Origin of the sequence: Streptomyces sp. NPDC058470 (genome assembly GCF_042721055.1) — a bacterium.
Classification (GTDB): domain Bacteria; phylum Actinomycetota; class Actinomycetes; order Streptomycetales; family Streptomycetaceae; genus Streptomyces.
Genome location: NZ_JBHXMF010000009.1, coordinates 52,099 through 101,703 on the forward strand (window position 1 = coordinate 52,099; position 49,605 = coordinate 101,703).

The 49,605-nt window shown below is 70.3% G+C and carries 43 protein-coding genes, 6 tRNA genes and 1 pseudogene; 21 read left to right on the forward strand and 29 right to left on the reverse strand.

Annotated features, from left to right (window positions below; translation table 11 throughout):
- The first annotated feature begins 161 nt into the window (after positions 1-161).
- From purD to ACFWP7_RS09140, 4 genes are all read left to right on the forward strand, one after another.
- The gene (gene purD / locus ACFWP7_RS09125) at positions 162-1,415 is read left to right on the forward strand and encodes a phosphoribosylamine--glycine ligase (protein ID WP_384378401.1); all 1,254 of its coding nucleotides are present in this window, start codon (positions 162-164) and stop codon (positions 1,413-1,415) included.
- 354 nt (positions 1,416-1,769) lie between these two features.
- Positions 1,770-3,692, forward strand: coding sequence for a hypothetical protein (locus tag ACFWP7_RS09130; RefSeq protein ID WP_384378674.1), 1,923 nt, complete (start codon positions 1,770-1,772; stop codon positions 3,690-3,692).
- Positions 3,693-4,444: 752 nt separating this feature from the next.
- Positions 4,445-5,695, forward strand: a complete 1,251-nt coding sequence (locus tag ACFWP7_RS09135) for a N,N-dimethylformamidase beta subunit family domain-containing protein (protein WP_384378404.1) — start codon at positions 4,445-4,447, stop codon at positions 5,693-5,695.
- A gap of 182 nt (positions 5,696-5,877) precedes the next feature.
- A complete protein-coding gene (locus ACFWP7_RS09140) occupies positions 5,878-6,813 on the forward strand; it encodes a phosphoribosylaminoimidazolesuccinocarboxamide synthase (protein ID WP_384378407.1) in 936 nt (311 codons plus the stop codon).
- A 65-nt stretch (positions 6,814-6,878) separates the two neighbouring features.
- On the opposite strand, the gene ACFWP7_RS09145 is transcribed toward ACFWP7_RS09140, so the two are convergent.
- The 8 genes from ACFWP7_RS09145 to ACFWP7_RS09180 form a co-directional block, all read right to left on the reverse strand.
- Positions 6,879-6,954: transfer RNA gene (locus ACFWP7_RS09145), tRNA-Gly, on the reverse strand.
- Between the two features lie 23 nt (positions 6,955-6,977).
- Positions 6,978-7,607 carry a response regulator gene (locus ACFWP7_RS09150; protein WP_384378410.1) on the reverse strand — a complete coding sequence of 210 codons (630 nt, stop codon included), beginning with the start codon at positions 7,605-7,607 and terminating at the stop codon, positions 6,978-6,980.
- A complete protein-coding gene (locus ACFWP7_RS09155; RefSeq protein WP_384378677.1) occupies positions 7,604-8,968 on the reverse strand; it encodes a sensor histidine kinase in 1,365 nt (454 codons plus the stop codon). Before ACFWP7_RS09155 ends, ACFWP7_RS09150 begins: the two co-directional genes overlap by 4 nt.
- 23 nt (positions 8,969-8,991) lie before the next feature.
- Complete coding sequence (locus tag ACFWP7_RS09160) at positions 8,992-9,735, reverse strand: ABC transporter permease (protein ID WP_384378680.1); 744 nt, start codon at positions 9,733-9,735, stop codon at positions 8,992-8,994.
- A 59-nt stretch (positions 9,736-9,794) separates the two neighbouring features.
- Positions 9,795-10,904, reverse strand: coding sequence for an ABC transporter ATP-binding protein (locus ACFWP7_RS09165; protein WP_384378413.1), 1,110 nt, complete (start codon positions 10,902-10,904; stop codon positions 9,795-9,797).
- Positions 10,905-11,045: 141 nt separating this feature from the next.
- Positions 11,046-11,121: transfer RNA gene (locus ACFWP7_RS09170), tRNA-Gly, on the reverse strand.
- Between the two features lie 79 nt (positions 11,122-11,200).
- A tRNA-Gly gene (locus tag ACFWP7_RS09175) sits at positions 11,201-11,272 on the reverse strand.
- Positions 11,273-11,485: 213 nt separating this feature from the next.
- The gene (locus ACFWP7_RS09180; RefSeq protein ID WP_384378416.1) at positions 11,486-11,803 is read right to left on the reverse strand and encodes an Lsr2 family protein; all 318 of its coding nucleotides are present in this window, start codon (positions 11,801-11,803) and stop codon (positions 11,486-11,488) included.
- A gap of 361 nt (positions 11,804-12,164) precedes the next feature.
- Here ACFWP7_RS09180 and purS point away from each other — a divergent pair, with 361 nt between their 5' ends.
- The 9 genes and pseudogenes from purS (at position 12,165) to purM (ending at position 21,370) form a co-directional block, all read left to right on the forward strand.
- A complete protein-coding gene (gene purS, locus ACFWP7_RS09185) occupies positions 12,165-12,428 on the forward strand; it encodes a phosphoribosylformylglycinamidine synthase subunit PurS (protein ID WP_005482678.1) in 264 nt (87 codons plus the stop codon).
- Entirely contained in the window at positions 12,425-13,129 is a 705-nt protein-coding gene (purQ, locus tag ACFWP7_RS09190) for a phosphoribosylformylglycinamidine synthase subunit PurQ (protein ID WP_384378419.1), read from the forward strand. Before purS ends, purQ begins: the two co-directional genes overlap by 4 nt.
- A complete protein-coding gene (gene purL, locus ACFWP7_RS09195; protein WP_384378422.1) occupies positions 13,126-15,384 on the forward strand; it encodes a phosphoribosylformylglycinamidine synthase subunit PurL in 2,259 nt (752 codons plus the stop codon). The genes purQ and purL overlap by 4 nt, the downstream gene beginning before the upstream one ends.
- Positions 15,385-15,494: 110 nt before the next feature.
- Positions 15,495-15,992 carry an ArsR/SmtB family transcription factor gene (locus ACFWP7_RS09200; RefSeq protein WP_384378425.1) on the forward strand — a complete coding sequence of 166 codons (498 nt, stop codon included), beginning with the start codon at positions 15,495-15,497 and terminating at the stop codon, positions 15,990-15,992.
- A 56-nt stretch (positions 15,993-16,048) separates the two neighbouring features.
- A pseudogene (locus ACFWP7_RS09205) lies at positions 16,049-16,887 on the forward strand (M23 family metallopeptidase).
- A 10-nt stretch (positions 16,888-16,897) separates the two neighbouring features.
- Complete coding sequence (locus tag ACFWP7_RS09210) at positions 16,898-17,698, forward strand: sterol carrier family protein (protein WP_384378428.1); 801 nt, start codon at positions 16,898-16,900, stop codon at positions 17,696-17,698.
- 142 nt (positions 17,699-17,840) lie between these two features.
- Positions 17,841-18,644: an META domain-containing protein gene (locus ACFWP7_RS09215; protein WP_384378431.1), complete on the forward strand. Its 804-nt coding sequence runs from the start codon at positions 17,841-17,843 to the stop codon at positions 18,642-18,644.
- Between the two features lie 61 nt (positions 18,645-18,705).
- Complete coding sequence (purF, locus tag ACFWP7_RS09220; protein WP_384378434.1) at positions 18,706-20,235, forward strand: amidophosphoribosyltransferase; 1,530 nt, start codon at positions 18,706-18,708, stop codon at positions 20,233-20,235.
- A gap of 34 nt (positions 20,236-20,269) precedes the next feature.
- Positions 20,270-21,370, forward strand: a complete 1,101-nt coding sequence (gene purM, locus ACFWP7_RS09225) for a phosphoribosylformylglycinamidine cyclo-ligase (protein WP_384378437.1) — start codon at positions 20,270-20,272, stop codon at positions 21,368-21,370.
- A gap of 120 nt (positions 21,371-21,490) precedes the next feature.
- Here purM and ACFWP7_RS09230 read toward each other — a convergent pair whose 3' ends face one another.
- Both ACFWP7_RS09230 and ACFWP7_RS09235 read right to left on the reverse strand, forming a co-directional pair.
- Positions 21,491-21,748, reverse strand: a complete 258-nt coding sequence (locus tag ACFWP7_RS09230; RefSeq protein ID WP_384378440.1) for a DUF3073 domain-containing protein — start codon at positions 21,746-21,748, stop codon at positions 21,491-21,493.
- Between the two features lie 280 nt (positions 21,749-22,028).
- Complete coding sequence (locus ACFWP7_RS09235) at positions 22,029-23,120, reverse strand: Leu/Phe/Val dehydrogenase (protein ID WP_384378443.1); 1,092 nt, start codon at positions 23,118-23,120, stop codon at positions 22,029-22,031.
- 247 nt (positions 23,121-23,367) lie between these two features.
- Between ACFWP7_RS09235 and ACFWP7_RS09240 the strand changes: the two genes are divergently transcribed.
- Together ACFWP7_RS09240 and bldC are read left to right on the forward strand one after the other, a co-directional pair.
- The gene (locus ACFWP7_RS09240; RefSeq protein WP_384378446.1) at positions 23,368-24,216 is read left to right on the forward strand and encodes a hypothetical protein; all 849 of its coding nucleotides are present in this window, start codon (positions 23,368-23,370) and stop codon (positions 24,214-24,216) included.
- A 529-nt stretch (positions 24,217-24,745) separates the two neighbouring features.
- The gene (gene bldC / locus ACFWP7_RS09245; RefSeq protein ID WP_003949541.1) at positions 24,746-24,952 is read left to right on the forward strand and encodes a developmental transcriptional regulator BldC; all 207 of its coding nucleotides are present in this window, start codon (positions 24,746-24,748) and stop codon (positions 24,950-24,952) included.
- A 392-nt stretch (positions 24,953-25,344) separates the two neighbouring features.
- Here bldC and ACFWP7_RS09250 read toward each other — a convergent pair whose 3' ends face one another.
- From ACFWP7_RS09250 to ACFWP7_RS09275, 6 genes are all read right to left on the reverse strand, one after another.
- Positions 25,345-25,554, reverse strand: a complete 210-nt coding sequence (locus tag ACFWP7_RS09250) for a DUF6274 family protein (protein ID WP_384378449.1) — start codon at positions 25,552-25,554, stop codon at positions 25,345-25,347.
- A gap of 162 nt (positions 25,555-25,716) precedes the next feature.
- Positions 25,717-25,791, reverse strand: a tRNA-Asp gene (locus ACFWP7_RS09255).
- 96 nt (positions 25,792-25,887) lie between these two features.
- A complete protein-coding gene (hrpA, locus tag ACFWP7_RS09260) occupies positions 25,888-29,880 on the reverse strand; it encodes an ATP-dependent RNA helicase HrpA (protein ID WP_384378452.1) in 3,993 nt (1,330 codons plus the stop codon).
- 178 nt (positions 29,881-30,058) lie between these two features.
- Positions 30,059-30,132, reverse strand: a tRNA-Phe gene (locus ACFWP7_RS09265).
- Between the two features lie 24 nt (positions 30,133-30,156).
- A tRNA-Asp gene (locus tag ACFWP7_RS09270) sits at positions 30,157-30,231 on the reverse strand.
- A gap of 209 nt (positions 30,232-30,440) precedes the next feature.
- Positions 30,441-31,436, reverse strand: a complete 996-nt coding sequence (locus tag ACFWP7_RS09275) for a hypothetical protein (protein WP_384378455.1) — start codon at positions 31,434-31,436, stop codon at positions 30,441-30,443.
- A 334-nt stretch (positions 31,437-31,770) separates the two neighbouring features.
- Between ACFWP7_RS09275 and ACFWP7_RS09280 the strand changes: the two genes are divergently transcribed.
- Complete coding sequence (locus ACFWP7_RS09280; protein WP_384378458.1) at positions 31,771-32,967, forward strand: DUF418 domain-containing protein; 1,197 nt, start codon at positions 31,771-31,773, stop codon at positions 32,965-32,967.
- A 75-nt stretch (positions 32,968-33,042) separates the two neighbouring features.
- Here ACFWP7_RS09280 and ACFWP7_RS09285 read toward each other — a convergent pair whose 3' ends face one another.
- From ACFWP7_RS09285 to ACFWP7_RS09325, 9 genes are all read right to left on the reverse strand, one after another.
- Positions 33,043-34,875 (reverse strand): type IV secretory system conjugative DNA transfer family protein, encoded by a 1,833-nt coding sequence (locus ACFWP7_RS09285; protein ID WP_384378460.1) that lies wholly within the window; start codon positions 34,873-34,875, stop codon positions 33,043-33,045.
- Positions 34,872-35,030 (reverse strand): hypothetical protein, encoded by a 159-nt coding sequence (locus tag ACFWP7_RS09290; protein WP_384378462.1) that lies wholly within the window; start codon positions 35,028-35,030, stop codon positions 34,872-34,874. The genes ACFWP7_RS09285 and ACFWP7_RS09290 overlap by 4 nt, the downstream gene beginning before the upstream one ends.
- A gap of 5 nt (positions 35,031-35,035) precedes the next feature.
- Positions 35,036-36,502 carry an ATP/GTP-binding protein gene (locus ACFWP7_RS09295; protein WP_384378683.1) on the reverse strand — a complete coding sequence of 489 codons (1,467 nt, stop codon included), beginning with the start codon at positions 36,500-36,502 and terminating at the stop codon, positions 35,036-35,038.
- Between the two features lie 215 nt (positions 36,503-36,717).
- A complete protein-coding gene (locus ACFWP7_RS09300) occupies positions 36,718-38,214 on the reverse strand; it encodes an SCO6880 family protein (protein WP_384378465.1) in 1,497 nt (498 codons plus the stop codon).
- Positions 38,215-38,483: 269 nt separating this feature from the next.
- Positions 38,484-39,686: a hypothetical protein gene (locus ACFWP7_RS09305; protein ID WP_384378468.1), complete on the reverse strand. Its 1,203-nt coding sequence runs from the start codon at positions 39,684-39,686 to the stop codon at positions 38,484-38,486.
- Between the two features lies 1 nt (position 39,687).
- Positions 39,688-40,359, reverse strand: a complete 672-nt coding sequence (locus tag ACFWP7_RS09310; RefSeq protein ID WP_384378471.1) for a hypothetical protein — start codon at positions 40,357-40,359, stop codon at positions 39,688-39,690.
- A gap of 140 nt (positions 40,360-40,499) precedes the next feature.
- The gene (locus tag ACFWP7_RS09315) at positions 40,500-40,724 is read right to left on the reverse strand and encodes a hypothetical protein (protein ID WP_384378688.1); all 225 of its coding nucleotides are present in this window, start codon (positions 40,722-40,724) and stop codon (positions 40,500-40,502) included.
- A 140-nt stretch (positions 40,725-40,864) separates the two neighbouring features.
- Positions 40,865-41,188, reverse strand: a complete 324-nt coding sequence (locus ACFWP7_RS09320) for a hypothetical protein (RefSeq protein ID WP_384378474.1) — start codon at positions 41,186-41,188, stop codon at positions 40,865-40,867.
- Entirely contained in the window at positions 41,185-41,562 is a 378-nt protein-coding gene (locus ACFWP7_RS09325) for a hypothetical protein (protein WP_384378477.1), read from the reverse strand. The genes ACFWP7_RS09320 and ACFWP7_RS09325 overlap by 4 nt, the downstream gene beginning before the upstream one ends.
- Positions 41,563-42,160: 598 nt before the next feature.
- Between ACFWP7_RS09325 and ACFWP7_RS09330 the strand changes: the two genes are divergently transcribed.
- Complete coding sequence (locus ACFWP7_RS09330) at positions 42,161-42,973, forward strand: lytic transglycosylase domain-containing protein (protein ID WP_384378480.1); 813 nt, start codon at positions 42,161-42,163, stop codon at positions 42,971-42,973.
- A gap of 50 nt (positions 42,974-43,023) precedes the next feature.
- Here the strand turns inward: ACFWP7_RS09330 and ACFWP7_RS09335 are convergent, their stop codons facing one another.
- Positions 43,024-43,305, reverse strand: coding sequence for a hypothetical protein (locus ACFWP7_RS09335; protein ID WP_384378483.1), 282 nt, complete (start codon positions 43,303-43,305; stop codon positions 43,024-43,026).
- Between the two features lie 447 nt (positions 43,306-43,752).
- On the opposite strand from ACFWP7_RS09335, the gene ACFWP7_RS09340 reads away from it, so the two are divergent.
- Together ACFWP7_RS09340 and ACFWP7_RS09345 are read left to right on the forward strand one after the other, a co-directional pair.
- The gene (locus tag ACFWP7_RS09340; RefSeq protein WP_384378486.1) at positions 43,753-44,307 is read left to right on the forward strand and encodes a hypothetical protein; all 555 of its coding nucleotides are present in this window, start codon (positions 43,753-43,755) and stop codon (positions 44,305-44,307) included.
- A 231-nt stretch (positions 44,308-44,538) separates the two neighbouring features.
- A complete protein-coding gene (locus tag ACFWP7_RS09345) occupies positions 44,539-45,129 on the forward strand; it encodes a sigma-70 family RNA polymerase sigma factor (RefSeq protein WP_384378489.1) in 591 nt (196 codons plus the stop codon).
- Between the two features lie 42 nt (positions 45,130-45,171).
- Here ACFWP7_RS09345 and ACFWP7_RS09350 read toward each other — a convergent pair whose 3' ends face one another.
- From ACFWP7_RS09350 to ACFWP7_RS09360, 3 genes are read right to left on the reverse strand one after another with little or no spacing between them, the layout of a single operon-like run.
- Entirely contained in the window at positions 45,172-46,281 is a 1,110-nt protein-coding gene (locus ACFWP7_RS09350; protein WP_384378492.1) for a hypothetical protein, read from the reverse strand.
- A gap of 14 nt (positions 46,282-46,295) precedes the next feature.
- A complete protein-coding gene (locus tag ACFWP7_RS09355) occupies positions 46,296-46,913 on the reverse strand; it encodes a hypothetical protein (protein ID WP_384378495.1) in 618 nt (205 codons plus the stop codon).
- Between the two features lie 59 nt (positions 46,914-46,972).
- Positions 46,973-48,022, reverse strand: coding sequence for an NlpC/P60 family protein (locus ACFWP7_RS09360; protein WP_384378498.1), 1,050 nt, complete (start codon positions 48,020-48,022; stop codon positions 46,973-46,975).
- A gap of 191 nt (positions 48,023-48,213) precedes the next feature.
- Here ACFWP7_RS09360 and ACFWP7_RS09365 point away from each other — a divergent pair, with 191 nt between their 5' ends.
- Together ACFWP7_RS09365 and ACFWP7_RS09370 are read left to right on the forward strand one after the other, a co-directional pair.
- Complete coding sequence (locus ACFWP7_RS09365; protein ID WP_384378501.1) at positions 48,214-48,825, forward strand: DUF6668 family protein; 612 nt, start codon at positions 48,214-48,216, stop codon at positions 48,823-48,825.
- 25 nt (positions 48,826-48,850) lie between these two features.
- Positions 48,851-49,180: a hypothetical protein gene (locus tag ACFWP7_RS09370; protein ID WP_384378503.1), complete on the forward strand. Its 330-nt coding sequence runs from the start codon at positions 48,851-48,853 to the stop codon at positions 49,178-49,180.
- Positions 49,181-49,605: the final 425 nt, after the last annotated feature.

Consider the following 49,605-nt stretch of genomic DNA (forward strand, 5'->3'; position numbering starts at 1 on the left):
CTCCCCGTACTCCCCGTACTCCCCGTACTCCCCGTACTCCCCGTACTCCCCGTACTCCCCGTACATCCGGCCACCCACCTTGGCGGATCCCACTACCCCCCGCTCCCCTCCTTCAGCGGCCCCCACAAAGGCACCCGCCCCCGGCGGATAGGCTGACCCCCGTGAAGGTCCTTGTCATCGGTAGTGGCGCCCGCGAACACGCCCTGTGCCGTTCCCTGTCCCTCGACCCCGACGTCACCGCCCTGTACTGCGCCCCCGGGAACGCAGGCATCGCGGAGGTGGCCGAACTGCACGCGGTCGACGCCCTCGACGGCGCTGCTGTGGCCGCGCTGGCCGCGGAGCTCGGCGCCGAGCTGGTGATCGTGGGCCCGGAGGCCCCGCTTGTCGCAGGGGTCGCCGATGCCGTGCGAGCGGTGGGGATCCCCTGCTTCGGCCCTTCCAAGGAGGCAGCGGAGCTGGAGGGTTCCAAGGCCTTCGCCAAGGATGTGATGGCGGGGGCGGGCGTTCCGACGGCACGCTCGTATGTCTGTACGACGCCGGATGAGGTCGAGGAGGCGCTCGACGCCTTCGGTGCCCCGTACGTCGTGAAGGACGACGGGCTCGCGGCCGGCAAGGGTGTCGTCGTGACCGACGACCTCGCGAAGGCCCGTGACCACGCCAACGCCTGCGATCGCGTCGTCATCGAGGAGTTCCTGGACGGCCCCGAGGTCTCCCTCTTCGCGATCGCGGACGGCGAGACAGTGGTCCCGCTGCAGCCCGCCCAGGACTTCAAGCGCGCGCTGGACGGCGATGAGGGCCCGAACACCGGCGGCATGGGCGCGTACTCGCCCCTGCCCTGGGCCGACCCGAAGCTCGTCGAGGAGGTCATGCAGACCGTCCTCCAGCCGACCGTCGACGAGCTGCGTCGCCGGGGCACCCCGTTTTCCGGCCTTCTGTACGCGGGTCTGGCGATCACCAGCCGAGGCGTACGGGTCATCGAGTTCAACGCCCGCTTCGGCGACCCCGAGACCCAGGTGGTGCTGGCCCGCCTGACGACGCCCCTCTCCGGGGTGCTGCTGGCCGCGGCGAACGGCACCCTCGCCGACCTGGCACCCCTGCGCTGGAGCGACGTCGCGGCCGTCACCGTGGTCATCGCCTCGTACAACTATCCGGACACCCCGCGCACCGGCGACCCGATCACCGGGCTCGACGAGGTGGCGGCCCAGGACGCCCCGTACGCGTACGTCCTGCACGCCGGGACGAAGCGCGACGGCGACTCGGTCGTCAGTTCGGGCGGCCGTGTGCTCTCCGTCACGGCGACCGGTACCGATCTCACCGAGGCCCGCGAACGCGCGTACGCGGCGGTCGCCCGTATCGGCCTCGACGGTTCGCAGCACCGCACAGACATCGCGGCGAAGGCGGCGGCAGAGGCATAGAGCCTGGTCAGCGCACTGGCCGACCATAGGCCGCCACTGACTTGTGCGTACCTCGTCAGCAGCACCCTGGGCCCCGGATTCCCCACGGAATTCGGGGCCTGATCATTGCCCACCGTCATCCACCTTTCCCCAAAGCCATTCCATCGAGTGACCGATGCCCCATCCGGCTGACGGGAACCGAGGCCCCAACTAGGGTGCGGCGAAAGCGTTCCGGCACTTGGCCCACCGGCATTGCGATGTCAGTGGCGGGTGCCACAGTGGGGGAGTGAGCAACGCCAGGACATCCGCCGGCGCGGGCTGCGTGACAGCCCGGGTGGGGCGGACCGTAGGGGGTGAGGTCCGGTCGTGACAGGTATGGGTGTGGAGGTGGGCGCGCAGTCGGCGCGCTCCCGGGCTCTCGCCGTGCTGCGCATCCGCAGCAGGGCGCTGGCCGTCGCCCTGCTGCCCGCGGCCGTCGCCGTCGTCCTGTTGGCCGGTGGCTCCACCGGCCACATCACCGGCGAAGGCTGGGACACCGCGCGCTGGATCGTGGCCGTCCTCGCCGCCCTCGTCCTGCTCGCCGCCGCGGGTATCGCGCTCGTCGTCGCCCGTGCCCGGCCCGCTGTGAGTCCCACGGTCGCCATCGCCGAGAAATCGGCGCCCGACCTCTACCGCATGGTCCGCGACCTGGCGGACCGCCTCGATGTCCCCGCTCCCTCGGCGATAGCCCTCACCCCGGACTGCGACAGCTGGCTGGAGGACCGCACCCACCTGTCGCACGGCCGACCGGCTCACGAGGACAGCAACGAAACAGAAGGAGCGCGGGGCCTGCGCGGTATACGCGGGCTGTCGACGCGTTCCCGCCGAGCCGCCTCCGCCGCCCCCGTCCTCGTCATCGGGTCGCCCTTCCTGTGGTGGATGCGGGTGGGAGAACTGCGTGCGGTCCTCGCCCCGGTCGTCGCGGGTACGGGCCCGTCGGCGCACCCCGACATAGCCGCGGCCCGTCGTTTCGTACGGGGCCTGGACGCGGCCGTGGCCGTGGCCGTGACCTCGGCGCCCACCCGCGGTCCGTTGTCCCGCATGGTCCTGGGTGGCGTCGGTTGGGTGACTCGTCTGCTGCTGCGCAGTTGTCGGGGCCATGCGGCCGAAATGGAGCGAGGCGTGGCGGCCGCGGCGGCCGAGCGTGCACAGGCTGTGGACTACGGCCTGCGGATCGTCGCGCAGGAACAGGTGGGACTTGCGTACGCGGGCTGGGACCGGCTGCTGACCCGCGTCGCGCTGCCCGCCTGGCGGATGGGCCGCTGGCCGAACAGGCTGGACGCCGGCGTCGTCGCGGCCCTCACCGAGCTGTCCCGCCGCGATCGCCTCGCCGAGGGGTTCACCTCACGGCTCGGCGAGCGCCCCGCCTGTGACCTGCTCGAAGAGCCCGGCACGGTGGACGAGGCGGCCTCACTGCTCGCCGCCCGCCTCTTCCATGGCGGTCCCGCCGAGGCCGGGCCCGACTGGGCGCCCGTGGACTGGTTGGACTACCCGGAGGAGGTCGTCGACCGCAAATGGCGCGCCGACGCTGCCCGCCTCCACCGGGTCCTGGACGCGCTGGGCGTCGGGCACTCCACGAACCCGGCGACGCCCGACGCGGGTGGTCCCACGCTGGCGCGGGTGATGGATCACCTGATGGCGTCGCCGGACGACCACAGGGACGCGTCGGGCGACGACGACACGGACGTATCAAGTCGGGACCCGCACCCGGCCCCGCACCCGCACCCGGACTCGGCAACGGACCCGGATGCCGCCGGCCTCCTTGCCGTCAATCCCGGGGGCGCGTATGAGGAGATGGGCATAGGCCTGGACGAGGACGACGCGGAGTTCGCCCTCGGGAACGAGCGGACGGCTGCGCTCGCGGCGGGGCTCAGTGCGGAGCTGGCGCGCGAGGAGGCGGCGGCGCCGGCCCTGGCGTCCGGGGCTCCGGCCGGGGGCGGCACCGAGCAGCAGGGCCCCGACCTGGCCTTCTGGGACGACGGACTTCTTCCCCTCTTTCCGCTTCAGCCGCCGCGGACCGGTCGTGAGCTGTTGGCCGATCATGTGACGGCCATGGTGTGCTGTGCCGCGATGGACACGGCGGGGGCTGCGCCGGGGCTCGACTGGCTCGACGGGCCGTCTCTCATCGTCGACGGCGAGCGTGCCGCCGATCTGAGTCCCCGTGTCCTCACCCTCGTCGAGACGGGTGACCCCGCCCCCCTCCGCGACTGGCTCCGGCACCTCGGCGTCCGCCCCGAGAAACCGGTCCGCCTGATCTGACCCCAGCGGTCGCCTTCCCGGCGTGCGGGGGATGGTTTTCCTCGCCCCCTCCGCCCCTACCCATCCCGTACCTGGGGGCTCCGCCCCCAGACCCCCGTATCGCGCCGAACGCGCTCGTCCTCAAACGCCGGACGGGCTGAAACGCCCTCGCCCAGCCGGAGTTGGAGAGTGGAGCTCCGCGGGTTGGGGGTTAAGAATTTCCCCCGGCCGGGGCCGAAGGGTGGGACAGCACTGCCCCACCCTCAAGCGTCGGACGAGCCAAAACTCTCTCGGCGCCCCGCCGGAGCCGAAGGGATGACGACCGCCGGGCCGGAGCCGAAAAGCATTGCCGCCGCCCACGGCCCGCAGCCGAACGACGGCGGAAGGGGGCGTGCCGGTACGTCCAGATGCCCGTCGCGTACGCCCGCGTCACCGGACCCCCACACCCTTGCCCAAGGCCTGATCCGTCGGCGACGGGCGGGACGTACCGGCACGCCCCCGACCCACCCACCGGACGACCCACGCACCCGCACCCGCACCCGCACCGGACGGCAAACGCACGGGCACCCGCACCCGCACCCGCATCCGCACCGGACACCACACACCGATCACCGATCACCGGACACCGGACACCGGGCGGAGCCCCCCGTTCCACTCCTGCCAATTAGCGACGAACGGTGACGGTGTGCGTGCGTAATGTGATGTGCTGGGACCGATCGCGCACATGGCAATGGCTGACAAGGACGACGGGGGCAACAGGGAGGGGAGCTGGCATGGGGTCGGAGCAGATTCGCCGCTGGGAGTCGGGAGCACTCGCTCACGCGGTCACGGACCCCTTCGGCCAGGGGCCCGTTCCCTGGCTCCGCGGTGACGAACAATACTTCGACGACACCGGCCACATGGTCCCGTGGTACATCGACAACGCCCCGGGCGCCACCCGCCTCCCCGAGGCGGAACGCGACGCCAGGCGAGACCCCGGGCACGACCGCAGGCCCGCGACCTCAGCCCACACCCACACCCACACCCACACCCACACCCACACCCACACCCACGCCACCAAGGGACCCATCCCCCACCCCCGAGCCGGAGGCCCCCGCTCGGCCGACGACGTCCACCGCCAGATCAAGGGGTTCGCCTCCACCGGCGCGGCCGCTCCCGGCGAGTCCATCGACTTCCACATCACGGTGGACCCGCCCCAGGAATTCGGCGTCGACATCTACCGCATCGGCCATTACGGAGGCGACGGAGCCTCGAAGATCACCACCAGCCCCCGCCTCTCCGGCATCGTCCAGCCCCCGCCGCTCACCGCCGACCGCACGGTCTCCTGCCACCACTGGTGGCTGTCCTGGCGCCTGCAGATCCCGAGCTACTGGAACATCGGCGCGTACGTGGCCGTACTCACCACCGCGGACGGCTACCGCTCCCACATCCCCTTCACGATCCGCGACGATCACCCGGCGGACCTGCTCCTGCTCCTGCCGGACATCACCTGGCAGGCGTACAACCTCTACCCGGAGGACGGTCACACGGGGGCGAGTCTCTACCACGCCTGGGACGAGAACGGCCGTCTGCTCGGTGAGTCCGACGCCGCGACGACGGTCTCCTTCGACCGCCCGTACGCGGGCGCGGGCCTCCCCCTGCACGTGGGCCACGCCTACGACTTCATCCGCTGGGCCGAGCGCTACGGCTACGACCTCGCCTACGCCGACGCCCGCGATCTGCACGCCGGCCGGATCGACCCCACCCGCTACCGCGGCCTGGTCTTCCCGGGCCACGACGAGTACTGGTCGCCCGCGATGCGCCGCACCACGGAACTCGCCCGCGAGCACGGCACCTCGCTGGTCTTCCTCTCGGCCAACACCATGTACTGGCAAGTGGAGTTGGGCCCGTCCCCGTCCGGCGCTCTGGTCTTCGCCTCGGGAACCTTCGCCTGGTCCCCGGCCCTGGACCGCCCCGGCCACGTGGACCCCCGCATCCAGCGAGCCACGGCCAATCTCCTGGACCGCATCTGCAAACACGACTGAAGGCGCACGGCACCTCTGTAATCACGACTGAAGGCGTAAGGCCCTCTCATATGGGCCCCTCGCAAGGCCCCCCTCGTGGGGCCCGCACCGCGCACCCCGCGCACCCCACGTACCCCCTGGCCAGAGCCACTCCCGCCATACGGGAGAATCGAGCCAATCAGACAGAACCACGGGGAGGAACCGTGTCCGGATTCGTTGAAAAGCCCGAGCCGCTTCAGGTTCCGGGACTGGTGCATCTGCACACCGGCAAGGTGCGCGACCTGTACCAGAACGAGGCGGGCGACCTCGTGATGGTCGCCAGCGACCGCATCTCCGCCTTCGACTGGGTGCTGCCCACAGAGATCCCCGACAAGGGCCGCACGCTCACCCAGCTCTCCCTGTGGTGGTTCGACCAGCTCGCCGACCTGGTCCCCCACCACGTGCTGAGCACCGAACTCCCGCCGGGCGCCCCGGCCGACTGGGCCGGCCGCACCCTGATCTGCAAGTCGCTGCGGATGGTCCCGGTCGAGTGCGTAGCCCGCGGCTACCTCACCGGTTCGGGCCTCGCCGAGTACAAGGAGACCCGCACGGTCTGCGGCCTCGCCCTGCCCGAGGGCCTGACGGACGGCTCCGAACTCCCCGCGCCGATCTTCACCCCGGCCACCAAGGCCGCGGTCGGCGAGCACGACGAGAACGTGTCGTACGAGGAGGTCGCCCGCCAGGTCGGCGCCGAGACCGCGGCCCAGCTGCGCCAGACGACCCTGGCCGTCTACAGCCGCGCCCGCGACATCGCCCGCGACCGGGGCATCATCCTCGCGGACACCAAGTTCGAGTTCGGCTTCGAGGGACGTGCCGAGAGAAGTGCCGACGGAGGCACCGAGGCCCAGACCCTGGTCCTCGCCGACGAGGTGCTGACCCCGGACTCCTCGCGCTTCTGGCCGGCCGAGCAGTGGGAGCCGGGCCACGCGCAGCCGTCGTACGACAAGCAGTTCGTCCGCGACTGGCTGACCTCGCCCGAGTCCGGCTGGGTCCGCGCGAGCGAGCAGCCCCCGCCGGCCCTGCCCCAGCACATCGTGGACGCGACCCGCGCCAAGTACATCGAGGCGTACGAGCGCCTGACGGGCACGAGCTGGTCGTAACGCTCTCACGCTCGTCGGAACGCATGCCAGAGGCCCCGGTCGATGACCGGGGCCTCTGGTTTCTCTGGAGCGGACGACCAGGTTCGAACTGGCGACCTCAACCTTGGCAAGGTTGCGCTCTACCAACTGAGCTACGTCCGCGCAGCGCCGTGGCGCGAGAGCAACTATACCCAACCCCGCTCGCGCGCGAGACGCACCGCCGTGTGCCGGTTCTCGGCCCCGAGCTTGGTCGCGGCGGACGACAGATAGTTCCGTACGGTGCCCTGCGAGAGCGCGGCCCGCTCGGCGATCTCCGCGACGGGCGCCCCGTCGGCGGCGAATTCGAGCACCTCGGCCTCGCGCGCGGTCAGCGGCGAATCCCCGGCGGAGATCGCGTCGGCGGCCAACTCCGGGTCCACGTAACGGTTTCCCGCATGCACCGTACGGATGATCTCCGCGAGTCGCTGCGCACTGACCGTCTTCGGGACGAACCCGCGCACACCCGCCGCAAGCGCCCGCTTCAGATGCCCCGGTCGCCCATGACTCGTCACGATCAGCACTTGGCACGCGGGCAGTTCGGTCCGCAGGGATGTGGCCACCCTCACACCGTCGGCCCCGGGCATCTGAAGATCCAGTACGGCGACATCGGGCGCGTGCGCCCGCGCCATCGCCAGGGCCTCGGGCCCGGTCGCCGCCTCGGCCACCACAACCAGGTCGTCCTCCAGGCCCAGCAGCGCGGCAAGCGCCCCACGGATCAGATGCTCGTCATCGGCGAGCAGAAGGCGTACGAGAGGAGTGGTCGGTCGGGAACTCATGAAGTGACCTCACTCACTGGAGCTGGAGCTGGAGCCGGAGCCGGAGCCGGAGCCGGAAGCCACCCGCCGTCCGGGTCTCTTTCCGAGAAGTCCGCCACAGGTGAAACAGATGCTGCAGATGCCACAGCTTCCCCAACTGCCACAGGCAGCGCCACCACCGCAGTCAACCGGAACACACCACCTCCGACAGGCCCCGCCCGCAGCACCCCGCCCACCTCCGTCAACCGTTCCCGCAGGCCCACGAGCCCGGAGCCCCTCCTGAGCTCCGAGCCCGACCCCTCATCCTGCGCCCCATCCGGCACCCCGTCGTTCTCGACAGTGAGCGTCACCCGTCCCTCCGCCACCCGCAGCGACACCGCGCACCGCCCCGCGTTCCCATGCCGCAGTACGTTCGTCGTGGCTTCCCGTACGACCCAGCCGAGCGGCGACTGGACCTGCGGCGGCAGCCCCGGAGCCGAGCCGCTGATCCGGCAGTCGATGCCGGCGGCGGTCAACACGCCCTGGGCACCTGCCAGTTCGCTGCCCAGGTCGGCCTCCCGGTAGCCGCGTACGACCTCGCGCACCTCCCGCTGCGACTCCTGCGCGATGCGCTGCACCTCGATCATCTGGTCCACGGCCTCAGGCCGCCCGCGTCGTGCCAGCTGCACGGCGAGCTCGCTCTTCAGGGCGATGACCGCGAGGTTGCGGCCCATCACGTCGTGCAGATCGCGTCCGAAGCGCAGCCGTTCCTCGGCGACGGCGAGGCGGGTCCGGGTCTCGCGGGCCTCGTCGAGCGCGTAGACGGTGTTGAGGAGCCACAGGGAGAGGACGGAGGTGGACACGAGGATCCCGCCGACGACCAACTCCGCGCCCGCCGCGCCCAGTGCCGCAGGCCCGGGGACGCCCGCCAGGAAGACCAGGCCGCCGACGCCGGCCGCGGCGCCCATCACCAGGGCGAAGGCGCGCTGCCAGTCGCGGATGCCGAGGGCGATGGTCCCGACGCCGAACGCCGGCACCGTCACGGACAGCATGGCCGCTGCGGACTCGGCCTCGTGGCCGCCGGACCCGTGCTCCGTGAGGACGACCGCGCCGACCGTGATCAGTACGGTCAGCGCGCCCAACGCCCACAGCAGACGTACGGGTCGGTCACGGGTACCCCGAGTCCAGTCGAGCGCCCGGGACGCGGTCAGGGCGCAGCACACACTGTGGGCGCACACCGCCAGCAGGGCCCAGCCCGCGAACAGGGCACCCAACTGACCGACCACCGGGAGCCCGATGCCGGCGATCTCGATCACCGCGAAGAAGTGAAACGACCACCGGGTGTACGTCTCCACCTTCGCCGGCGTGCTCTTCCCCCGCCACCAGACCCCAGGGTTCCGCATCCGCCCGCCCTTGTTGTCGCCCCTCACCGCCGAGGTTCCCATCGGAACCACCGTCGTACAGCAAACACCGCGAGGACCGTCCAGGCCACCGCCGTGACGAGGGCGCCCAGGGTGTCGTGCGCGGAGAGGTCGCCGGTCCAGCCGCCGCGTATCAGGGTGATCACCGGGGTCAGGGGCAGCAGTTCGCAGGCCGAGGCCAGCCGGTCGGGCATGACTTCGAGAGGAATGAAGGTGCCCGAGCCGAGCAGCGAGACCATCAGCAGCGGCATGGTCGCCACCTGGGCGCCCTCCACACTCCTGCTGAAACTCGCGGTGAGCGCCGCGAGCGGGGGCCACATCACGAGGCCCAACAGCAGCCCCAGGACAGCGAGATGGGGTGCCGGGGGCGCCCCCACGTCCAGGAGTACGGCGCAGGCGGCCGTCAGGACCAGGCACTGCACCAGCGCTATCGCCGCCGACGGCAGAGCGGCGCCCGCGAGGATCTCGGCGTCCCGCAACTCCCCGGTGCGCAGCCGCTTGAGGACGAGTTCCTCGCGCCGCGCCGCGTACACGGTCACCAGCGAGCTGTAGACCGCGAAGAGGAGGGAGAAGCCGATGGAGGAGGGCAGGATGACTGACCCTGCCGACAGCCCGGTGCCCTTCAGATCCATATGGTCGACGTTCGCACTGAGGCTGAACGGCAGCAGCATCGGCGCGAACAGCGCCGCGAGAAGCGTCGCCTTCGTACGCCCCAGCAGGGTGAGCTCGGCGCGCGCCAGGGCGCTCATCCGCCCCACGGCAGTGGTAGTAGCCCCCACCGTCTCCGCACTCGTCACAGTCACCGCGCTCACGCCACCGCCTCCTTGTCCGTGCGACCCTCCATACGCGCGTCTCCGCGACCTTCCGTACGCGCGCCCTCGCTCGCCCCCGTTCGACCGGCGCCCGTACGACCGGCCCCCGTACGACCGGCCCCCCTGCGACCGGCCCCCGAGCCACTCCCCGATTCCGCTCCCGCAGCACCCCCCGCCTCCCGAGCGATCCGCAAAAACGCCTCCTCCAGCGAAGCCGACCGCACATCGAGCCCCCGCAGCTCGACCCGCGTCCGCTCCGCCCACACCAGCAGTGCCGTGGCGGTCCGCTGGAGTTCGTGGGTGCGCAGCCGGACCGTGCGCCCCGCCGTCTCGTGCCCGGTGATGCCGAGCGCGGGGAGTGGGGGCAGGTCTCCGAGGAAGTAGCCGTCGGGCAGTTCGAAGGAGATCCGGGACGGCTGGGAGGCGGTCACCTGGGCCGGGGTGCCGGTGGTGGCGATGGCTCCCTCGTGGAGGATCGCCAGCCGGTCGGCCAGTTCCTCTGCCTCTTCGAGGTAGTGGGTGGTCAGCAGCACCGTCGTACCGCCGTCGCGCAGTTCCCGTACCAACTCCCAGGTGCTCCTGCGTCCTTCGGCGTCGAGTCCGGTCGTCGGCTCGTCGAGGAAGAGGACCTCGGGGCGGCCGAGGAGCGCGAGTGCCAGGTCCATGCGCCGCTTCTCGCCCCCGGACAGCTGTTTCACCCGTACGCCGGACCGCCGTGCGAGCCCGATCATGTCCAGGGCCTCCGCCGTGGGGCGCGCGCCGCTGGTGCAGCCCGCCCACATCCGTACGGTCTCCGCGACCGTCAGCTCGGAGGGGAAACCGCCCTCCTGAAGCATCACGCCGATCCGGGGCCGTACGACCGCCCGCTCCTCGTAGGGATCGTGTCCCAGGACCCGCACCCGGCCGGCCGTCGGGGGCGCGAGGCCCTCGAGAAGCTCGACCGTGCTGGTCTTGCCCGCGCCGTTCGTCCCCAGCAGTGCGAAGACCTCACCGCGGCCCACGGAGAACGTGACTCCGCGCACCGCCTCGAAATCGCCCCCGTACACACGTCGCAGATCCGTGACCTCGATCACGTCATCGTGCTCGTTGTGCTCATTCGTGTTCATGGATTCAGCGTCCCCGCCGACGGTCCCCGGCAGCAGTGCGCGGTGTCATCACTCCGCATGACATATGTCAGACGCCGACACGGAGGGGAGGACGGTGGAACGACAAAGGCCCCGGTCGATGACCGGAGCCTTTGCTTTCTCTGGAGCGGACGACCAGGTTCGAACTGGCGACCTCAACCTTGGCAAGGTTGCGCTCTACCAACTGAGCTACGTCCGCATTGCCTCCGACCGGCTCTCACCGATCGGCGCGGGCACCACCTTACCTGATCCAAATGGATGGTTGGTAAGGGATGCAGAGCGGGTGACAGGAATTGCACACTGCGCCTTCCCCCTGGAAGGGGGATGTTCTGCTACTGAACTACACCCGCGTGACCCCGTGAGGTTCGGCTTTTCGGCCTTGCCCCTCGGCGTGTTCCAGACTCTAGCTGATCAGCGGGGGGTCAGCGCAAGTCGGCTTCGTCCAGGGGCGGATGACCGGCCGGACGGAGGCCTCGGCCGGTCGGCGGCCGGTCAGTCGTCGGTCACCCGACGGTCGGCCGACGGTCGTCGGCCGACCGACGGCCGGTCACGGAGCCCCGGTTTCAGTGCGCCTCGGCGAACGCCTCGTAGACCTTCTTGGGGATGCGGCCGCGCGGCGGCACCTCCAGCTTGTTCGAGCGGGCCCAGGCGCGGACGGCCGCCGGGTCGGGGGTCAACGCGGTGTGCGTGTACGCCTTCCCGGACCTCGATTGCTTGCGGCCGGCCTCCAGGTAGGGCGCGAGCACCTTACGCAGTTTCTTGGCATTGGCTGGATTGAGGTCGATCTCGTACGACTTGCCGTCCAGTCCGAAGGCGATCGTTTCCGCCGCTTCTGAGCCGTCGATGTCGTCAAAGAGAGTGACCACGACACGCTGCGCCACGAATATCGGTCCCTTCGTGCGGCACCCCTGCGATCAAGCGTCATGACGTGCGGAGACGTCACGGAGTTGTCGAGGAGTTGCCGACTGTCCGGCTGTTATTGGGCAAAGTATCGGCTATTGCGATTTCCTTTGTACAGTGCCCGGCATTGCATTGTGAAGCCCGACTAAATCCTTCCGCGTGTCCGGAGGCAATGGGGTCCTGCCGCTCTTCTGCGGTTTTTCCCAGGATTTTCCGTGGAGGCCCCCGCGTCGATGCGAGATCGTGATCGGGCTCACGTAGGATTCTACGAATCTACGCGAGTAGAAATTTTGTGCGGGTAGTCTGAAGCGACCTGCTCAGCACCACACACCGGGAGTGCCAGTGGCACGCGTCGTAGTCGACGTCATGCTCAAGCCGGAGATCCTCGACCCCCAGGGCCAGGCGGTGCAGCGTGCACTGCCGCGTCTTGGTTTCGAGGGCGTCTCCGACGTACGTCAGGGAAAGCGATTCGAACTGGAAGTGGACGGACCGGTGGACGACGCCGCGCTCGCCCGCATCCACGAACTCGCGGAATCCTTCCTCGCCAACACCGTGATCGAGGACTTCACGGTCAAGGTCGAGGAAGTCGCGGAGGCAGGAAAGTGACCGCTCGTATTGGAGTCGTCACCTTTCCCGGAAGCCTGGACGACCGGGACACGCAGCGCGCGATCCGGCTCGCCGGTGCCGAACCCGTCGCTCTCTGGCACAAGGACAAGGACCTGAAGCAGGTCGACGCCGTGGTGCTGCCGGGCGGTTTCTCGTACGGGGACTATCTGCGGGCCGGTGCCATCTCGCGCTTCTCGCCGGTGATGGAGACCGTCATCGGACAGGCGAAGTCCGGAATGCCGGTTCTCGGCATCTGCAACGGCTTCCAGGTCCTCACCGAGGCGCACCTCCTGCCGGGCGCGATGCTCGGCAACAACCACCTGCACTTCATCTGCCGCGACCAGAAGCTGCGGGTGGAAAACGCGGAGACCGCCTGGACCGCCGACTACACGGCCGGCCAGGAGATCCACATCCCGTTGAAGAACATGGACGGGCGGTACGTCGCCGACGAGCGCACCCTCGACGAGCTGGAGGCCGAGGGGCGGGTCGTCTTCCGCTACCAGGTCCACGGCGCAGCCGCTGATGGATACGGCAACCCCAACGGGTCGCTCCGGGACATCGCCGGCATCACGAACGAGGCCGGGAACATCGTCGGCCTGATGCCGCACCCCGAGCACGCTGTCGACCCCCTTGTCGGTACCGGTCGTACCGACGGCCTACCCTTCTTCACGTCGATCCTCAAGAAGCTGGTCACCGCATGAGCCGCACGCCTCTGGACACGGTCGAGAACGCGGCCGCGACCCCCGACGTCGAGCTGCCCTGGGCCGAACTCGGCCTGAAGAAGGACGAGTACGAGCGGGTCGTGGAGATCCTCGGCCGCCGCCCGACCGGCGCCGAGCTCGCCATGTACTCGGTCATGTGGTCCGAGCACTGCAGTTACAAGTCCTCGAAGGTCCACCTCCGCCAGTTCGGCGAGAAGGCGCCCCAGTCGGACGCCCTCCTCGTCGGTATCGGCGAGAACGCGGGCGTGGTCGACGTCGGCCAGGGGTACGCCGTCACCTTCAAGGTCGAGTCGCACAACCACCCCTCGTACGTGGAGCCTTACCAGGGCGCGGCCACGGGCGTCGGCGGCATCGTGCGCGACATCATCGCGATGGGGGCCAGGCCCGTCGCGGTCGTCGACCCGCTGCGCTTCGGTGCGGCGGACCACCCCGACACCAAGCGCGTGCTGCCCGGTGTCGTCGCCGGCATCGGCGGCTACGGCAACTGTCTGGGCCTGCCGAACATCGGCGGCGAGGTCGTCTTCGACGCCTGCTACCAGGGCAACCCGCTCGTCAACGCCGGTGCCATCGGCGTCATGCGGCACGAGGACATCCACCTCGCGAAGGCATCCGGCTCGGGCAACAAGGTCATCCTGTACGGGGCTCGCACGGGCGGCGACGGCATCGGCGGCGCCTCGATCCTCGCGTCGGAGACCTTCGACGACGCCAAGCCTTCGAAGCGGCCCGCCGTCCAGGTCGGCGACCCCTTCCAGGAGAAGCTCCTCATCGAGTGCACCCTCGAAGCCTTCGCCGAGAAGCTGGTCGTCGGTATCCAGGACCTCGGCGCGGCCGGACTCTCCTGCGCCACCAGCGAGTTGGCGTCCAACGGCTCCGGCGGCATGCGCGTGACGCTGGACGACGTACCGCTGCGCGACTCGACTCTCTCGCCCGAGGAAATCCTCATGAGCGAGTCGCAGGAGCGCATGTGCGCGGTCGTCGAGCCGGCGAAGGTCGACCGCTTCCTGGAGATCTGCGACAAGTGGGATGTCATCGCCACGGTGATCGGTGAGGTCACCGACGGCGACCGCCTGGAGATCTACTGGCACGGCGGCAAGATCGTCGACGTCGACCCCCGCACGGTCGCGCACGACGGCCCGGTCTACGAGCGGCCCTACGCCCGTCCGGAGTGGCAGGACGCGCTCCAGGCCGACGACGCCAACAAGCTCCCGCGCCCGGCCACCAGTGCTGAACTCAAGGACCAGGTCCTGAAGTTGGTGGCCTCGCCCAACCAGGCCTCCAAGTCCTGGATCACCTCCCAGTACGACCACTTCGTGCAGGGCAACACGGTGCTGGCGCAGCCCGAGGACTCGGGCATGATCCGCATCGACGAGGAGACCGGACTCGGCGTCGCCATCGCCACGGACGGCAACGGCCGGTTCGCGAAGCTCGACCCGTACGCGGGCGCCCAGCTCGCGCTCTCGGAGGCGTACCGGAACGTCGCGACGACCGGCGCCAAGCCGCTCGCCGTCTCCGACTGCCTGAACTTCGGTTCGCCCGAGGACCCGGCGGTGATGTGGCAGTTCGTGGAGGCCGTCCGTGGACTGGCCGACGCCTGCCAGCAGTTGGGCACACCGGTGACCGGCGGCAACGTCTCGCTCTACAACCAGACGGGCGAGGTGGCCATCCACCCGACGCCGGTGGTCGCCGTCCTCGGCGTCATCGACGACGTGGCCCGCCGCACCCCGGTCGCCTTCCAGGAGGAGGGGCAGCTGCTCTACCTTCTCGGCGACACCCGCGAGGAGTTCGGCGGTTCGGCCTGGTCGCAGGTCGTCCACGACCATCTCGGCGGCCTGCCTCCGAAGGTCGACCTGGAGCGTGAGCGCCTGCTCGCCGAGATCCTGATCTCCGCCTCCCGCGACGGCATGATCGACTCCGCGCACGACCTGTCCGACGGCGGCCTGATCCAGGCGGTCGTGGAGTCGGCGCTCCTCGGCGGCAAGGGCGCGCGTCTCGTCGTACCCGACGAACTCGACGCCTTCACCTTCCTGTTCTCCGAGTCCGCGGGCCGCGCGGTCGTCGCCATCCCGCGCTCGGAGGAGCTCCGCTTCAACGACATGTGCGGGGCGCGGGGCCTGCCCGTCACCCGCATCGGCGTCGTCGACGGCGACTCCGTCGAGGTCCAGGGCGAGTTCACCCTCCCCCTGACCGAACTGCGCACGGCACACGAGGAGACGATCCCGGCGCTGCTCGCGTAGAGCCCTACAGCTGTTGTCGGTCGTCGAGGGCCCCGCCCGTTTCCGGAGGGGGCCCTCGACGTGCCCGTGACCCTCTTGATTGGTTCTACGTAATTACGTAATTTACGGTCATGGACCTGGAGCAGCGCGTCGCGGATCTGGAGCGGCGTCTCGATGCCCTGGAGAGTGCGGATCCCGCCGTGCCCGTTGCGTCCGGCGGCGACTTCTGGGCCCTCGAAGGGCTCAAGGAGCAGCTCGCCCAAGTGGCGGGCGGTGGAGTGCTGTTCACGGGTGCGGTGCGGCTGCCGACCGAGGAGCGGTACGAGTGGCAGTACCAGCTGCTCACCGGGCAACTGCTCGACACCGACTGGAGCGAGGCGGCCGAGGTGTTCGCCGCGCTCGGGCACCCGCTGCGGCTGCGGCTGCTGCGCGAGATCCTCGGCGGCCGATGTACGGCCACCGAACTGGCCGGGCTCGACGACGTGGGGACGAGCGGTCAGATCTACCACCACCTGCGGCAGTTGACCGCCGCGGGCTGGCTGCGGCAGGCGGGGCGCGGCCGTTACGAGATCCCGGCGGGGCGGGTCGTCCCTCTCCTCGTGGCGCTGGCCACGGCTCGCCCGGCCTGAGAAACCTTCGACCATTCCGGCACATTGGGGGAACCGTGTTGGTCCGCAAGTCCGCGATGGTTGTGTACCGGTCGCTCCAACTGACCTTCCTGGCCATGGCCCTGGCAGAGCTGTTCGTGCCCGACTACCCGATCGACGGGCGGTGGGCGCTCCTGCCGCTCCTGCTGTCCGTCCCCCTCGGGATGGTCGTGAGCCGGAGCGGGCCCCCGCGCAAGCTCGCCGACCGTCCGCCGGTGGAGGTGGAGCCGCCGGTCAGGGGCCGCTGGACCGCCGTGAACAGCCCGGCCACCAGAGTGCCGAGCCATCGCACCCACGCGTACGGGCAGACGTACGCGATCGACATCGTGGCGGAGCCCGGGAGTGGCCCGCAGGCCCGTCCCGCCTTCGCCAGGCTCTGGCCGATCGCTCGCCGCAACCGCTCCTTCCCCGCGTACGACGAGCCGCTGTTCGCCGTGGCCGACGCCACGGTGGTGCACGCCGGCGACTGGATGCGCGACCATCTCAGCCGCAACTCCCTGCCGGCGATCGGCTATCTGATGCTGATCGAGGCCTGGGTCCGGGAGACCGGTGGCGCGAGTTGGATCGTCGGCAACCACGTCGTCCTGGACCTGGGCACGGGGTGTACGCGATGTACGGCCATCTGCGCGGCGGCTCCCTCACCGTCGGGCCCGGCGACCGGGTGCGCGCCGGTCAGCTGATCGCCCGCTGCGGCAACTCCGGCAACTCCACCGAACCGCATGTGCACTTCCAGCTGATGGACGGCCCGGACCTGGACGCGGCCCGCGGCATCCCCTTCACCTGGCGGGGCATCGGGGTGCCCGGCAACGGAGAGACGTTCACGGCGCCGGCGACCCCCTCCCTCGCGTCCGAGGCCCCTGCCTCCCTCTCCGACTAGGCTCACCGTCATGCCCCCGGCCAAAAAAAGACGCGCCCGTACGTACGACTCCGCCAGGATCCGCGCCGCGGTGCTGGCCCAGTTCGGGTACGTAAGGGAAGGCGTACGCGGCCTCGGTGACGAGGAGTTGGCGCGGCCCACGGACCTCGGGGAGTGGACCGTGAGGGACTTGGCCGCGCATGTGACCATGGCCGTGGAGACCGTCAGCCGGAACATCGACAGGCCGGAGCCAGGGAAGCGGGAACTCGGCCTGCTCGACTGGCCGTTCGCGGCCGCCGCGCGATCCGGTGACATCGCCGAGGGCACCCGCGAGCTCGCCGGGAGCAACCCCGACCTCGACGCGCTCTACGCCCGTACCGAGGAGCGGATCAGGGAGCGGCTGATCACGGCCCCGGACGACCGACTGGTCGCCGCCCGTACCGGAGCCATGACCCTTGGTGACTATCTCGTCACGCGCACCGTCGAGCTCGTCGTGCACACGGACGACCTGAACCGGGCCGTGCCGGGTCTCGACATCCCCTGGGACCGCCAGGCGCTTGCCGCCTGCACCCGGCTGCTCGCCGACGCGCTCGCGGTGAAGGCGCCCGGCGCCTCGACGGAGGTGCGGATTCCGCCGTACGCGGTGGTGCAGTGCGTGGAGGGCCCGCGGCACACGCGGGGCACTCCGCCGAACGTCGTGGAGACCGACCCGCTGACCTGGATCCGGCTCGCGACGGGACGTACGGAGTGGAAGGCGGCTCTGGAGGACGCCAAGGTCAGAGCGAGCGGGGAGCGGGCGGACCTGGGCGGACTGCTGCCGCTCATGGGCTGAGGCGGTCCCGAAGGACGGTCCCCCGGCATGAGCTGAGGCGGTCCCGAAAGACGGTCCCCCGGCATGAGCTGAGGCACCCGGAAGGCCACCCCCGTCACGACCTGGGTGGAACCAAGTACCCCACCCGCCCCGTCACATCGGCATGTACAGGCAGCGACTCACCCTCACCGTCCTGACCCTCATCCCGCTCGCCGTGGCCTGCGGCAATGAAACCGGTAGCGGGACCGGCGGCAGCTCGGTCGGCTCCGGCGCCCAGGCGGATGTCACCGGCGCCCACTGGACCATCGACAGCGTCACCGTGGACGGCACCAGTCACCCAGCCCCCGACGGAGCGAACGTCGAGTTCGGCGAGGACGGCAAGGTCCAGGGGAACTACGGCTGCAACCACTTCAGCGCGACCGCGACCTTCAAGGACGGCCGTATCGACCTCGGTGACCCGTCGATGACGGAGATGGCCTGCGAGGAGGTCCCCATGGAGTTCGAGCAGACCCTCGCGCGCACGCTCGCCGACGGCGCCCTCACCACGGCGGCCAAGGGCGACGAGCTCACCCTCACCACCGGCGCCGGCGACCGCGTCCACCTCACCAAGGAGCAGGCCGCGCCTCTCTACGGCACCAGGTGGAACGTCACGGCACTCGGTGCCGGGGAGGTGTCCCACTCCCTCCCGGAGGGTGCCGCGCCGTACCTCGTCCTCGACAAGGCGAAGGGCACGGTCACAGGCCACCTCGGCTGCAACGACGTGTCCGCGAAGGCCACCGTCCAGGGCGGACACATCACCCTCGGAACCCCGAAGACCACCCGCATGATGTGCGACAGCTCACTCATGGAGACCGAGAAGGCCCTGCTGGGCCTCTTCGACGGCAAGGTCGACTACGGGTTGGATCACCGATCCCTCACGCTGACCAGCGCAAACGGCGAAAATGTGACGGCTGTCGCCGGTAAGTGAACCGTCAGAGTCCCGTATCCCCAATTCGGACCGGTGGTCGATCTCGCCTACACTCGGTGCCGTGCCACGTGGTGACGGTCGACTCAATCATGATCTGCTCCCCGGTGAGAAAGGCCCCCAGGACGCTTGCGGCGTCTTCGGAGTCTGGGCTCCGGGCGAAGAGGTCGCCAAGCTCACTTACTTCGGGCTCTACGCCCTCCAGCATCGAGGCCAGGAATCCGCGGGAATCGCGGTCAGCAACGGCTCCCAGATCCTCGTCTTCAAGGACATGGGCCTCGTGTCCCAGGTCTTCGACGAGACCTCCCTCGGCTCGCTCCAGGGTCATATCGCGGTCGGTCACGCCCGCTACTCGACCACCGGAGCCTCCACCTGGGAGAACGCCCAGCCGACGTTCCGTGCCACCGCGCACGGTTCCATCGCGCTCGGCCACAACGGCAACCTGGTCAACACGGCGCAGCTCGCCGAGATGGTCGCCGACCTGCCCAAGCAGCCGGACGGCCGCTCCCCGCGCGTCGCGGCCACCAACGACACCGACCTGTTGACGGCGCTCCTCGCCGCCCAGGTCGACGACGACGGCAAGCCGCTGACCATAGAAGAGGCGTCCGCCAGGATCCTCCCGCAGGTCCAGGGCGCCTTCTCGCTCGTCTTCATGGACGAGAACACCCTGTACGCGGCCCGCGACCCGCAGGGCGTCCGCCCGCTGGTCCTCGGCCGCCTGGAGCGCGGCTGGGTCGTCGCCTCCGAGTCCGCCGCCCTCGATATCTGTGGCGCCTCCTTCGTCCGTGAGATCGAACCGGGCGAGTTCGTCGCCATCGACGCGGACGGCCTGCGTACGTCGCGATTCGCTGAGGCAAAGCCCAAGGGCTGCATCTTCGAGTACGTCTATCTGGCCCGCCCCGACACGGACATCGCCGGTCGGAACGTGTACCTCTCCCGCGTCGAAATGGGCCGGAAACTCGCCAAGGAAGCTCCGGTCGAGGCCGATCTGGTCATAGCGACGCCGGAGTCGGGCACCCCCGCCGCGATCGGTTACGCGGAGGCCAGCGGGATCCCCTTCGGCGCGGGTCTCGTCAAGAACGCCTACGTCGGCCGGACCTTCATCCAGCCCTCGCAGACCATCCGCCAGTTGGGCATCCGCCTGAAGCTCAACCCCTTGAAGGAAGTCATCAAGGGCAAGCGGCTGGTCGTCGTGGACGACTCGATCGTGCGCGGCAACACCCAGCGCGCGCTGGTCCGGATGCTCCGGGAGGCCGGCGCGGCGGAGGTCCACATCAGGATCTCCTCGCCCCCCGTGAAGTGGCCCTGCTTCTTCGGCATCGACTTCCCGACCCGCGCCGAGCTGATCGCCAACGGCATGACCATCGAGGAGATCGGCACCTCGCTGGGCGCCGACTCCCTCTCGTACATCTCCATCGACGGCATGATCGACGCCACCACCATCGACAAGCCGAACCTGTGCCGCGCCTGCTTCGACGGCGAGTATCCGATGGATCTCCCGGACCCCGAACTGCTCGGCAAACAGCTCCTGGAGACCGAGCTGGCGGCAGGTCCTGCCGCCACGGCCGCGGCCGACGCGATCCGTCGCCCGTAAGAGCCCCGTATCCCGACCCGAAAGATCCCAGGCAATGTCTGCTGAGTCCGATCAGCGTGCTCCGCACGCGGGCCCTCGTACCGGTGCCTCCTACGCGTCCGCCGGCGTCGACATCGAAGCCGGCGACCGTGCCGTGGAGCTGATGAAGGAGTGGGTGAAGAAGACGCAGCGCCCCGAGGTCCTCGGTGGCCTCGGCGGCTTCGCCGGCCTCTTCGACGCCTCCGCCCTCAAGCGCTTCGAGCGCCCGCTGCTCGCCTCCGCCACGGACGGCGTGGGCACGAAGGTCGACCTCGCCCGGCAGCTCGGCGTGTACGACACCATCGGCCACGACCTGGTCGCCATGGTCATGGACGACATCGTGGTGTGCGGCGCCGAGCCGCTCTTCATGACCGACTACATCTGCGTCGGCAAGGTCCACCCTGAGCGCGTCGCCGCCATCGTCAAGGGCATCGCCGAGGGCTGTGTGCTGGCGGGCTGCGCCCTCGTGGGCGGCGAGACGGCCGAGCACCCGGGCCTGCTCGGCCCGGACGACTTCGACGTCGCGGGCGCGGGTACGGGCGTCGTCGAGGCGGACCAGCTGCTCGGTGCGGACCTTATCCGTACGGGTGACGCGGTGATCGCCATGGAGTCCTCCGGTCTTCACTCGAACGGGTACTCGCTCGTCCGGCACGTCCTCCTCGACCGCGGACAGCTCAAGCTCGACCGGCACATCGAGGAGTTCGGCCGCACGCTCGGCGCGGAGCTCCTGGAGCCCACCAAGATCTACTCGCTGGACTGCCTGGCCCTCACCCGCACCACCGAGGTGCACGCCTTCTCACACGTCACCGGCGGCGGTCTCGCGGCCAACCTGGCCCGCGTCATCCCCGACGGCCTGCACGCGATCGTCGACCGCGAGACCTGGACCCCGGCCCCCGTCTTCGACCTCGTCGGCAGGACCGGCGACGTCGAGCGCCTGGAGCTGGAGAAGACCCTCAACATGGGCGTCGGCATGATCGCGATCGTCCCCGAGGAGTCGGCGGACGCGGCGCTCGCCACCCTCGCGGACCGCGGGGTGGAGGCCTGGATCGCCGGCGAGATCACCGAGCGCGGTGAGCACGCCACGGGCGCCGCCCTGATCGGCGACTACAGCAAGTAAGCCCCTCAGGCTCAGGGCAGCACAAAACCCGGTCCGGGGTGAGACCACCCCGGACCGGGTGAGGTGCAGATGCTATGAGGCTCTACGAGAACGCCGAACCTGCTGAGCCCGCTGCCGACGCTACGCGCCGCGACGTTGCGACTGGGGACCGGACTCGTCGCCCTCGTCATCATCGTCGTCGTTATAGAGATCCGCGTACTGCGCGTACGGGTCGTCTTCTTCCTCGTCGTCGTCCTCGAACGGCTCGCCATTCGGCGGCTGTTGCGAAGTCGAAGCGCCCAGCTCATTGGCCAGACGCGAGAGGTCAGTCCCGCCGCTGCTGTACTTCAGCTGGCGGGCGACCTTCGTCTGCTTGGCCTTTGCCCGGCCGCGCCCCATGGCTCGACCCCCTCGGATACGGGGCTCGGTGGCCCCAGAGTCTTGACACGCGTTCATGATCTGGAACGGGCTCTCCGTGAAGAGACCGGTCCGTAGGGCTTCCACGGTACCTGCTCCCGCGCCCATACGGTACGTCGCCCGCAGGACGCGCGTGTGCGCAGAACCTGCGAGGAGCCCCGTCCTCGCTGGTCAACCGCGATTTTAACCCCTTCTTGGCGGCCGACCCGCCGACAGACGTGAGAGTTCTCTCCCACACCCGCCGACGGGTACCTCCCGGAGCTCAGCCCCGGCGCGCCTCGGCCATCCGCTGCTCGGCGATCCGGTCGGCCGCGGCGGCCGGCGGAATCCCGTCTTCCTTCGCACGTGCGAATATCGCCAGCGTGGTGTCGAAGATCTTCGCGGCCTTCGCCTTGCACCGGTCGAAGTCGAAACCGTGCAGTTCGTCGGCGACCTGGATGACACCGCCGGCGTTCACGACGTAGTCGGGCGCGTAGAGGATCCCGCGGTCCGCGAGGTCCTTCTCGACGCCCGGGTGTGCCAGTTGGTTGTTGGCGGCGCCGCACACGATCTTCGCGGTGAGCACCGGCACGGACTGGTCGCCCAGTGCCCCGCCGAGCGCGCAGGGGGCGTAGATGTCGAGGCCGTCCACGCGGATCAGCGCCTCGGTGTCCGCCGCCACCGCGACGGACGGGTGCTGCTCGACGATCCGCCGGACGGACTCGTCCCGCACGTCCGTGATCACGACCCGCGCGCCCTCGTCGAGCAGATGTCCGACCAGGTGGTTGCCCACCTTGCCGACGCCCGCGACGCCGACCGTGCGGTCACGCAGCGACGGGTCGCCCCACAGGTGCTGTGCGGAGGCCCGCATGCCCTGGAAGACGCCGTAGGCGGTCAGTACGGACGAGTCGCCCGCGCCGCCGTTCTCCGGGGAGCGCCCGGTCGTCCAGCGGCACTCGCGCGCCACGACGTCCATGTCGACGACGTACGTGCCGACGTCGCACGCCGTGACGTACCGGCCGCCGAGCGAGGCCACGAACCGGCCGTACGCGAGGAGCAGTTCCTCGCTCTTGAGCGTCTCGGGATCGCCGATGATGACGGCCTTGCCGCCGCCGTGGTCGAGGCCGGCCATGGCGTTCTTGTACGACATCCCGCGGGCGAGGTTCAGGGCGTCGGTGACGGCTTCCGCCTCGCTCGCGTACGGGTAGAAGCGCGTACCGCCGAGGGCGGGGCCCAGGGCGGTGGAGTGGATGGCGATGACGGCCTTGAGGCCGCTGGAGCGGTCCTGGCAGAGCACTACTTGCTCATGACCGCCCTGGTCCGAACGGAACAGGGTGTGCAGTACATCAGCAGGAGCGCCGGATACGTCGGTCACGGTGGTGACTCCAAGGTAAAGAGCGGCGGTTGACGTGCGGGTCCCGTACGGGTGGCGGGCGCCCGTGGGCATGAGACTAGAGCCTGGGCGGGGCCGTCATCCGCGCAGTGTTCAGGATCACCCTCTCCCGGAGTACGGTCCTCCTCGGCCGTGGCACGATTTGCCGTGGTTTCCCGGTCGCTTGTGCGTGGGTTGAGCGGGTTTCGAGCCCGGGTTTCACGTCCGGCCGGTTGGGGAGGGAGCAGGCGTGCCCAAGGTGTCCTCGGTGATCGTCCCGTACGCGTCCTATCTGCGCGTGTACGAGCCGTTGGCCGCCTTCCCCGAGCCGGAGCGCGGTCACTGGGCGCGGTACGCCCGCCGCCCCGAGCGCCCCTCGTACCAGGACGAACTGCGGCGCTCCCTGGCCGACTTGCTGCCCACCCCGCCGGTCGCCGTGCCGGTGCACGAGAGCGGCGACGCCTTCGTGGTCGAGGTCGACGGGGTGGTCTGTGTGTGCCCCTGGCGCACCCGGCTGCGCGGCTGGCAGGCCCTGGGCGAGCTCGGCGAGGAACTGCCGGAGCCGGTCCTGGACGCGGTCCTGCCCCCGCTCGTACGCCGCCAGGCGGCCCTGGACTACGAACGCTGGCTGGAGCGCAACCCCGACGCCCGCCCGTGGATCCGCACCTCGACCTGGCAGGTGCCGCTGAACTGGTTCGTGCTCGTCTCCGACGAGGAGCGGCTGTACGAGAAGGGCGCGGCGCCCGACGGAGCCGCGCCGGCGCTCAGGTACCGGACGCCGATGGTGCAGGCGCGGCGGCGGACCGCGCGGGCCCTGAAGACGCTCAAGGACACCATCGAGGACGGGCCGCTCATCGACGGCCTGCTGGAGGTGGGGCGCTGGTTGGAGGAGTTCCACCCGCGCTCGCTGGTCGAGCTGGACTACGGCGGCCTCGTGCACGTCCTGCCCGCCGGGGAGCTCGAGGGCGACCACTCGGCCGCGGACGTCCACGAGGGCATCGAGGCGCTGCGTACCGGGGACGGGGCCGCGGCGGGCGAGGCGTACGGGCGGCTGGTGGAACGCTGGCGCTCGGTGCGCGACCGGCAGTCCGCGAACTGACGTACCGTCGGGGCATGCTGTCGTCACATGCCGGACGACTACGGCGTCGTCACGCACCGATGAACGCTCACTACGGGACGTAAGTCCCGATCCGGGCTTTTGCGTCAAGGGCGTGTCAAGCGTGACGGATGGCACTTTCCTGGCCCTTGCGCCCCTTACCCCTCCTCGTGCCAAAATAGGACAAGGAGCCCGGGGGAGGGCTCCGTCCGCCCACGTATGGGTGGAATCTCTGCATTGCACGCTATGGGGGGTCTGTTGACTCCTGATCGTCCTGTGACTGATCGTCACAGCGGCGTGACTGTCCGCTATGGCATGGTCCATCGGCTTCCGTCGCTGATGAACACCTGGGAGGGCAATTCCATCGGTTTGGCCGACGTGGCTGGACGGATGGTGTAGTTGTAGTGCCGAGGACAAGCCGTTCGTCCTATAACCGACTCGGCCCGCGTCCGCCATTTCGGGCAACGCGGGTCAAGGTGCAGAATTTAGAGGAATGAACCGAGAAGGTTCGGTTCTCCCGAGGAGGCCGCTCATGACCGCTCGCACCCCTGATGCCGAGCCGCTGCTGACCCCGGCTGAGGTCGCCACGATGTTCCGCGTGGACCCGAAGACGGTCACGCGGTGGGCGAAGGCCGGCAAGCTCACGTCCATCCGCACGCTCGGCGGGCACCGCCGCTACCGCGAAGCTGAGGTCCGCGCGCTACTCGCGGGTATCCCGCAGCAGCGCAGCGAGGCCTGAACAAGCGCATAGCCGGGCAATTCGGCAGGCCCCCCAATCTGCCGTTGTGTCCGAACCACAGCTCCAAGCGACGCGGGTCCTGCCCCAACGGGACCCACGCCCGACCCAATTGAACAAGCGACAAGGGTGCGTCGTAGATCGCGCTGGACTCCGCCGGGTCCAGCGCGATCTTTTTTGTGCGCTGATTGTGGGTCGCGTGGGGGGTCTGTGCGTGACCTTGTCGGAGTCTGGGGAGGGCTGTCGGATCTCCTGTGGGCGGCCCCCTCAAGGCAGTGCAATTGCACATATTAAATTGACCAGTTGTAGGTGAGGTGTAAGTTCCGATGTTTCAAAAACTTATGCCGTGACACCCGTCACATGCCACAGTCCTTGTCGCCTGCGCTGCTTCTGCGCTAAGGGAGTTGGGGCTCTGCGGCGGCTTCGTCCTCGGCGACGCCCTCGACGTCCTCGGCGTCCTCCTCGCCGTACGGGGCCGGTTCCATGGCCAGCCGCAGCAGCCGGTGGCAGATCGGGCAGTGGCGCGTCAGATGGCGGTACCCGGAGGCAGCCGCCAGATGGGCGCGGAGCAGGGCGCGCGTCTCGTGCCGGGCGGTTGCCGCCATGTGCACCTCCAGGAGGCCTCACGGGGGCGAGGGCCCTGGTTTCTGGGTACCGGCGGAATGTGACGACGTCAAGACATACGAAAGGCCCGGAGCTTGAAGCTCCGAGCCCCTGAACGCGAAGGGCCCCGCATCCGGCACGGATGCGGGGCCCTTCATTCACTGCGGTCCTGACGGGATTTGAACCCGCGGCCTCCACCTTGACAGGGTGGCGAGCACTCCAAGCTGCTCCACAGGACCAGGTTTCGCAGCCACTTGTTGGTGCGCTGGGCTGCGAAAAGAGACTGTACAGGAGGGGCGGCCCCGGGGTCGAACTCACCCACCGTACCTACGCCGTTACGGGGCCAGCGTGTCGATCGCCTTCACGATGCGCTTGTCGGAGACGGGGTACGCCGTGCCGAGCGCGTGGGCGAAATAGCTGACGCGGAGCTCCTCGATCATCCAGCGGATGTCCAGGACCGGCTGGGGGACCGGCCGGCCCTGCGGAAGCTGCTCCAGGAGCCAGGCGTACTCGTCCTGCATCTCGTGGACCTTCTCCATGCGGGAGGTGTCCCGCTGGACGTTCGTCGGCATCTGCTGGAGGCGGCGGTCGGCCGCGACCAGGTAGCGCATCAGGTCCGGGAGACGGCGCAGCCCCGTCCCGGTGACGAAGCCGGGCTTCACGAGGCCGTCCAGCTGCGTCCGTACGTCCGTGAGGTTCGCGAGCAGCGTCGGGCTCCTGGTGCCCTTCAGGCGGCGCTCACAGGCCTGCCAGGCGGCGAGGATCTGCTGTACCTGGCCGACCGTACGGACCGTCGTGTCGACGATCTCGGCGCGCACCTTGTCGTAGAGCTTGCGGTACGACTCCTCGTCCCACGCCGGGCCCCCGAAGTCGCCGATCAGCTTGTCGGCCGCCGCCGTCGCGCAGTCCTCGAAGAGGGCCTGGACGGAGCCGTGCGGGTTCGCGGACAGGGCGATCTTCTGGGCGTTGGTCAGCTTGTCCGAGGCGAACTTGCCCGGGTTCACCGGGATGTTGCGCAGGATCAGCCGCCGCGTGCCCTTCCACATCGCCTGCGCCTGCTCGGCCTCCGTGTCGAAGAGCCGTACGGAGACGGTGTCGCCGTCGTCCACCAGCGCCGGGTACGCCTTGACCGGCTGGCCGGCCCTCCGCGTCTCGAAGACGCGCGTCAGCGAGCCGATCGTCCAGTCGGTCAGGCCCTTGCGCTCCAGGGACTGCCCGCCCTCGCGCTCCGCCGTCGCCGCCGCGGCCTGCGAGATCGCCTGCCGCGCCTTCGGCTTCAACTGGAGCTTGAGCGCCTCCAGGTCCTTGTCCTCGGCGAGCTTGCGCCGCCGCTCGTCGACGATCCGGAAGGTGATCTTCAGGTGGTCGGGGATCCGGGACCGGTCGAAGTCGTCGGCGCTCAGCGGAACACCGACCATGCGCTTCAGCTCGCGCGCCAGCGTCACGGGCAGCGGCTCCTGCTGTGACACTGGGCGGCCGGAGGCCGACGGCACGGCCCGCTCCAGGAACTTCGTCGCGTAGTTCGGCGCGGGCACGTAATGGCGCCGGATCGGCTTCGGGAGCGAGCGGATGAGCTCGGTGACGACCTCTTCCCGCAGCCCCGGGATCTGCCAGTCGAAGCCCTCGTCCGTGACCTGGTTCAGGACGTGCAGCGGGATGTGGACGGTGACGCCGTCCGCGTCCGCGCCCGGCTCGAACTGGTAGGTCACACGGAACTTGAGGGGACCCTGGCGCCACGAGTCGGGGTAGTCGTCCTTGCTGACGTCCCCCGCCCGCTCGTTGATGAGCATCGACCGCTCGAAGTCGAGGAGTTCGGGCTCCTCATGCTTCTGGTGCTTCCACCACGAGTCGAAGTGCGCCCCGGACACCACGTGTTCGGGCACCCGCTGGTCGTAGAAGTCGAAGAGCGTCTCGTCGTCGACGAGGATGTCGCGGCGCCGCGCCCGGTGCTCCAACTCCTCGACCTCGGTGAGGAGTCGGCGGTTGTCGGCGAAGAACTTGTGGTGCGTCCGCCAGTCGCCCTCGACGAGCGCATTGCGGATGAAGAGCTCGCGGCTGGCCTCCGGGTCGATCCGCCCGTAGTTGACCTTGCGCTGGGCGATGATCGGTACGCCGTACAGCGTGACCTTCTCGTACGCCATCACCGCGGCCTGGTCCTTCTCCCAGTGCGGTTCGCTGTACGTCCGCTTGAGGAGATGTCCGGCGAGCGGCTCGACCCACTCGGGCTCGATCTTCGCGTTGACGCGGGCCCACAGCCGTGAGGTCTCCACCAGCTCGGCGGACATCACGAAACGCGGGGGCTTCTTGAAGAGGGCCGAGCCCGGGAAGATCGCGAACTTGGCGCTGCGGGCGCCCAGATACTCGTTCTTTCCGGTGTTTCTCCCGCCTTCCCCCCCGGTCTCCTTCACGTCCTTCATGCCGATGTGCGAGAGGAGTCCGGCGAGCAGGGAGATGTGGACGCTCTGGCCGGCCGCGTCCTCCTCGTTCGGATGGATGCCCATCTGTTTGGCGACGGTCCGCAACTGCGTGTAGATGTCCTGCCATTCGCGGATGCGCAGGAAGTTCAGGTACTCCTGCTTGCACATCCGGCGGAACGAGGACGAGCCGCGCTCCTTCTGCTGCTCGCGGACGTAACGCCACAGGTTCAGGTACGCGAGGAAGTCGGACGTCTCGTCCCGGAAGCGGGCGTGCTGCTGGTCCGCCTGCGCCTGCTTGTCGGCGGGGCGCTCGCGCGGGTCCTGGATGGACAGCGCGGCGGCGATGACCATGACCTCGCGTGCGCAGCCGTTCTTGTCGGCCTCCAGGACCATCCGGGCAAGCCGCGGGTCCACGGGCAGCTGGGCGAGCTTGCGGCCGCTCTCCGTGAGCCGCTTGCGCGGGTCCTTCTGGTCCGGGTCCAACGCGCCCAGTTCCTGGAGGAGTTGGACGCCGTCGCGGATGTTGCGGTGGTCCGGCGGGTCGATGAAGGGGAACTTCTCGATGTCGCCGAGACCGGCGGCGGTCATCTGCAGGATGACGGAGGCGAGGTTCGTACGGAGGATCTCGGCGTCCGTGAACTCCGGGCGGGCGAGGAAGTCGTCCTCGGAGTACAGGCGGATGCAGATGCCGTCGGACGTACGGCCGCAGCGGCCCTTGCGCTGGTTGGCGCTGGCCTGTGAGACCGGCTCGATGGGCAGTCGCTGGACCTTGGTGCGGTGGCTGTACCGGGAGATACGGGCGGTGCCCGGGTCGATGACGAACTTGATGCCCGGGACGGTGAGCGAGGTCTCGGCGACGTTGGTCGCCAGAACGATCCTGCGCCCGGTGTGTTGCTGGAAGACGCGGTTCTGCTCGGCGTGCGAGAGGCGCGCGTAGAGGGGGAGGACCTCGGTGAAGCGGTAGTTCTTCTTGGTCAGCGCGTCCGCGGTGTCACGGATCTCGCGCTCGCCGGAGAGGAAGACGAGGATGTCGCCCTTGCCCTCGCCCTGGAGTTCCTCGACGGCGTCACAGATCGCGGTGATCTGGTCGCGGTCGGAATCGTCGCCCTCTTCCTCGAGGAGGGGGCGGTAGCGCACCTCCACCGGATACGTACGGCCGCTGACCTCGACGATCGGCGCCTCGCCGAAGTGCCGGGAGAAGCGCTCGGGGTCGATGGTCGCGGAGGTGATGACGACCTTGAGGTCGGGCCGCCTGGGCAGCAACTGGGCCAGGTATCCCAGCAGGAAGTCGATGTTGAGGGAGCGCTCGTGGGCCTCGTCGATGATGATCGTGTCGTACGCGCGCAGCTCGCGGTCCGTCTGGACCTCGGCGAGCAGGATGCCGTCGGTCATCAGCTTGACGAAGGTGCCGTCCGGGTTCACCTGGTCGGTGAAGCGGACCTTCCAGCCGACGGCCTCGCCCAGCGGGACGTCGAGCTCGTCCGCCACCCGCTCGGCGACGGTCCGGGCGGCGATACGGCGGGGCTGGGTGTGCCCGATCATGCCGCGGACGCCGCGGCCGAGCTCCATACAGATCTTGGGGATCTGGGTGGTCTTACCGGAACCGGTCTCGCCGGCCACGATGACGACCTGGTGATCACGGATGGCGGCCGCGATGTCGTCCTTCTTCTGGCTGACCGGGAGCTGTTCGGGATAGGTGATCGCGGGCACGCGAGCGCGGCGCTCGGCCATCCGGGCCTCGGCCTTGGTGACCTCCGCGTCGATCTCGGCGAGCACGGCGGACCGGGCTTCGGGCTTGTGGATCTTGCGCGCGCCTTCGAGCCTGCGCCCGAGCCGGTGCGCGTCGCGCAGGGACAGCTCGGCCAGGCGGGCGGCGAGATCGCCGAGGGCGGGGGCGGGGTGTGTAGACATACGCCGTCCAGGATCTCACCTCGACGAAATGACTGGCGAACGCTTTTGTGTGCCGGACGCCGGACGCGCCCTTGGCAGGCACCCCGGAGGGCGTACGGCCGAGCCGACGCACGCCACGGGCTTGAGCGGCCGGGAGACGCCGAAGACCCCGCCTGTGAGGACGGGGTCTTCGGGGAGGTGGCTGGGGCCGGGATCGAACCGGCGACCTATCGCTTTTCAGGCGATCGCTCGTACCAACTGAGCTACCCAGCCACGAAGTTCCTTGCGGAACTTCAGCGGTCCTGACGGGATTTGAACCCGCGGCCTCCACCTTGACAGGGTGGCGAGCACTCCAAGCTGCTCCACAGGACCAAGCTGTTGTGTGCGGCTGCGTAAGACAGTGTCGCACACGGTTTTGCGTGCCCCCAATGGCGCACACGCAGATGGTTGCAGGTCTGACCAGCGGTGTCCAATCGGTATCGGGTGACTCGTGACGGAGGGACGTTTCGGGCACCACCACCGTGAGAGCCGGCTCACAGCGCGGCGGATCGCCCGGCTGCGCCGCCCTCGGTGAGCCGCTGTCAGAAGCGTCTGCCGGCGTCGTCGCCGCCCAGTCGCCTCCGTAACATCTCGAACTCGACGTCCGGCGTGAACTTGGGCTCCCCGCCGTCGTTGCGGACGAGCCGGGTGAGTGTCCCCGCGTGCCACCAGTAGACGTCCGGGCTGACCGGGCCGACGGCGTCCTTGAAGTTGGCGGCGGCGAAGACGGTCATGCCGTAGAGCGTCGGGAGCAGGGTGGCGTCCCGGCCGGTGGTGATGGGGCGGAGCACCAGTTGGTGGCGGTTCGGCATGGCCACCAGGGCTCCGTCCGGACCGAGGCCGCGCCCGGTGAGGTCCCGGGCGAGCTCGTCCGTCGCCAGGACACGGCTGGAGGTGAAGAAGGAGTCCCCCGTCACCACGTCGAAGCGCATGTCCTGCGGTCCGTGCAGGACGGTGTGGGTCTCCACCGGAAGCTCACGGAGGTTGCGCAGCGCACGGATCCGCAGGTCGACGATGCCGCCCAGCGGTTCCAGCAGGTCGTCGGGGAGCGTCATCACACTCTCGGGCAGGTCCAGGGCGAGGACCTCGCACAGGCCGGGTGCGACGACGCGGGCATGGACGTACCGGGCCGGGTTCGGTTCGAGGACGTCCCGCGTCACCACCCAGGGGCGCAGCCGGGCGAGGAGCTGGTCGGCCGTGAGGTGATGCAGCGGGGACGGTCCGTCCAGCACCCGCACCATGCGGCCGACATGCCCGCGGATCAGCTGGGGCCACCACCGCCGTCCGCGGGGGTCGTTGTGGCAGATCGCCGCGATGTTGCCCAGACCGAACGGGCGCCCCGCGCTGTCGCTCACCGCACCCGCGTGGAGGGTGACCTCCAGCCCCTGCTCGGCGAAGGCCTCACGGACCTGCGCCCGGAAGTGCGCACCCTCGTCGACGGAGAAGAAAGGGTACTCGGCGTCACGGGAGACGTGACGGGAGACGTGACGGGAGACGTCACGGCGGTCACGTTCCGGCGAGCGATGAAAGATCCACATACGGCGGCCTTTCCGGTCGGGTCGACGAGGTGATCGAGTCCCTTGCTGTCAGGGCACAACGTGAGCTGTCGCGAGAGGGTTCAAACGGTCCGGCCGCCTGCGCGCCACCTCGCCGGAGGGCGTACGACGCCTTGGAAGAGGCGTTCGGAGGGCGTGGCGTTCCGTGTCGCGCGGGTGCACCGAGTACGCCGGGGTCCCTGGCCGGACCCCGACTGAACCGTCCCCGGGCGTGTCCCGTGGTGGCCCTGCGAACCGTGGTCGGCGGTGGAGCCCGCGGGAGGTGCCCGTCGCGGACCCGTTCGCCACCACGCGGCACCGACCACGGAGGTCCGCCTTGCCCTTCCCGCCCCGCACACCGACACCTGCCGCCGACGGGCCCGCGCTCGATCGGATGCCGGGGCGGGACCGGGTCCGGGAGGTCGACGTCCTGCGCGGGTTCGCGTTGCTGGGCATCCTCATCGTCAACGCGCTGTTGATGGCCGGGCCGCACGTGGGAGCGGTGGGGTCACGGGTCGACCACGTGGCCGGCTGGCTGGTCACCGCCCTGGTCAGCGCCAAGTTCTATCTGCTCTTCTCCTTCCTGTTCGGCTACAGCTTCACCCTCCAGAGGGCGTCGGCCGAGCGCGCCGGAGCGGCCTTCGCGCCCCGCCACCTGCGCCGACTGATCTGCCTTTTCCTGCTCGGTCTCGCCCATGGGGTGCTGCTGTTCTCCGGCGACGTCCTGATGGTCTACGCGATGCTGAGCCTGCCGCTGTTCGCCTGCCGGGACCTCGCGCCGCGTACGGCGGTACGGGCCGCGCTCTGGCTGGTCGCCGCTACCGCGGCGTGCCTGCTGGCCTGGGGGCTGGTCACCGTCGCCTACGCGGCTCCCGTACTCCCGCAGGAGGTCACGGCCGCGGTCGACGACATGGTGGCGGCCCGGCGGGGCGATCCCGGCTCGGTCGTCGGCGACAACGTGCGCCGGCTGGGCGACTCGCTGGGCTGGAACATCGTCTACGCCGCCGACATGCTGGCGGCGTTCCTGGTGGGCCTGGCCGCGGGCCGGCGCGGGCTGCTCGCCGACCCCGGCCGCCACCGCGCGCGCCTCGTGCCGGTCATCGTCCGCTGCCTGCCGCTCGGCCTGGCCGGCAGCGTGTTCATGGCGATCTGCCGCAACGGGCCGCTGGACCCGCGCTGGTACTACGTCGGCTCGGCCGCCGGTGTGCTCACCGCTCCGGCGCTGACCGCCGCGTACGTCTGCGGACTGCTGCTTCTGCTGCCCACCCGCCCCGGCCGACTGCTCGGTGACGCGCTGGCCCCGGCCGGCCGGCTGGCGCTGACCAACTACCTCACCCAGTCGCTGGTCATGGCCCTGGTCCTGACCGGATACGGGGCGGCCTGGTACGGCCGGTTCGGCACCGTGGTGGTCCTGGGCGGCTGCCTCGTCCTGTACGCGGCTCAGCTCGCGTTCAGCCGGTGGCTGACGCGGCGCTTCCGGTACGGGCCGGTCGAGTGGCTGCTGCGCGCGGCGACGCTGGGGCGGAGGCCCTGAGGGAAGCGGGGGCCCGCGGGGTCCGGCAGGTGCGCCGGTTCCGCGGGCCGGTTCGGTGGGGATCTTCGGAGCCCGCTATCTGTCGGTGCCCTTGCGCAGGGTCACCGCTTCCCGTTGCCATCTGGACAGGCCCTCGGTGATCCGGGCCCCGGGGGTTCCCGCCCATGAGCGGGCGGCCCGTTCGGTGATGGCGGCCACTTCCGCCTTGGCCGCCGCCGAGATCGGGCCCGCGTTGGGCTCCTTGTACCAGGGGCGCAGCCGGATCAGTGCCGGCCGTACGCCGGTGGCCAGGAGCAGGGCGGTGCCCTTGGGCAGGGCGCGGATCCTGTCGGCGGGCAGCACCGGGTCCAGCCGGTAGGAGTAGGAGCGGGAGGTGCCTTCCCTGCTCCGGGAGATCGACGGGGTGCGGATGTCCTGGTTGCCGACGAGCTTGGAGATCTTCTCCACGAAGTCGGCGTCGTCCAGGCCCGCGCCGAGGAGTTTGATCGTGGCCGCGCTCCACAGGGCGTCCATGCCGGCCTCGCCCCACACCCGGCTGCCCTGGCGATAGCTCTGGAGCAGGGTGACGACGTTGATCCCGCGTGAGCCGAGGTGGCTGTAGAGGTCGGGCAGGTCGGAGATGCGGCAGACGTTGGCGGCCTCGTCGAGGACGGCCGTCATCGGCGGGTCGAGCCGGCCGCCGGTGCGCTCGGCGGCGACCACCCCGGCGCGCAGCGTCGCGTCGGCGAGACCCGCGATCACGCCCGCGGCCGAGCCGCCGCCGTCCTTGGACAGCAGATAGAGGGTGTCCCGGCCCAGGACGTGCACGTCCGGCCTGAACTGCGGAAGGTGCGGGTCGGCTGTCACCCAGGCCACGATCTCCGGGTCGAGCAGACAGGCCACGCACTGCCGGGCGGTCTCGTATATGCCGTCGCGGGTCTCGACCGCGCCGCGGACCGTGCCCTGCAACTGCTCGGCCATGGCGACCATGTCGACGTCCCGCAGCAGGTCCACCGGCGTGCGGTCGGCCGGGTCGGCGAGCCAGGCCAGCAGGTCGAGGACGGAGGCCCCGCCGCGGGCCGCGGCCAGGAACAGGGCGGTGAGGGTGTTCTGGGCCGCGGAGATCCAGAAGTCCTTCTTGGACTGGTCGTCGTTGACGGAGGCCACGAAGTGCCCGGCAAGGCGCCGGGCGCCCTCGATGGTGTGGCAGTCGGCGAGGATGTCCCACCACATCTCGCGCGGGGCGTGCGCGATGCCCTGCGGGTCGAAGGTCCACACCGTGCCGGCCTTCTCGCGTTCGGCGCGGGTGACGGCGTACACGTCGGACTTGTTGGAGGTCAGCAGCACCGCTCCCTGGGCGCGCAGGACGCGAGGGACGGCGATGCCCGTGGACTTGCCGGCGCGCGGGGCCATCAGGTCGAGTTCGACGTCCTCGTAGGAGGAGCGCAGTTCGGGGCCGTCCGGGTCGAGGTCGCCGAGGAGATTGCCGGTCTCGTCGGGATGGAGGTGCTCTCGGCCCTTGAGTGAGGGGCGCAGCTCGCGGGCGCGGGCCGCGATGCCGTTCGGCGCCATGCCGGCCAACTCCCGCCGTCCGGCAAGGCCCTTGGGCCGGGACAGATGGCGCATCACCCGGCGTCCGGCCAGTATGCCGAGGACCACGACAGCGCCGTAGAGCAGGCCGATCCCGGTCAGTACGCCGGTCGGTGACGCGCCCGGCCACAGCGTTCCCGGGCCGCCGGTGAGGAAGGTGCCGAACGTCCTCAGGTCGAACGGCGGGGGGTTCCAGCCCGAGCCGGTCATGGCGGCGCCCAGCGACCCGCCGAGCCAGACGCCCCCGAACATCACCAGGAACCCGCCGGCCACCAGCACGATCGCCCACGGCAGCAGTTCGCTGCCGTACGACTGGCCCCTGGGTGAGCTGCCTGTCATGGAGAGAACCTCCTGGCGTCGACCGCGGTGTCGGTCATGGGGAAGTGCCTCGTGGCTTCGGCCGCGGTGTCGGTCACCGGGAGGTACTTCCTGGCTTCGGCCGCGGTATCCGCCATGGCGAAGTACCTCCTGGCCTCGATCGCGTTCGTGGTCACGCGGCTCACCTCCGGTCCGTTGCCGTTTTGGAGAGGTCGGGGAGATGTCCGTAGGGGTCGTCGGGGATGTGCTCGAAGCCGCCCTCGTTGGCCGGCTTGTTCGCCACCCAGCGCTTGTTCGTGTCGTGCAGGTGCCGTTCGGTGTCGGTGATGGCGACCTGGATCGGGATGCCGGGGCGGCCACCGACCTTGATCAGGAAACGGCCGCGGCCGGGCGGCTCCTCGCGGTCCCCGTGCGCGGCCCAGCCGGGCGGTGAGGACCAGGAGGAGACCAGGTTGATCTCCCGGCGGGACAGGCCCACGATCTGGCCGAGCTCCTCCATCTCCTGGCGCGGCAGCCCGGCGACCACCACCATGCCGGCGCGTTCGACGAAGCCGCGTGCCTTGACGCGGTCGGTGTCGCTGCCCAGCGACTCGGCGTCCTTCAGGGTGTGGGTGATCTTGGCGTCGCCCAGGCCGAGGGTGCGGTTGAGGCGGGTCAGCGCGTCGATGCGGTCGACGATGCCGGAGGCCGCGCGCAGTGGCCGCCACAGCTCGTCGAGCACCGTGAAGAACCAGCGCCGGGGCGCGAGTCCGGCGTCGGCGAGGGCGTGCGAGGCGGCCACCGTGCCGAGCCCGTCGGACCACGCCGCCAGCATCGCCGCCGCGGTGAGCTGGGTGTCGGCTTCGCCGATCCGGGAGATGTCCATGCACACGGCGGAGGAGTTGAGGTTGATGCGGGTGGAGGTCTCGGAGGCGAAGGTGTCGCCCAGCGGCCCGTCCAGGATGCCGAGGAGCGAGCGGTGCAGTGGGTCCACGGCGTCGCGGTAACGGGTTTCGTCGCCGCGGTCCAGGGTCACCGCCCGTACCCGGTCAGGCCCTTCGACCAGGATCCTCACCAGGTCGGGCAGCAGCGGGGCGCGGTCCGGCGGGGTGCGTTCGCGCAGATGGTGCAGGGCGGCGGACAGGACGGACTGCTCGTGGTCGTCCATGGGGCGGTCGCGCACGATGGTGATGAGCGCGGCGACCATGTTGAGGACGCGGCCGTGGGTCTCGGCGTGCAGCACCCGTCCGGCCTCGCCGCCGATACGCCGGGCCGCGGCGCCCATGGCACCGGGGTCCAGGACGTTGATGCCGCCCACACCGCGCCCGATGGAGATGACCTGGCCGCCCAGGGCGCGCACGGTGTCGGCGTAGTCGGGCTTGAGGTCGCCGAGGACCAGCGGCACGACTCCGGTGGCGGCCAGGCCGATCAGCATGCGGTTGATCAGGGTGGACTTGCCGAGGCCCGGCATGCCGAGCATGAAGAGGGACGGGTTGGAGATGTAGTGGGCGCGGGTGAACCAGGACAGCGGGTCGCCGCAGACGGTGGCCCCGGTGTAGAGGTGCTGGCCCAGCGGTACGCCGGTCATGGGGGCGCCCGAGCCTGCCGCGAACGGCCACAGTCCGCAGGCCTGGACGGTGGTGGCCCGCCACATGGTCGGCGGGTCCATGTTGGCGACCTGTCCGCCGCCGGGTCCGTACCAGCCTCGCGGGGGCGCCAGTTTCTCCTTCGCCTCCCTGGGCTTCTTCCTGGCCTCCGCCTTCTTCCGCTCGTTCTTCCGGTCGTTCTTCCTGGGGGTGAGGTCCGGGCCTTCGTCCTTGTACGTGATCGGGGCGTCGTCGTCCTCGTACGCGCCCTTGTTTCCGGCGCGCGTGTTCTTGGTCCTCACAGGGCTTCCTTCAGTTCGCGCGGCACCAGCGTGTGTTCCCACGGGAGGATTCCGACCGGCAGCGTGCAGCTGAACGCTGCCGCCTGCATCCGGTCGGCCGGGCGCATCAACAGCCGTGCTCCGGCCAGCAGGTTGCGCACGGTCACGTTGGCGTCGCCCAGGTCGGCGTCGGAGTCGACCGTGACCGTGACCATCAGCGAGAACTCCACCAGGCCGGCGCCGGTGGCCTCCTCCACCGCCGTCTGCTCGGCGGCACGCACCTCGTTGGCGGCACGCGCCTGCACCATGCCGCGTTTGGAGGTGGCCATGAACTGCGCGGCCCGCCGGTCGGCCTCGACGATGCGCGCCGAGGTCGCCGGGTCGATGGGCCGGTAGAGCAGCGCCACCCGCTTGCGGCGGGTGCCGGGCGCGTCCTCCAGCAGGGCGCGCAGCACCTGGGCGCGCACCGTGCCGCGCGGGGCGAGGGTGAGCATCCAGGTACGCGACACCCCCGAGTCGTGCTGGTAGGCGTTGACCTTCTCGACGGCCGCCGAGGGGCCGGCGTCCTCCCATTCCAGGCCGGTCCCGCCGTACAGGGCGCGGGCTTCCAGGACATCGGCGGCCACGGCCGGGTCGTAGGCCACGCGTACGACCTCGGCGATGCGCTCGGCCGACAAGGGGGAGGCGGGGCCGCCGCCCGCGCCCACCACTCCCGCGAGCAGGCCGGGGATGCGGATGGCGAGGTCGGTGAGGATGTCGTCGGTCCTGCGCTTCTGCCCCGGGGGGATGCCGTAGGTCAGGGCGAGGTAGGTGTGCATCTCCGAGGATGCGCTCGGGTACCGCTGCACCACCTCCTCCATCACGGCCCGTGCGGCCGGCGGGGCGTCGGGGGTGATGCGTGGCAGCACCTCGTTGGCCAGCCGGGTGCCGGTGTCCGGGGCGGTCTCCACCACCACGGAGGCCCCGCGCAGACCCGGTTCACTGGACAGCCGGGCCAGCCACTGGCCCCAGGACGCCACCCAGTTGTCTATCTGGTCGGGGTCGACCAGGGATCCGCCGTCGGGTTCGCAGCCGAGCACGATGGTGTAGAGGTTGCGGCTGCGGTGGTGCAGCACGCCGAACGGCTGGTCGTAGGCGTCCGTGCCCTCGATGACCTTGACCTGGCTGAGCAGCCCGGGCGGGCGGAACTTGCCGCCGGGGCGCTGGGACAGCGGACCGGAGAGGTAGGCGTTCGAGCCCTTGGCCTTGCGCCGGAACCAGCTGATGCGCACGGCGAAGAGCTGGTAGACGTTGCGCCCGTCCTGCGTACGCACGGCCAGCGGCGCCAGGAAGAGGCTCTGGATGACGATGACGACCAGCGTGAACTGCAGCGAGATCAGCGACACCATCAGGTCGAGGACGAGCCCGCCGAACAGCACGATGGTGCCGAGGAGACCGAACGGTCCGAAGCCGGGTCGCCTCGGCCTGCGCCAGTTCCCGTACGTGGGGTCGACGGCAGCGGCTGGGATGGACATGGGGTACCTGGTTCCTTTCCTTTGGGGGAACTCGGGTGTGGGGGGAGAGAGTTGACGCTGCGTCAGCTTGGGGTGAAGTGAAGTGAAGTGGAGTGAAGTGCGGGGTGCGGCCCCTGTGTCAGGGGGCCGCCTTGCTGTGGCCCGGGGCGCGATTTCCGTGTGTCCCGGGGTGCGGGCTTCGTGTGGCCCGGGGTGACGCCTCCGCCGCACATACCGTGTGTGGCGGAGGCGTCCAGGGGAGGCTCACGCCGTACCCGGTCGGGTGACGGTCAGTTGCCGTCTCCCTGGTTGCCGCTCTCGACCCCGCTCTTCATGACGTTCACGGCTCCGCCGGCGATCTTGCCGGCCACCTCCGCGGCGGCGACCATTCCGGCGAGGGCGGGGTTCGCCGCTCCGGCTGCCTTGCCGGCGCCGCCTCCGCCGCTGCCGCCTCCTCCGCCTTCTGCCGAGCCGCCTCCTCCGCCTCCCTCCGTCGAGGACCCGCTGCCCTTCGCGCCGCCGCCCCCGCCTCCGTCGCCGCTCGCGCCGGAGGGGCCGCTCTCCTTGGCACCGGAGGGTCCCTTGGAGCCGGAGTCTCCTCCGCCGTTTCTGCCGGCCGCGTCGGCCAGGTTCTTCGCTCCGGAGGCGAGGCCGCCGGCGACGCCCATGGTGGCGTCCCCGACCGAGTCACCGCCGAGGGCGGCCGTCGCGGGGACGATGATTCTCATCAGCGCCGGCAGCGCGACGGCCGAGAGCAGCAGCAGGCCCATTCCCGCGATCTGTGTGTCGGTGGTGCTGTGGGCCTCCGACGAGTCGACCATGATGGCGCCGGAGTACAGCACGAGACCGACCGTGGGTTTGTACAGCAGCCAGGCGGTCATCCAGCCGATGTGCTTGCGCCACCACGTGCCGCCCCAGTCCGTCATGGAGGCGGCGGCGGCCATCGGGAGCGTGCCCATCAGGACGATCATCACGCCGAGCCGAACCCACATCAGGAGCGCGTGGATGATGCCGGCGATGATCAGCAGGCACCCGATGACCAGCAGCAGCATGTCCGGAATGCCGCCGTTGCAGTCGATGCCCTCCATCAGGTTGAGGAGGCTGCCCCTGAGGAGGTGCTGGGAGTACCGGTCCATGAGGTCGACGAACGTGCCGATCATGGCGGTCGCGGCGGTGCTGACCAGAATGATGCGCAGGATGCCCTTGAGCGCGGTCTGGCCCGATTCGCCGCGCCGGTCAAGGGCCATCTTGGCGGAGGCGAAGAGGATCGAGCCGCACGCGAGGTACACGGTGATCCACCGCGTCTGGTTGCTGATCGTCCCCGACGCCGCCTCGTTGGTCGAGGCGATGCCTCCCACGGACATGAAGATCCCGATGGCGCCCTGGATGATGATCTTGGCGACCATTCTGATCATCGAGCCGATGGGGTCGGTGAACATCCCGAAGAAGTCGAGACCCCCGTCGCATCCTTCGCCTGCTGCGGCCAGGAACATGTCACGCTCCCCACATGATGAAGCCGTTGGGCGTCGCCTGGTTCTTCACGGACGGGTAGAGGGACCCGTCGTCCAGGAGCGCCACCTTCCAGTCGCCGTCCCGCCAGCGGACCGACACCGACGTCGACAGGTAGCCGCCCATGGGATTGGTGAGGAGCAGCCGTACGGTCGCGGAGTCGCCCGAGTAGGACGCCACGGAGAAGCCCACGAACCTTCCGACCGCGCTCTCCTCCAGGTTCTTCTCCTCGGCCTGGGCCTTGTTGGCGACGAACGAGTCGCGCGCCTCCCCGGGCACGACCTGCTGCTCCGCGACGATGCGCCAGGAGACGCCGCTCAGCTGGACGGGAATGACGTGCGCGGCCAGCACCGCTCCGGTGGGTGTGTGGGCGAAGCACCACCACATGGTGGCGTCGGTGTGGAGGGGCCCGGCCGACGGTGAGGTGGGCGCCATGATGGCGAGGAGCTGCTGCCACTTCACATCCGTCGGGGCCGTGGTCGGCCGGGCGGTGTCCCGGTCGTCGGTACGGCAGTTCTCCGGCCGGCCACCCGGCCCCGTCCGGACATGCTGTGGGTCGCCGGGTGACAGCGGGCCGCCGAGGCCGGTGAGGGTCTCCTCGCTGCTCGCCGTGACCTCGGCACCCTTCGGGTCGACCACGAGGGCCACCAACGACATGACGACGAAAAAGCCAAGAAAGAGGGCTGAGTTGATCCATCCAGGCTGTTTGTAGAAAGGCCCGTCAACCGGGTCCTTTTTTCGTTCTGTGCCGAACACGTCGATGGCCTCTCCTGCAGTCGGACTCTTGTCGGACTCTGTTAGAAGAGGAATTCGACCGTGGGCCCGGCGGTGGACACGAGGACGCAGCCGCCCAGGACCATGCCGAGACGGCTGAAGTGCTCGGAGCCTTCGCCGCGCTTCATGGAGACGGCCATCATGATTCCGGTGATGATGATTCCGCCCACGCCGGCGGCGGTGCCGGCCCACGCGGCGATGCCCAGTACGGTGTTGACCGCGTTGGCGAGGTCCCCTGGAGCCTTCATCTCCGGGTCGGGGACTCCGGTGGCATCGGCGGTGCCACCCGTGGAGGCCAGGAAGGTCTGGCCGTTTACGTAGAGGGAGAGCAGGGTGTCCTTCATCGGGATTCTCCAGTTATTGCGACCAACAAGGATTTGTCTGGCTGTCAGAGAAGTGGCACCAACACGAAATTGACGAGCGGTCCGGCAGTACTCCCGATGACGCAGGCGCCGACGACGAAGAACGCGCCCCTGAAATAGGTCGCGCCCTCGCCCATTTCGCCACGGCGCAGTTGCATGGCCATCTGGATGCCCACGGTCATCAGGCCCGCCACCGCGCAGGCCGTCACGATCCAGGTGAGGTTGCCGAGCAGGATCTTGGTCTGGTCGGTCGGGTCGAAGGCGCCGTTGGGGCCGAAGGTCGCGGGGTCGATGAGCTGTCTGGTGGGGGTGGGGCTGGAGGTGGGGCCCTCGTCGGCCGAGAAGATCATCGCGACCTCCTCGTACGACCGGCCGGAGCCGGGACGAGCCGTCGGGCCAGTGCCCGGACCGCCCGCGGCAACTGGTCGACGTCCTCACCGAGGCGCCAGGCCGGCACCCACGGAACGCGGTGGACCTCGGCCGCAGAACGCAGCACGCGGACGCGCCGGCCGAGCGCGCGCGGCAGTTGTCCCGGCGCATCGGCGACCAGCACGATGGCGAGGAGCTCCACTCCGGCGGGGTGGTCCCCCTTGCGGAGTGCGTTCAGGGCGTGGGACGCCGCCCGCATGCCCGTGTTGTGGGTGCGGGCCACCAGCAGCACCTGGCCGGGTTCGCCCTTGGCCGGGTCGGGCCACCGGTGGCCGACGTCCGCGCCGCCCAGCACCCGGGCGAGCGTGCTCGCCCCGGCCCCGCCGTGCGTGGTGACCCAGGCGACCTGTTGACCCTGGTGCCGCGACGGCGAACTACCGGCCGGCGCGGGGGGTTTGGGCAGCGCCGTACGGGCCGCGGGCCGCGCCGGCCTGTCCGGCCTGGAGGGCGCGGTGGGAGTCGGTGCTGTTTGTGCCTGCGCCTGTGTCTGAGCTGGTGCTCGTGCCGTAGGTAGGGCCTGCGCCTGTGCTGGTGCTGGTGCCGTAGGTAGGGCCTGCGCCTGTGCTGGTGCCGTAGGTACGGCCTGCGCCTGTACTGCCTGCACCTGTGTTGCCTGTGCCGCCTGTTGCTGTGCCGCCTGTTGTGCGGTCGGCCCGCGGACCCACATCTGCGAACCGGCGGACGTTGCCGAAGGAACGCCCATGCGCATCCACCCCTTCCCTCATGTCGCGTACTGCGACGGATCCCGGATTGAACTGATGGGCCGTCGTGTCCGTTGCGGCGTGCGTGCCCGCGGTGATCCGTCGGGCAGCGACTACGGGAAATCGGGCGACCTGGTTCAAGGGGTCCGGGGACGCATGTCCGGCAGACGAGGGCAAGGGGTGTGACGGGTCGTGGCCGCAAGTGGGGGTGGGGACTCCGGGAGTTCCGCCGACGCGCAGAAGTACGCCACCTACATAGCCCTCGGCATCGGCGGGGGGACCGTGGGCTGCGTCATCGCCTTCGTGCTCCTGCTGCTGATCATCGCCGGGACGCTCGTCGCGTGCGCCCTCGGGTGGATCTTCTGGCCCCTCATGCTCCTCTGCAAGATCGGCATCCTGCACTGCGGCGACGACAGCGGCGGCGGCAGCCCCGTGGACACCGAGCAGGTCGTGTCGGCGTACTCCAGCAACGGGCGGGGCCCGCTGAACGACAGCGCCGTGCCGCCGGAGTACCTCGCGCGCATCGAGGACGCCGGGGCGGAGTGCCACCAGATGGGCGCCATGGTGATCGCCGCGCAGATCCAGACGGAGTCCCAGTTCAACGAGAAGCTGATCGGTCCCGACGGCGCCGAGGGCATCTCCCAGCTGCCGCCGGACAAGTTCAAGGAGTTCGGCAAGGACGACAACGACAACGACAAGACCTCGGCCCTGGACGCCGCCGACTCGATCATGGCTCAGGGCCGGTACATGTGTTCGCTGGCGGACGAGATCGACACCCTCATGGCCAACAACGAGGTCAAGGGCGATCGCCTGGACCTGATGCTGGCGGCGTACGACGGGGGTCTGGACGCGGTCAAGCAGGCGAAGGGCGTGCCGGACAACTCGCGGGCGCAGAGCTACATCGTCAGCGTCAGGTCGTCGTTCGCCCTGTACTCCGCGGACGTCGACCTGACGGACGGGGAGGAGTACCCGACGTTCAGCCCGCGTCCCATGCCCAGTTACTGACCAGCACAGCAGGGAGGCACGACGTGTTCAGCAAGCGCATTCGTCAGGACCTACCGGACCCCACCGCACAGGACCACAACACACCGGACGACCCCGCGCCTACGGCGTCCCCCTTCGACGTACTCATCGACCACGACGGAAGTACGGCGGTCGACGGCGAGCCCCTCCAGGTGCCGGAGGGCGAGCCGGTGCACGTCGTGGTGCTGGACATGATGCACCGTCACGCGCAGGCCCGGGGGGAGTGCGTCGAGGCGGTGATCTTCGACAGGCAGGGAGGTGAAGTCACCCTCGTCGAGGTCGCACCCGACGGTTCGAGCCGGGTCCTGCTGCACGAGAAACATGATGAGACGGGGGAGCCGGAACCCCGTTCGGAGGCCCCGCCGTCAGCTGCCGCCCCACCTCAGGCTGCCGCTCCGCCTTCGGCCGTTGTCTCGCCGCCGGCTGCGCCGTCGACTGCGGTGCCAGCTCCGGCGGTTGCTCCGGTGCCGACTGTCGCCCCGTCTGCGGCCGTTGCTTCGCGGTCAGTTGCCGTCTCGTCTCCGACTGTCGCTCCGCCTTCGGTAGCTGTTCCGCCGTCGGCCGCCGCTCCGCCGTCGGCCGCCGCCCCGCCTCCGACTGCCGCTCCGCCCCCGACTGCCGCTCCGGCCGCGGCAGTTGCTCCGCCGCCGGTCGTGGTCCGGTCTCCGGCCGTGGTCCCGCAGACCGGGCGGGCGCCCGCCGGAGCCGGGCGCCCGCCGGTCCCCGAGCCTCCCCGCTCCGGCCGAACACATCCCTCGGTCGTGGGCAGGCCGGTTCCGGAGGCCGTCCCTGAAGGGGTACTGGAATCGGCCCCGGGACGGGTTCCGCAGGCCGTCGTTCCGGAGGAACTCGCCGAACTCGTCGCGCTCGTCCGCCACTCCGTGGACGCCGGTGCGCTGGAGCAGGCGGCGGCGCTCGCCTTCCGGCTGCGGGAACACACCGCGCGCGCCTTCGGCCGCGAACACCCCTACACGCTTGAGGCCCACGCGCTGGAGGCATTCGTCGCCCACCGGAGCGACAACCACCGTCTCGCCGCGGCCACTTGTATCGAGCTCGCCCGGATCCGCCACCGGCAGGGCGACCCCCGGGTACGTGAGGAGCTGACCCGGGCGGCCGCCGCGTGGCTGTTGGTCGAGGACGTGCCGTCCGCCGTCGGCCACGGCCGCGCGCTGCTCGCCGTACTGCTCGCCGTGTCGTCCACGCGGGGCGAACAGGGCGGCCGGACCGTGGTGGACGCCGCGTTGCCGCGGCTCGTCAATCGTCGTATGCGCGCCCTTACTGAGGCGTCGGACGCCCGCGTAACCGGAGCGGCCTGAGGGGAAAAGACCAGCTCAACGGTGTGACAGTGGCGGGGAATGCCCGGTGGGGGCGCCCCCGCCGCTACGGATGCGCGGCCTCCGGTTCCGGCGGGATCCAACGGCCGCACGTAAATCGCTCGTCAACTCGACGTGGAACACGGCTCGCGAGACTCCCGGTGATCGGGGCTGTTGAACCCGGCCTCGACGCCCGACCTTCGCCACGAGGTCACAGAACGAGGGAGTACGACCTTGAGTTGGACCGTGATGGGATCCAACGGAGCCGTCGCTGCCCGGGAACGAGCGATGCGCACGCTGTACGACGACCACGCGAGGGACCTGTACCACTATGTCCTGCGGCTGCTGGGAGGCGATCGGCACAGAGCCGAGGACGTGGTGCAGGAGACACTGCTGCGCTGCTGGCGCACGCAGAGCATGGAGGACAACCAGCCCCTGCGGCCATGGCTGTTCAGAGTCGCCCGCAACCTCGTCATCGACGAGTACCGGCTGCGGATGGCCCGCCCCCAGGAGGTCGACGGCACCGCCTGGCTGGACGAGTTGCTGGCGAAGTCCGACGACGTCGACCGGCTGCTCTCCTCGATGATCCTCCAGCAGGCGTTCAAGTCGCTCTCGTCCAAGCACCGACAGGTGCTGTACGAGACCTACTACACCGGCAGGTCGACACGCGAGGTCTCCCTCGCGCTCGGCATACCGCCGGGCACCGTCAAGTCCCGCCTGTACCACGCGGTACGGGCGCTGCGCATGGCCCTGGGCATCGTGGAGACCCCCGACGAAGTGGTCGCGGGGAAGCACCCGGCCCAGTGGCACACGCCTGCCGCGTGACCGGTCGGGCCCGCTTCGGCGGACCACCGAACGGCCCCGGTCTCACCTGGCCGTCCGGGTCTCCCGCGTCTCCTGCGTCTCCTGCGTCTCCTGCGCGGGGCGCTCCCAGGACGGCATCGGACGCCGGGTCCGCACCCTGCCGGGCGGGCCCGCCGGGGCGATCTCCCGCAGCGGCTGTCCGCCCGCGACGCGGGACGCCTCCAGCCGCGCCCGGTGTTGTACGGCGGCGGTGAGCGCCGCGCCGCCCTCACCCGGGATCTGGTTGCGCAGCCGGACCACGGCGACGGCGGCGGACAGCGCGGGGTCCAGGTCGGTGATCTGCAGCCAGAGAGCCTGGGCGCGGGCCGCCGCGGCCTCGGCCCGCTCGCCGTCCCCCTGGTAGTGCCAGCGCTCGGCAACGTCGCGGAACAGCTGTACGCCGCCGAGGGCGTTCCCGGACAGGGCGGTGACCCGGGCCCGGATCTCGCGGATGCGCAGGGCGTCGGGGTGGGAGACCCCGAGAGTGCCGGCGGCCTGCTCGTCCAGCCGCGAGGCGAGCGAGGCGGCCCTCCCGACACGCCCTGTCCGAAGAAGCTTCGTGACGAGGGCCAGGGACTCGGCGTACTCCACGGGATCTGTTCGCGGGTCGGTTTCGGGCTCGTGGCCGACGTGGCCGACATGGGCTGCCGCCGGACCGAGCCGACGCGAAGCGACGACCACCGCCGTACTCGGTCCCGGCCGGATCGGCACGGCCGTCACCGGATGCCCGGTCGACGGAGGCCCTGGTGAGTTCCGTACGGCGATGGTGCCCCCGCCGGTCTCTGCCGGCAGCCGTGGCGCAGCCGACTCCGCGGGCCGGGCCGGGGACTTGTCATGGCGCTTCTTCGTCGCCTTGGCCTTGGCGCGCTGTCCGCCGCCCGGGAGTTCCCCCACCGCTCCCTCGGGCGAAATGACCAAATGCCATACGGTGCCGTCCGGTTCGGTGGCCTCGGCCCGTACGGGACGGCCGAGGCGGGTGGCCGCCGCGGCCACGGTGTCGATGGCCGAGGCGCGGTCGGGATGCCCGTGCGCGGGCACCGACGGGCCGGAGGCTTCGACCTGGCCGCCGTCGTGCACGGTGAGGGCGTAGACCGGCCACGCGGGCACCTCCGCGTCCTCATACGTCGTGGGCATGAAATCCCTCCGGGCTAGGGGACATTGACGTCGGCGATACGCCACGCGTCGTCGGCTGCCGTGCGGGTGAGGTGCACATACGCCACGACGGTGGTGGCGTTGCCCGTCCACCCGTCGCGGCCGAACGGGGCGGCGGTGACGGTCCACTGCCGCCACGCCTCGGTGGTGGTGTCGCCGGGCTTGGCGGCGTCCTCGGCGTTCCGCACCGTGACGACGGTGTACGCGCCGTGGCCCGCCCACTCCCGCCACTGGGCGCCGGGAACCGAGCGAGGCCGGTACGCACGCAGCCGTGCCACGTACGCCTTGGTCAGCCAGCCCGCGTCCGCGGCACGCACCATGGCGTCCTGCGGGCCGCTGTCGATGTCGGCGTCGAAGGTCCACATCACCTTGAGCGCACCCCGGCCGACCGCGTCGGCGTCCCGCTGGTCGACGTCGGCGGGCCGGGTGACGCCTCCCTTGGGGGTGCCCTTGGCGCCCACGGGCAGGGGTGCGGCCTCACGGGCGTCGGACGGGGTCGGATACGGGCCGGTGCCGGTCGCGGCGGGAGCCGACAGGGGGTCGGCCGGCCCCTGGTCGCCGCCGGAGCCGCACCCACCCAGGGTGAGGGCGAGCGCGAACACTGTGCCTGTCACTGCCACCTTCACCTTCACCTTTACGGTCATGGCGGCGGTGTCCCGCGAGCTGGGCGGAGTCATCCGAACCGCCTCACTTTCTGGGTCTTCGAGGTGTAGTAGGGGTCGTCGAGGTTGCTGATCCTGACGACGTCTCCGGTCTTCGGGGCGTGGATGAACTGCCCGTGGCCGAGGTAGATGCCGATGTGGTCGTAGCTGCCGTTCAGCTTGAAACCGATCACGTCGCCGGGCCGCATGTCGTCGCGTGCCACCGCCTTGCCCGCGCCGACCTGGAGGTGGGAGACGCGCGGCAGGAGCAGTTCGCCGCCGCTGGCCTGGTAGACCGCGTACTGGACGAGGCTGGAGCAGTCGAACCCGATCGTGTTCGCGCCCTGGGCGAATCCGCGCCCGGGGCCCTCCGGTCCGCCGCCGCCCCACGAGTACGGCGTGCCGAGCCACTTCTCGGCGGCCGCCACCACGCGGTCGCCGAACGCGCCGCCCTGGTCGGCCGGTTGGGCGCCGGTGAAGTCGGCCATCGACTCGATGATCCTGGCGACATAGGCCTGGGTCTCCGGGTACGGAGGCACGCCGCCGTACTGCTGGACCGCGCCGGGGCCCGCGTTGTAGGCGGCGAGCATCAGCCGGGTCGGGTCGCCCTGCGCGCCCATCGCCTTGACCTTGTCGGCCAGCCAGCAGTCGTAGCGGGCCTGCGTCATGATGGCGTCGCCCGGGGTGAACGGGTCGGCCACGCCGTCCGGTTGGGGGCTGCCGTCCCGGCTCGCCGCGTCCACGCCCCAGGTCGCCCAGGTGCCGGGGATGAACTGGCTGAGCCCCTGGGCGTCGGCGGGACTCACCGCGGTCGGGTCCCAGTTGGACTCCGCCTTGATCTGTGCGGCCACCAGAGGAGCGCTGACCTCCTCGCACTGCCGGCCTGCCCGTTCGATCCACGTCACGTACTCCGCCGGAACGCCCTTGGCGTCGAGCGTGGTGGCGAACCCCGCGGGGGCGGCGGCCTGTTCCTGGTCCACGGAGCCCAGCACGGACAGGCCGACCAGCGAGCCGATCAACGCCAGGACGCTGCAACCCGTCACCAGCATCGTCGATCGGGCCTGCGCGGTATGGCCGGTCATCTGCATCCCCCCGAATAGACCTGCGGTCCCGGAACCGAGTGCTCCGGGAGGCGCCACGAAGCGCTCCCTGGAAGAGCCTCAACTCGCCCTGAATTTCGCATTTCTGATAAGTCATTACTTGTGTTGTATTGCCAACTTATGTGTACTATCGGCGTGTTGGGTCAGTCGAGTCAGCAGTGGAAGGAGTTGCCGTGGCGGGTGAGGTACCGGTCATCAATCCCTGGTTGCCGCAGTCACGCCCTTCCGGGGGCAGCAACGGGAAATCCCTGCGATCGGTTCAGGAGTTGTCGACAGGGCTCACCGGCCCGTTGGCACCCCAGGGCGCGGGAGTGCCGCGGCCCGACCGGGCGCTTCCTGTCGCCCGGCCACGGCCCGGTACCGATCACGGCTGGTGGTGGCTCGGCGTGCACGGCGGCGCGGGTGTCACCACGCTGGAGCGGGCCGTGCCCGGCGGCCGGGACGCGGGCCTCGCCTGGCCGGTGTCCGTGGAGTCCCCGTCGGTCGTGCTCGTCGCCCGCTCCGGCGCGAACGGCATCGAAGCCGCGCAGAACGCCGCGCGGCAGTGGGCCTCGGGCATGGTCCCCGGCGTCGACCTGCTCGGCCTGGTCGTCGTCGCCGACGCCCCCGGCCGGCGCCCCCGGGTGCTGCAGAACCTGGTGCGGCTGGTCTCCGGCGCCGTGCCCCGCCTGTGGGAGGTCCCGTGGGTGGAGCCTTGGCGGCTCGGCGAATCGCCCACGGAGCACCTGCCCAAGGAGTGCGCGCCGCTGGCGCGCGACCTGTCCCGACTCACCCGACCCGCTTAGCCCGACCCGCTTAGGGAGAACCCCGTTGTCCAGCCTGCTGGCGGTCGTTCTGGACGCCTCACCGCACATGGCCCCACTTGCCCACCTGGCCGCCGCGACCCCCGTCCCCTCGGGGCCGCCGGACGTCGGCGGGGGCGAGGCGCCACCCGGCGCCGAAGGACTGCTCACCGTGCTGAAGTGGGTGGCCTGGAGCGTCACCGCCCTCTGCGTCGCGGGCATCTTCGGCGTGGCCGCCAGGATGGCCCTCGACCACTCCCGGGGCGGCGCCCGCGAGCACGCCAGGGGCCTCGGGTTCGTGTTGGGCGCCTGCCTGCTCGTCGGCTCCGCCTCCGGCATTGTCGGCGCGCTCGTCTAGGCGACCGGGGGCCGGCCAGGAGCCGACGCGAGCTGAAAGCCCGTACGGCGATCGTGCCTTCCGGCGACCGGGCCACCCGACCACCCATCACCCGGCTACTCGTCCCCCGCCCGCCCGCTGTCCGCCTGCTCGTCCCCCGACTCCCCGTCACCCGACAACTCGTCCCCGGCCACCCGCTGTCCGCCTGCTTGTCCCCCGACTCCCCGTCATCCGGCTACTCGTCCCCGGCCACCCGCTGTCCGCCTGCTCGTCTCCCGCCCGCCCGCCACCCGACTCCCCGCCGCCCGGCCACTCGTCCCCGGCCACCCGTCATCCGGCTACTCGTCCCCCGACAGTCCGCCACCCGACTCCCCGCCGCCCGACTCCCCGCCACCCGACAACTCGTCCCCGGCCACCCGCTGTCCGCCTGCTTGTCCCCCGACTCC

What these genes read in the sequence shown, in the direction of transcription:
- ACFWP7_RS09130 (WP_384378674.1), top strand. Translation starts at nt 1,770, where the DNA reads ATGGGTGTGGAGGTGGGCGCGCAGTCGGCGCGCTCCCGGGCTCTCGCC.
- ACFWP7_RS09135 (WP_384378404.1), top strand. Translation starts at nt 4,445, where the DNA reads ATGGGGTCGGAGCAGATTCGCCGCTGGGAGTCGGGAGCACTCGCTCAC.
- ACFWP7_RS09150 (WP_384378410.1), bottom strand. Translation starts at nt 7,607, where the DNA reads ATGAGTTCCCGACCGACCACTCCTCTCGTACGCCTTCTGCTCGCCGAT.
- ACFWP7_RS09155 (WP_384378677.1), bottom strand. Translation starts at nt 8,968, where the DNA reads ATGCGGAACCCTGGGGTCTGGTGGCGGGGGAAGAGCACGCCGGCGAAG.
- ACFWP7_RS09160 (WP_384378680.1), bottom strand. Translation starts at nt 9,735, where the DNA reads ATGAGCGCCCTGGCGCGCGCCGAGCTCACCCTGCTGGGGCGTACGAAG.
- ACFWP7_RS09165 (WP_384378413.1), bottom strand. Translation starts at nt 10,904, where the DNA reads ATGAACACGAATGAGCACAACGAGCACGATGACGTGATCGAGGTCACG.
- purL (WP_384378422.1), top strand. Translation starts at nt 13,126, where the DNA reads ATGAGCCGCACGCCTCTGGACACGGTCGAGAACGCGGCCGCGACCCCC.
- ACFWP7_RS09200 (WP_384378425.1), top strand. Translation starts at nt 15,495, where the DNA reads ATGGACCTGGAGCAGCGCGTCGCGGATCTGGAGCGGCGTCTCGATGCC.
- ACFWP7_RS09210 (WP_384378428.1), top strand. Translation starts at nt 16,898, where the DNA reads ATGCCCCCGGCCAAAAAAAGACGCGCCCGTACGTACGACTCCGCCAGG.
- ACFWP7_RS09215 (WP_384378431.1), top strand. Translation starts at nt 17,841, where the DNA reads ATGTACAGGCAGCGACTCACCCTCACCGTCCTGACCCTCATCCCGCTC.
- purM (WP_384378437.1), top strand. Translation starts at nt 20,270, where the DNA reads ATGTCTGCTGAGTCCGATCAGCGTGCTCCGCACGCGGGCCCTCGTACC.
- ACFWP7_RS09230 (WP_384378440.1), bottom strand. Translation starts at nt 21,748, where the DNA reads ATGGGGCGCGGCCGGGCAAAGGCCAAGCAGACGAAGGTCGCCCGCCAG.
- bldC (WP_003949541.1), top strand. Translation starts at nt 24,746, where the DNA reads ATGACCGCTCGCACCCCTGATGCCGAGCCGCTGCTGACCCCGGCTGAG.
- ACFWP7_RS09250 (WP_384378449.1), bottom strand. Translation starts at nt 25,554, where the DNA reads ATGGCGGCAACCGCCCGGCACGAGACGCGCGCCCTGCTCCGCGCCCAT.
- hrpA (WP_384378452.1), bottom strand. Translation starts at nt 29,880, where the DNA reads ATGTCTACACACCCCGCCCCCGCCCTCGGCGATCTCGCCGCCCGCCTG.
- ACFWP7_RS09275 (WP_384378455.1), bottom strand. Translation starts at nt 31,436, where the DNA reads ATGTGGATCTTTCATCGCTCGCCGGAACGTGACCGCCGTGACGTCTCC.
- ACFWP7_RS09285 (WP_384378460.1), bottom strand. Translation starts at nt 34,875, where the DNA reads ATGACAGGCAGCTCACCCAGGGGCCAGTCGTACGGCAGCGAACTGCTG.
- ACFWP7_RS09295 (WP_384378683.1), bottom strand. Translation starts at nt 36,502, where the DNA reads ATGGACCCGCCGACCATGTGGCGGGCCACCACCGTCCAGGCCTGCGGA.
- ACFWP7_RS09300 (WP_384378465.1), bottom strand. Translation starts at nt 38,214, where the DNA reads ATGTCCATCCCAGCCGCTGCCGTCGACCCCACGTACGGGAACTGGCGC.
- ACFWP7_RS09305 (WP_384378468.1), bottom strand. Translation starts at nt 39,686, where the DNA reads ATGTTCCTGGCCGCAGCAGGCGAAGGATGCGACGGGGGTCTCGACTTC.
- ACFWP7_RS09310 (WP_384378471.1), bottom strand. Translation starts at nt 40,359, where the DNA reads ATGTCGTTGGTGGCCCTCGTGGTCGACCCGAAGGGTGCCGAGGTCACG.
- ACFWP7_RS09315 (WP_384378688.1), bottom strand. Translation starts at nt 40,724, where the DNA reads ATGAAGGCTCCAGGGGACCTCGCCAACGCGGTCAACACCGTACTGGGC.
- ACFWP7_RS09320 (WP_384378474.1), bottom strand. Translation starts at nt 41,188, where the DNA reads ATGATCTTCTCGGCCGACGAGGGCCCCACCTCCAGCCCCACCCCCACC.
- ACFWP7_RS09350 (WP_384378492.1), bottom strand. Translation starts at nt 46,281, where the DNA reads ATGCCCACGACGTATGAGGACGCGGAGGTGCCCGCGTGGCCGGTCTAC.
- ACFWP7_RS09360 (WP_384378498.1), bottom strand. Translation starts at nt 48,022, where the DNA reads ATGACCGGCCATACCGCGCAGGCCCGATCGACGATGCTGGTGACGGGT.